Genomic DNA, 56,665 nt, shown 5'->3' with positions numbered 1-56,665 from the left:
CAAGAACGTGATGTTACTTGTGCGCTCGCTTGGCGAACTGGTTCATGCCGGCGAACTCGATGAACTGACATTGACGACCAATGGCTCGCAACTTTCGCGTTTTGCGGCGGAGCTTGCGGACTGCGGCGTGCGCCGGATCAATGTCTCTCTGGACACGCTCGATCCCGACAAGTTCCTCCGCATCACCCGCTGGGGCGAATTGTCGAAGGTGCTGGAGGGGATCGACGCGGCACAGGCCGCTGGCATCCACGTCAAGATCAATGCCGTGGCGCTCAAGGGTCTCAACGACCTCGAAATTCCCGACATGCTGCGCTGGGCGCATGGTCGCGGTATGGATCTGACACTGATCGAAACCATGCCGATGGGCGAGATCGATGAGGATCGCACGGACCACTATCTGCCGCTTTCAGAGATGCGGGATCGCCTGGCCCAGCAATTCACGCTGAGCGAAAACCCCTACCGCACCGGCGGCCCTGCCCGCTACCTTACCGTCGCGGAAACCGGCGGCCGCCTCGGCCTGATCACGCCGATGACTCATAATTTCTGCGAAAGCTGCAATCGCGTTCGCCTGACCTGCACCGGTACGCTTTATATGTGCCTGGGACAAAACGATGCCGCCGATCTGCGCACGGCGCTGCGCGCCAGCGATGACGATGCCTACCTCTCGAGCGTGATCGACGAAGCCATCACCCGCAAGCCCAAGGGTCACGATTTCATCATCGACCGAACCAGCAAGCGCCCGGCCGTCGCCCGCCACATGAGCGTCACCGGCGGCTGACAGCCGCCGGCATCAGCAAAAGAAATCAGGCTTTATCGCCCAGGAAACGTGCGACCACCAGATGGCCGGCGATCGGCTCGCCTTCTTCGAGGCGCACGGTGATGTCGGTCACATCGATCGTCTCGAAGCCGATTTCCTGAAGACGTTTTTCAACATAGCTGCGGGCATGGGCAAAGCGCTGGTGCGGTCCGACCATGAACGCCCGGCCCGCGAAAGCCTCATCCGGCAGGGTTTCGCTGGAAAAGACGAACAGACCGCCGGGCGTCATGTTTTCCGCAACACCGAAGAACATGCCTTCCAGTCCGCCGAGATAGGGGAGCACGTCGGTCGCCGTGATCAGGTCGAACGGACCGTCATCATTGTCTTCGAGGTAATCGACCACCTCGGCGACATAGAGGGTGTCGTAGACATCCTTGTCATGGGCAATCTCGACCATGTTTTCGGAAAGATCGACCCCGGTGATGTCGTCAGCCATATCGCGCAGCGCGCCACCGGTCAGACCTGTGCCGCACCCAAGATCGAGAAGCTTGGCGAACGGCTCCTTCACAAGCGACTGCAGGCGCTGACGTACCATCATCGGCACATGATAGTGCAACTGCTCGACGAGGACGTCTTCGAACACTTCGGCATGCTGATCGAAGAGCGTCGCCACATAGGCGTCCGGCGCCTTGTCGGGTGTCTCGCCGCGGCCCATCGAAGCGATACGCACGGCAGCACCGCCGTGATCCTCCGGATCTATGGACAGAACCTCCTCATAGGCCTTGACCGCAGCGTCGATATCTCCGGATTTCTCCAGGGCAAGCGCACGATTATAGGCTTCGGCAAGCGCTTCTTCGTCGATCTTCTTCATAGGCGGTATTTACGGCGCAGAGGTTTTTTTGGCAATTGCAAAGGCGACAAGCGGTACTGTCTGCCGGCAAAAAGACGTTTGCGGTCGATATAATCAGGCGCATGATGCGCGAAACAACAAAATCTCGGAGGAACCGCCATGGCTCTGGAGCTCAACCCAAGAGGACTGATCCAAGAGAATTCCGATCCCAAAAGCCCGCCGCTGCCCGTGACATCATCGGAAACGCTGACAGTGCTGGCTCACTATTATCGCGGCGAGATGGGTCGCATGGCCGGGTGGCGGGACCGGATCGATCGAACGTCAAACTGGGCGATCACCGTCGTCGCCGCGCTGCTCTCCGTTTCGCTGTCCACGCCCATGTCCCATCACAGCGTTCTTCTGTTCGCCATGCTGCTGGTTTCGCTGTTGCTCTACATTGAAGCCCGCCGCTATCGCTTCTTCGACGTTTATCGCGCCCGCGTTCGTCAGATGGAGCGAGGTTACTTCGCCCAGATGCTCAGCCCCCAGGGCACCTTCAGCGCCGACTGGGCGACCCCGATTGCCGCAAGCCTGAAGAAACCGGCTTTCCTCATGAGTTACCGCGAGGCGATTTGCCGGCGCCTCCGGCGCAACTACTACTGGATGTATCTGATCCTGCTTCTGGCCTGGGGCTTGAAGATTTCAGCGCCCGCGCTTCAGCCCGACGACAGCCCCGGAAAATTCGTCCGGGAACTGGGCGATATCGCCGCCAATGCCAACCTTGGGCCTCTTTCGGGTTGGCCCGTCCTGATCGCGGTCGCCGCGTTCTACGCCGTGCTCACCTACGGCGCATTTCACCGCGAACCGGGCGAAGGCGAACTTGCCCATGGCGAAGTGCACGTTTGAAGAAGCGGCACTCGTCTTCCGTCGAACCGCTGGCAGCGCCTTCAATTCAGTTGATGATGAACTCGCCCTGAAGCGCGCGCCAGTCGGAGGCTGAGATCAGCTTGCGGTGGACGAAGCGCACCGAATGCAGCGGACCATCCAGCGTCTCGCGCCAGAATTTCAGAAAACTCTTCATTTCGGGAAACTCGGGCGCCAGATCGTAGTGCTGCCATATGAAACTCTGCAGCAAGGTCTGGTGATCGGGCATGCGGTAGAGGATTTCGGCAGTCGTAATGCCGTATCCCTTCATCTGCAGTTCCAAGTCGTTTGTCATGGTGACCTCTCATCCTGTGGAGTGATGGTCCCTATAAGAAAACGACTGGAGTGGTTAATTAGTTGCTAATGCACCACTGCGAGTTTGCACCGATGATAAGCGACGGCAACCCTTTCCGCGGTTGCCGTCGATCCTCAAGTCAGCGCTTCAGGTGGCGGGTCAAACGCTCTTCCAGCCAGGCCCAGAGATTGCGCAAAATCTCGACCATGATCAGGTAAAGGATCGCCGCCCAGATGTACATCTGGTAGTCGAAGGTGCGCGAGAAGGCCCGGCGCGTCTCGCCCATCAGGTCGAAGACGGTAACGATCGCGACGATGGCGGAACCCTTGATCATCAGGATGATCTCGTTGCCGTAGGGGCGCAGCGCCACGATCATCGCCTGCGGCAGGATCACCTTGAAGAACGCGATCTGAGATGGCAGTCCAAGCGCGGCGGCCCCCTCTCGCTGGCCACGCGGCACGCTCTCGATCGCACCACGCAGGATTTCCGCCTGATAGGCCGCAGTGTTCAGCGTGAAGGTCAGCAGCGCACAGTTCCAGGCGTCGCGGAAGAACCACCACAGCCCCACCGACTGCAATTCCGGCCTGAAACTGCCAAGACCATAGTAAACGAGGAATAGCTGGGTGATGAGCGGCGTGCCGCGGAAGAAGTAAACATAGGCGTAAGCAAACCACGACAGAACTTTGTTCTTCGACATGCGCGCAAAGGCGAGCGGCAGCGAGATCAATGCGCCCAACGACACCGAACAGCCCACCAGGAGCAGCGTCACGCCGAGGCCGGAGATGAAACTCGGTCCGTATTTTTCGAATTTCGCCGGATCCCAGCCATCGACGACGATCATGAAGACGCCGACGGCGGCGGCGAGCCAGACACCCAGAACGATCCGGCCGATCAGGCGTTGGACGGTGTAGGGCTTGACAACTTCCGGCGGCGCAGGCTGCGGCGGCAGCAAGGTTTCGATCACACTCATCGGGCAACCTCCGACCGTTTCGCCCAACGTTCGAGCATTGCGAAGACGATGGACGAGACCATCGCGAGAATGAGGAACAGCAGGCAGGCGACCCCGAAGAACTCGAAAGCCTGCTTGCTGACACGGGCTGCAATGCCGGTCTGGCGCAGGATGTCCGGCAGGCCGATGACCGACACCAGGGCCGTATCCTTGAGCAAGGCCATCCAGAGATTGCCAAGCCCCGGAAGCGCGATACGCACGAGTTGCGGAATGATGATGAGCCGCATGGTCTTGCCGCGGTGTAAACCAAGCGCGTCACCGGCTTCATATTGCCCGTGCGGGATCGCCTTGAACGCCGACAGCAACACTTCGGAGCAATAGGCCGAGAAAACGACGCCGAGTGCGAACATGCCGGCAATAAAGGCATTGATCTCGACCTGGCCGTCATATCCCACGGACGCGAGCGCGCGCTGGGCAAGGATCTGCAGGCCATAATAGACGATGAACAGCGTCAACAGTTCCGGCAGGCCGCGAAAGATCGTCGTGTAGATATTGGCCGCAAGCCGAAGCGACTTGTCCTCGGATTGCTTCGCCAGCGCGATGAAGAAACCGAAGATGAGGCCGACAGGTAGAGTGCAGATCGCAAGCGAGGCCGTGATTCCGAAACCATAGGCGATCTCATCGCCCCAGCCCGCATCACTGCAGGCGAGAAGCGTACCGGAACCGAAAAGTCTGAAGATACTGATCGGCCCGCACAAGGGGTCGATGACCGATCCGAGCCAGGATACGGCTGAAAATAGGGCGGCAAAAATTCCGCTCATGCCTGATTGTTCCCCTTCGAAGCGACCGAAGCGTTTATGGCGCTTCAGCCATTGTTTTTCGCATGCCGGCCCCGCGACATGCCCGAGAAGTCTTTGAGCTTCTTCTTATTCGCTTCTTTTCAATCAAAAACGGCGGGAGAACAACCCTCCCGCCGTTGTATTTCACTAGCCTTGAGCCGCTTTGCAGGGAAAACCACTCAGGCCACCGGGGATATCAGCCGCCGTAGACGTCGAAGCCGAAGTACTTGTCGTTGATTTCCTTGTACTTGCCGTTGGCGCGGATGGCGTCGATCGCAGCATTGAACTTTTCACGCAACGCGTCGTCGCCCTTGCGCACGGCGATGCCGGCGCCTTCGCCGTTGATGACCGGATCGATCGGCAGAGCGCCGAGCAGCTTGCAGCAGGCGCCGTCTTCGGTCTTCAGCCATTCCGACAGAACGACGATATCGTCGATGACACCATCGATACGGCCGTTGGCGATGTCGAGCTTGTACTCTTCCGAGGTCGGGTAGAGCTTAAGTTCGGACTTCGACATATGCGCTTCGGCATAGTTCGAATGCGTGGTGGAGCCCTGGGCGCCGAGCGTCTTGCCTTCCAGCGCGGCTTCCGTCGCTTCTGTCAGGGTCGAATCCTTCGGCACGACGATCGCCGGGCCGGTGTTGTAGTATTTGTTGGTGAAATCGACCTTTTCCTTGCGCTCGGGCGTGATCGACATCGAGGCGATGATCGCGTCAAATTTCTTGGCGATCAGGGCGGGAATGATGCCGTCCCAATCCTGGGTGACGAAGGTGCAATCAGCCTTCATTTCCTCGCAGAGCGCCTTGGCGATATCGATGTCGAAGCCGGTCAGGGTGCCGTCGGCTTCGAGGTTGTTGAAGGGCGGATAGGCGCCTTCCGTTCCGATGACGATCTTTTCGCCTTCAGCCATGGCAGACGTTGCCATCAGCGCGAAAACGGCAGCCGAAATGGCGCCGGCGAAACGTTTGGAGATACGCATTTTGATCCTCTCTGTTGGCGAACATCCGATTTTTTCTTGTGTTCGGATGTCGATAGTCCCGGCCTCTCTTGGGCTGGTCTGGAGGGATATTCCTACGCTTCATCAGCAAAAATCAACAGGAAAACAGGGGTATGTCAGTGATTTTTGATGAATGCCGCTAGCCGAAGCAAATGCGACGCCTATCTCAGCCTTCGATGAACGACGCATTCATCGCGAGTTAATCCAGCCTTTTCTAAAACATTTGGGAACTCGGTGCCTGTGTCGTCATTTCATAGGATCTTCGCAGGCAGACTGCAGAAAACTTAGGGCCGCGTCGGTGACCAAGGTCACCCCTGACGGCTGAACGAGACGGAGGAAATACCATGATCAAGCGAACGAGACTATTTGCCACGGTGGCCTTCCCGGTCCTGTCCGTCTCCCTTGCTTTCGAACCGGCGCTCGCCGAAAGCCTGAAGAAATCCTTCGAGGTCGCGCAGGAAGAAAGCATCCAGGCGCCGGACGGTGAACAGGTTCCGGAAGAACTGCTGCGCAAGCGCCGCAAGCAGCGCGAACAGGCCGAGGAGCAGCCCCAGGAGGCCCAGCCCGCGGAAGAGCAGCAGGAAGAATCGCCGCGCCGTCGCAAGCAGCGCGATGCCGAGCAGCAGCAGGAAGCGCAGCCCGAGCAGCGCGCCGAACCCGAGGCGCAGCCGGTGGAAGAACCGCAGGAGAAGCCGCGCCGCCGCAAACAGAGCGACGCCGAGCAGCAGGCAGAGCCGCAGCCAGAGGCCAAGCCGGCCGAGGAACAGCAGCAGGAGCGCCCGCGCCGTCGCCGGGAAAACGCCGAACAGCAGCAGGAAGAGCAGCCTGCCGCGGAAGAACAGCCTGCACAGGCTGAGCCTGCTCAGAACGATGACGCCGAACAGGCCGTCGAAGAACGTCGCCGGAAGGCACGTGAAGAGCGGCGCCAGCGCCAGCAGGCCGAAGAGCAGCAGCAACAGGCGCCCGCAGCCGAAGAAACACAGCAGCCTGCAACCGACGAAGCGACGCCTGCTGGTGAAGATGATGCGACAAAGGCAGCCGAGGAGCGTCGCCGCAAGGCGCGTGAAGAGCGGCGCAAGCAGGCTGAGCAGAGTGAAGAGCAGCCCGCCGTGGATGAAGCCGCGCCTGCGACTGATGGAGAGTTGCGCCCGGCAGTCGAAGGCGAGGATGCTGCGGACGGTCGCAGGCCCCGCGATCGCCGCCAGCCGGTACCCGAGGTGACGGACACACGCACGGAAGCGGAGAAGGAGGAGATCGCACGCGATCCGTCCAAGACCGACGAAACCGTGGTCCTGCCGGCCGATAACGGCGCAGCGGTTCTCGACAGCGACAAGGACGCCGACAATCGCGGCGGCAACGAAGCCCGCGAACGCCGTCGCACCCAACGCGAGCGTGCCCGCGCCGAGGAAGAAAATGTCGAGGTGCCGAAGTCGGATGCCGAAGCACAGGCCAATCGCCGTGACCGCCGTCCGACCCGCGAAGAACTCGGAGAAGCGATTAACGAACGCGGTCGCCGCATCGACGACGTACCGGAATTCGGCCTGCCCGATCTGATCGATGCCATCACCGGCAACAATCGCGAGCGTCCGCGCATCGAGGAAGGCCGCAACAACCGCACGGTTATCGATTTCGGCGACCAGATCATCGTCAGAAGCGACGATCGTCCGCGCCTGCGTCGGGATGCCCGCGAAACCTACTATGAAGAACTGCCGCGCGGCCGCACCCGTGAGATTATCGAGCGCGGAGACGGTGTCCGGGTCGTCACGATCTATAACCGCTACGGCGATATCGTTCAGCGCTCGCGCATCGATCGCGATGGTCGTGAATACCTGATGATCTATGCGCCGGAAGCCGATGAAGGCCCTCGCCCGCCGATGGTGGACGTCGGTGAGGATCTGCCTCCGATGCGCCTGCGCGTACCGGTTCAGGACTACATCATCGATACGTCCAGCCAGCCCGATCGCGACTACTACGAGTTCCTTGCCGAGCCGCCGGTCGAGCAGGTCGAACGGACCTATACGATCGATGAAGTTCGCAACTCGGCCCGCATCCGCGACAAGGTTCGCCGTATCGATCTCGACACCGTGACCTTCGCCACCGGCAGCGCCGAAGTGCCGATGTCGCAGGCAAGAACACTGCGCAAGGTCGCCGACGCGATGCTGGAAGTGATCGACAAAGACCCCGGCGAAACCTTCCTGATCGAAGGTCACACGGATGCCGTCGGTTCGGATAACTCGAACCTCATCCTGTCAGACGAGCGTGCGGAATCGGTCGCATCCCTGCTGACGGAGGTCTATGACATCCCGCCGGAAAACCTGGTCACCCAAGGGTATGGCGAACGGTACCTGAAGATCCGCACCGATGGTCCGGAACAGGAAAACCGCCGCGTCACGATCCGCCGCGTAACGCCGCTGGTACGCCCGGTCGCTCAGAACTGATCCGGCTGCCACAGGTCTAAAATACAGCTAAGGACAGCCCGGCCGATATGCCGGGCTGTTGTCGTTTGACCTTCCGTCGTTGCAGCCGAGCGTACCCGCGAGGGTGACAATCCGCTCGTTCGATCCCATATAGGATGATGATCAACCGTTGCTCTGGGAGTGAAGAAGTGAGCGTCGCATTCGTCAAAGAGGAAAGCGCTGAAACGGCAGCGGAAACCCAGCTGCCGGACCGGCCGATTTCTCAGCATCCCAACCTCGTGACCGAAGCGGGCGTCAAGGCACTGGAGCAGCAATTGCACGCGGCAAGGCAAGCCTATGAGGCCACCAATTCCATCGAAGACATCAACGAACGGCGTCGGCAAGCGGCCGGTCCCGCCCGCGATCTGCGATATTATTCGGAACGGGTGCGCACCGCCCAACTCATGCCGGCTCCCACAACAACGGATGTGGTAGCCTTCGGAAGCACCGTGACCTTCAGCCGCGATGACGGGCGCGTTCAGACCTACCGGATCGTCGGCGAGGATGAGGCCGACCCGAAGCAGGGCTCGATCTCCTACGTCTCACCCGTGGCGCGATTGCTGATAGGCAAGGCTGTGGGCGATGTCGTGACTGTTTCCGGCCACGAGTTAGAGATCGTTGCTATTTCGTAAGGGATTTTGAAGCCCCGTCACGCGCTCGACAAAATCAGCGATGCTTTCGGTGTCGTCGAGATCGAAAACGGCAAGTGTCGTATCGGTCACCGCATGATCGGCGGCGATGGCCAGGATGTGGGGATCGGTCGGCGCAAGCGGCTCACGATTGGCGGATTCCAACCGGCGCGCCTCGATCTTTGGTATCGGTTCGCGTTTGTAACCTTCGATCAGCACCAGATCGCACGGAGCGAGACGGGACAGAATTTCGTCAAAACTCGGCTCCGGAGCGCCGCGCAGCTCATGCATGATGGCATAGCGGGTTCCGGAAACGATCGTTACCTCATGTGCCCCGGCCTGCCGATGGCGATAGCTGTCGGCTCCGACCTTATCGATGTCGAAGTCATGATGCGCGTGCTTGACGGTCGAGACGCGATAGCTTCGGCGCGTGAGCTCTGCGACAAGGCGAACGGCAAGCCCGGTCTTACCCGAATTTTTCCAGCCCGCGATGCCGAAGACCTTGGGTTGTGTCATGGCGCAGCTTTCCTTTCTCCGACAAGCATTTGCTCGACATCGGCAAGCTCCTGCGGCGTATTCACGTTGACGAAGGGATCAAGCTCTTCTCCGGCGGCATCGCCGATGGGAAAGTCGATCCTTCGCATGGTGTGCCTTTCAATGAACGACCGCACCCGCCGCTTCTCATCTCTCATCAGAAAATCAGCAAGATCATCGGTGATGGAAACGGGCCAAAGGCCGAAGACGGGGTGCATGACATCTCGAGAGAAAGCGATGGCAATGTCATCCGCACCCTTGAGGCCCGCTTCGAGAGAGGCCACGAGATCAAGCGGGAAGAACGGAGCATCAATGGGAACAGTCACCACATGGCTCGTCTCGGGATAGACACGCGCGACGTGGCGCATGGCCGTCAGGATACCGGCAAGCGGTCCGGCGTGGCCTCCCGTTTCGTCTGATATCGGCTCGAATCCAGCAAGACCACTTGGAGGAACATCCCCGTTCCAGTTGAGATGCAGCCTCGATACCTGTGGTGAAAGCCGGGTGGCAACGCGCTCGAGCAGGGTTACACCTCCTAGCCGCACGAGCGCCTTGGGTGTGCCCATACGGGACGAAAGCCCGCCGGCAAGAATGAAACCGGGGGGCCTGATCGCTCCGCGGTAAAGATTGCTGGTCATGCCTCTTCCCTGCGCATCTGATTGCAGCAACGGCCTTATTGACCGGATGCGCGCTGCGCCGCAAGCCGCCGTTTGTTTTCACGCGCAAAGGCATAGAGGCCGGAGGCCATGATGATGCCAACCCCGACGATCGTCCAGATATCGGGCGCCTCCGCGAAGAAAATGACGCCGATGCCGATCGACCAGATGAGGCTGGTATAACGAAAGGGTGCAATGATTGCGATCTCGCCCTGTCGCATGGCAAGCACGATGCACTGATAGCCGATCGGCAGCATCAAGCTTGCCGCAACCAGATGCAGCAAGGACGTCGTTTCCATCGGCTGCCAGCCGCCCAACGGAACCACGAGAACCGCGCCGACGATGGAGATGATGACCGCCGTGACGGTGGAAATGAACAGCGACGGTACCTCTGGCGAAATTCTGCGCGTGCTGAGATCACGGGTCGCAGCGGCGACGACGGAGGCGACGACCGCAATCGAGGCGGAGCTGAAGCCCTCCGGACCGGGCCGCAGGATAACAAGGACGCCGATGAAGCCGGCGAGGATGGCAAGCCATCGCCGCCAGCCGACAGGCTCCTTGAGAAACAACGCCGCGCCGAGCGTCACGGCAAGCGGCAATGCCTGGAGAATGGCTGAGGCATTGGCAAGCGGCATTTGGCCGAGCGCGTAGATATAGGTAATCGCGGCGATCACCTCTGCTACCATGCGCAGCGCGATGATCGGGTCCAGCAGCAGCCGCAGCGGCCGCAGGGCACCGAAATGGCGCGCCAGCAGCAACACCAGCAGGGATGTCATGGCGCCGCGCACCATCATGATCTGGCCGGAATTCATGACGCCCGTCACGGATTTCACAAGCGCATCGTTGACGGTAAAGCCTGCCATGGCGAGGCACATGAAGATTGCACCGCGCAGATTCGCCGAAGGTTGCATTTTCGCATTCCCGCCCGATCCTGTTAGAATCAGACGCTTTTTGTCTTGAGTGATCGGGCCGAAGCGGAAAAGCGGCGACGTTGCCTATCTGTAAAGCACCGGCATCCGATTTGTGCAATCGCGAATTCATACCTGTCTCAAATGAAGTCAACAGGATGAAAGTTTAGGCGAATTTCTTGCTTAAAGAACATGAGTGCGCCGCAGCAAAAACAGTCGAGCATCGCCTGTAAGTGCCGGTTTTATTGAGGCAATATTAAGTATCGAAGCATATCTTCTCGTCACTCCGCCTTGATCTCGCATGATGCGAAACGGTTGACGATGGGTAAACGAACCCTGTCGCTCGATCGAAACGAGGCCCGGTCGCCCGCCCTGTGACCGGCTTCTGCGCCACGTAGACGGCGCCTGCGGGAATGTCCAATTTGCCAAAGATGGAGTTTGGAATGTCCCTGATCGATCGATCGCTGCAGCGTTTGCGAATCGTCACTAAGGTCCTGCTGTTCGTGGTCCCGCTCGTTGCCCTGATCGCAGGCATCGGCCTCGTCGGCTACTTTACCGCCAGCACGCTCAACGGCCATATGACCGTTACCCGCGAAACCATCAACAATCTCTCGGATTTCCAGGCCCTTCGCAGCAGCTTGCAAGGCTTTGCCGATCAGCCGACGAGTGAAAGCCTCGACAACCTGAAAGCGCGCATTGCAGATCAGCAGGCCGGCATCCAGCGGCTGGACGGTCTGCTGACAGAGGCTGCCGACAAAGCGAAGATCGAACAGGTCGTAGCTCTCGGTCCGGCGATGCTCCAGAGCGCGGAAGGTCTCTGGACCATCAAGACCGAGCGGGACATGGTGACCGCAGCACTCGACGCTGCCATGGCCGACATGACGGAACAGGGCAACGGCGCCTATCGTCAGATCGACATCATCCGCAAGGAGTCCGGCGAGAAGGAATCCTTCGCCAAGGCGCTACTGTTCGATGCCGCTGCCTATCAGGGCCTTGCCGAACGCACCAAGAAATTCCGCCTTCCCGTCACGCTCGGCGCGACGGCTGACGCGAAGATCGACGCGGCGACCAAGTTCCTGCCGCATCTCGTCAAGCAGATCAACGAGGCCGAACGCATCGCGTCGCCGAAGGTTCAGGAGCAGATCAAGCTTCTGAAAGCGGAAGTCCAGAAGATCAGCGATATCCTTGCCAGCAAGGACGACAACGAGACGAAGAAGACCAAATTCGTCCCGATCATGAGCAAGCTCAACAAGTTCGAGGCTGATTTTGCCAAGCAGGCGGCCGTCAACTCCGATACCGCGGCCAAGCGCTTCGTCGGCATGGACGCCGAACTAACGACGTTGAAGACGCTGATCTCCCTGATGAACGATACGTTCAAGGGCCTTGATGTTACCCGTTTCCATATCAGCGAGCTTCACCGCACGCTCGATGCCGAGGCCCGCGCAAAAGTCATCGACGACATTGCCACGGTCAAGGCGACGGCTGCCGAACTCTCCAAGCTCGGTGCCAAGAACGCCGCGTTGCGCGATCTTTCCGGCAAGCTCGCTCCGTCGCTCGCCAATATCGACAGCGGCTCTGCCCAGCTGATCGACGTGGGCGCCCGCTGGCAGGCCGGCAAGACCGCTGCCTTCGATCTCGTCGCATCGGCCAGCCAGACACTCGAAAACTTCGTCAGCAGCGCCCAGGAAGCCGGCAAGCAGGACAGCCAGCGCTCTGCCAACGTCTCGATCATCGCCATGGTCGCCGGCACGCTGCTTGCCATCATCGGCGGCTTGATGCTGATCGAAACCCTGCGCGGGCCCCTGAAGCGTGTCACCGAGATCATGACCCGCCTTGCCAGCGGCGATCTTGAAGTCGCCATCGAGGGCCGCAACCGCGGCGACGAAATCGGCGACATGGTTCGCTCGGTCGCTGTCTTCCGCGACAATGCCGTCGAAAACGTCCGGCTGGAGCAGGAGGCCGAGGCCGCCCGTATCCTCTCGGCGGAAGAAGAGGCGAGACGCAGCCGCGAACGCGCCCGGATCGAAGCCGAACAGATGGAGGCGCTGAACGCTCTGTCCGACGTTCTCGGCAAGCTTGCCGACGGCAACCTTGAGGCCGGCATGGCCGAGGATCTGGCGGCTGACTACGTCATCATGGCCCGCACCTACAACAACGCCGTCGAGGCGTTGCGCGCAACGCTGACCGACGTCCGCGTCGTCACCGGCGAAATTACCGGCGGCACGGGCAACCTGTCCGCTTCCGCCGACGACCTCGCCCGCCGTACGGAACAGCAGGCGGCAGCGCTTGAGCAAAGTTCCCGTGCACTCCGTCAGCTCACCGAAATCGTTCGCTCCACGGCCGAAAGCGCCCGCAAAACGACCGTTTCCGTCGATGAAACGCACAACTACGCCCGCCATTCCGGCGAAGTCGTCGGAAAGGCGATCGAAGCCATGGCGGCGATCAACCGCTCATCCGAAAAGATCAGCACGATCATCGGCGTCATCGACGAAATCGCCTTCCAGACGAACCTGCTCGCTCTGAACGCCGGTGTCGAGGCAGCCCGTGCCGGCGAGGCCGGCCGCGGTTTCGCCGTCGTCGCCCAGGAAGTGCGCGAACTCGCCCAGCGCTGCGCAAGCGCTGCCCGCGAGATCAAGGGGCTGATCTCCGTCAGCGCCGAGCAGGTGCGCGGCGGCGTTTCGCTGGTTCAGGAAACCGGCGACGCACTGACGGTGATCAACGACCACATCTCGACCATCCACCAGCTGGTCAGCAACATCGAGGCTGCCGCCGCCGATCAGTATCGCGGCCTGAATGAAGTCAATCAGGCCGTCCACGAAGTCGAGCTTCTGACCCAGCAAAATGCTGCGATGGTGGAGGAAAACACCGCAGAGATCCACGGCCTGCGCCTGCAGGTCGATACGCTCAACGAGAAGATCGAGCGCTTCAAGACCGGTACGCGGATGCAGTCCGCAAGCTACGGTCGCAGCTACGCCGCCTAGGCATCTGCTTAAAAAAAGTGAGACCCGCGCCGGAAACGACGCGGGTCTTTTTCTGTCGGGCGCCCACTGCGCCCGCTCGCCCAAAGCCAAGACTTCCGCCCGGCGATGTCATCGGCTAAACCGTTTGCCAGACAAATGTTTCGGGAGAATCGGAATGGCGAACGTCGCGTTTATAGGCCTCGGCGTGATGGGTTACCCCATGGCGGGCCACCTCAAAGTCAAGGGCGGCCATGACGTGACCGTCTACAATCGCACTGTTGCGAAATCCGAGAAATGGGCCGCCCAGTTCGGTGGCAAAACTGCCCCTACCCCGGCGCAAGCGGCTGACGGCGCCGATTTCGTCTTCTGCTGTGTCGGCAATGATGACGACCTGCGCTCCGTCACCACCGGTGAAAACGGCGCATTCCATAAGCTGAAGCAAGGCGCAATCTTCATCGACAACACGACCGCCTCCGCTGAAGTCGCCCGCGAACTCAGCACTGCAGCCATTGCTCAAGGTGCGCAGTTCATCGATGCGCCTGTGTCCGGCGGTCAGGCGGGCGCGGAGAACGGTGTCCTGACCGTGATGTGCGGCGCAGATCCCGCCGTCTTCGAGCGCGCCCGCCCCGTCATCGATGCCTATGCCCGAATGGTCGGCCTCATGGGCCCTGTCGGCTCCGGCCAGCTTGCCAAGATGGTCAACCAGATCTGCATCGCCGGCCTCGTTCAAGGTCTTGCCGAAGGCATTCATTTCGCGAAGAAAGCCGGTCTCGACGTTGAGGGACTGGTCGAGGTGATCTCCAAGGGCGCGGCCGGTTCCTGGCAGATGGAAAACCGTCACAAGACCATGAACGCCGGCAAATACGATTTCGGCTTCGCCGTCGACTGGATGCGCAAGGATCTTGGTATCGTGCTCGCGGAAGCTCGCCAGAACGGCGCCAACCTGCCGGTGACGGCCCTGGTCGATCAGTTCTATGGCGAGGTCCAGAAACTCGGCGGCAATCGCTGGGACACGTCCTCCCTGCTTGCCCGTCTGGAAAAGTAATCAAAAATCCGTCGGCAGTGCCCCCACTGCCGACGGGTCTGTCTATCAGTCCTCGCTCGACTTCGCCTGCTCGAGGATCATGTAATCGAGCGGCAGCTGCGTGGTGTATTTGATCTGCTCCATGGCGAAGGCAGACGATACGTCGCGGATCTCGATCTTGGCGATCAGGCGCTTGTAGAAGGCGTCATAGGCCGCGATATCAGGCACGACGACCCTGAGCAGATAATCGACATCACCGCTCATGCGATAGAATTCGACAACTTCGGGAAATTCGCCGATCACTTCGGAGAAACGCTTCAACCATTCGATGGAATGCGCATTGGTGCGGATCGATACGAAGACCGTGACCTTGGTGTTGATCTTCACGGGGTCGAGCAACGCCACCCGCCCCCGGATCACGCCCTCCTCTTCCATCTTCTGGATACGTCGCCAGCAAGGCGTGGTGGAAAGACCGACCTTCTTGGCGAGATCGGCAACGGCGAGCGTGGAATCTTCCTGCAGCAGGCGCAGGATTTTGCGGTCTAGTCGGTCCATAGGCGAAGCCCCCTTCGAATATTATTCCCTTCATAGCGACAATATCGCCGGATGGAAGAATTTTGTTTTAATCGAGAAGCTCTTTTACACGCTTACGCAGAACAGGCAGCAACTCGGCCTCGAACCACGGATGCTTTTTCAGCCAAGCGGTGTTGCGCCAACTCGGGTGCGGCATGGGCAAAACGGCAGGCCCGGCATTGCTGCCAAGGAAGCTACGCCAGTTTTCCACCGTCCGGGTCATGGATTTGCTCCGCCGGTCACCCAGATGCCATTTCTGGGCATATTGCCCGATCGCCAGCACAAGCTCGATCTGCGGCATGGCAGCCATCACCGTTAACCGCCATGTCGGCGCACATTCCTTGCGCGGCGGCAGGTCACTGCCCTTGGCGTCATAACCTGGAAAACAGAAGCCCATCGGCACGATTGCGAAGCGGTCCGGATCGTAGAATTCTTCCCTGCCGACATCGAGCCACTGCCGGAGCCGATCGCCGGATGCGTCGTTAAAAGGAAGACCGGTATTGTTCACCCGCAGACCGGGGGCTTGGCCCGCAATCAGGACCCTCGCCTTGCGCGAAATCACGGCGACCGGCCTCGGCTCATGCGGCAGCTTGTTGTGCTCACCGCCCCACGGAGCGTCGCGGCAGAGCCGACAGACGGAAATGGAGCGGCGAAGTGCCTCCAGTTCATCGTCTTCATCGTTTCTCAGAGCGACACCCGTTTTCATTCATTTCTCGTTTGAACCTGTCTATACGCCTGAAAACCAACCCTTGGCCCTATCGATCAGGCGGGAGATCATATCTTCCTTCGTATGAGGCGCCTCTTCCATTCCGTCGTGCTGGCGCCGCCAGTGATCCGGCGGATCGAACGTGCCGGCCCAGATGCCGCGCCGCTCGGCCTGCGCAAAGCGCTCCTCGTCCGCATAGTCGCCGAAAGCAACCGCGTGCCCGGCCCGCACCATGGCGCCATTCAGATCCCGACCGCCGGCCACGCAGGTCGCCAGCAACCGCGCGTATTTGTCGTGTCCATGGCCGGAGCATTCGACCTGAGCCGAGCCCGTCAGAGCCGCGAGCGCGGTCTTTGCCTTTTCTCCGCAGGCATAAACGGTCTCGCCATCCCGGCATGTCTGTGCAAGTTCCGGTGCATCGATACCCTTCAGCCGGATCCGCTCGTCCGCCAGCGCCAGCGTGTCGCCGTCGATCACCCTGACGTCGCCGGCCAGCGAAATCCGGTTGGCTTCATCGACATGGGAAACGATCAATGCCAGCAAACCCAGAAAGGCGGCCGCCAACGCACCGTCCCTCAACAAGGCACCTCGGCTTCTCCTTTGGCGCATCATATCCACTCTTTTGTTCGCGAAAACATGTCCCCTTCACCAGAGGCAGCAACTTCTTAAGAAATTGCTCTTATCGTCGGTAGCAATTCATTAATGCCGTTTGAGATCGTAATGCAGGGCGTCAGTACCTCGACAGACAAGATTATTGTCGACAAGTCTCGCAGCCACCGCAACAAAGCGGTGTCCAAGGCCGTGCGCACGACTCGTGAACGCCTGCAGATCGGCCCGTCCAACATGGCGGGTTTCGACAAGGACATGATCGGCCTGCACATCGATTCGATGCTGCATGGCGCGGTCGCCATGCCGGTCTTCATCGCTTTCATCACCGGCGTCGGCGTCTACCTGTCGCAGAGCCTGCAGCTGATCGGCTGGGGCGTGATGACTCTCTGCGTGCATGCGCTCGGCCTCATGCTCGCCCGCAAGGCGAAGGCCAAAGAAATTCCGGCCGAGAAGGTCGCCACCTGGCGTCGGCGCCTGTTCGCCTTCCAGGCCCTGTTCGGCGTCTGCTGGGCCGCCTTCCTGTTGCAGGAATGCGATACCTGCGGGGCCGTGACCTTCGGCCTTTACAAAGGGGCCGCGCTGCTGATCGCGCTTGCTGCCACTGCGATGGGCACGTTCCTGCTGCGCAATGCGCTTGCCGTTACCTTCGCACCCGTGATCGTGACTCTGGCCGCTCTTTCTCTGCTGGGCGGCTCGTCTTCTACCATGGCACTGACGGCGGTCGTCTGCACATCGCTCGTCTTCCTCGTGTTCATGACCAACCGGATGCACAAGGCGAATGTTCACATCCTCTCCGTCCAGTCGGAGAAGGACGACCTGATCGCCGAGCTTGAAGTCGCAAAATCCATGTCGGACGAAGCGCGCCGGCGCGCCGAGGAGGCAAACCTTGCGAAATCCCGCTTCCTCGCCTCGATGTCGCACGAGCTGCGCACTCCGCTCAACGCCATCCTCGGTTTCTCGGAAGTCATGGCAACCGAGGTGCTCGGGCCCCTCAACAATCCGATCTACAAGGAATATACGGGCGACATCCACCGGTCCGGAAAACACCTTCTGGAACTGATCAACGAAATCCTCGATCTGTCGCGCATCGAAGCCGGCAAATACGACCTCAACGAAGAAGCCATCCATCTTCTCGAGATCACCGAGGATTGCATCGGCATGGTGCAGCTCAAGGCCCGCGCCAAGAACATCACGATTTCCGACCAGTTCGAGCGCAACATGCCGGCGGTCTGGGTCGATGAAAAGGCAATGCGTCAGGTCATCCTCAACCTGCTTTCAAACGCCGTGAAGTTCACGCCTGCCGGCGGCGAAATCAGTGTGAAGGTCGGCTGGACGGCCGGCGGCGGCCAATATCTGTCGATCAAAGACAACGGCCCGGGCATTCCGGAAGATGAAATCCCGGTCGTGCTCTCTGCCTTCGGTCAGGGCTCGATCGCGATCAAAAGCGCGGAACAGGGCACCGGCCTCGGCCTGCCGATCGTTCAGGCGATCCTTGCCAAGCACAATGGCGAGTTCATCCTGCGATCCAGACTGCGCGAAGGCACCGAAGTCATCGCCATTCTGCCGGCAAAGCGTGTGCTTCAGAGCGTTCCGGCTGTCGAGGACGCACCGGACATCGAACGCCGGCGCAAGAGTTTCGCCTGATCAGGCAGCAAGCCACTTCGACAGAAACACCACGTAGAAGGCATAGGCCCCGTTCGCGACAATGACGCAGAGGCAGGCCAGCGAACCGAGATCCTTGGCATGTTTGCCCATGTCGGAGATTTCCGGTGAAACCCGATCGACGATTTCCTCGATCGCGGTGTTGATCGCCTCGAACGCCACCATCATCATGAACAGCAGGAACATCGCAAGGTACTGAAAGAAGGTCGCGCCGACGATCGCGAAGGCGATCATCGCGATGACGAAAGCGCCAAGCTCATGGCGAAAGGCCGCCTCGCCGAGCAGGCGCTTGGCCCCGCCGAACGAATAGGTGGCAGCCGCGATGAAATGCGAGATGCCCGTCAGTTTCTCAATCGGCTTCGTCATTCAGCCTTCGTCTCCAAGTCGGAGCGCGCGGCCCGACGAACGTCCAGATAGGTTCGGCCGCCCGGTCAGCCAGGGCAGCGCCAAATTTGTTGCATCCGAATATGTGAGAAGGCTTAACGGTTCAACCCCGGCAGAGCCGGGATTAACCCGTAAATAGGCGCCATTCGCTGACGAACGGCTATTCGCGGTTGCTGACGCCAGCCTGAACGAAAGTCGCCATGCCGGAATGGCAGGCCGCCGCGGACTTGACGATGCCGGCGGCAAGCGCCGCGCCGGTGCCTTCGCCCAGCCGCATGCCCAGCGCCAGAAGTGGCGTCTTGCCGAGTTTTTCGATGGCTTTCATGTGACCCGGCTCGCCCGAGACGTGGCCGATCAGGCAGTGATCGAGCGCTGCCGGATTGGCGGCGCGAAGGATTGCGCCCGCAGCCGTCGCGACATAACCATCCAGAATGACCGGAATCTTCTGCATGCGGGCGGCAAGGATGGCGCCAGCCATCGCCGCGATCTCGCGACCGCCGAGGCGACGCAGCACTTCCAGCGGATCACTCAGATGATCCTGATGCAGCGTGACAGCCTTTTCGACGGCCGCGATCTTGCGCGCCAGAACCTCGCCCTGCGATCCCGTGCCGGGACCAACCCATTCCTCGGCGGTGCCGCCATAAAGCGCGAGGTTGATCGCAGCGGCAATCGTCGTGTTGCCGATGCCCATCTCGCCGATGCAGAGCAGGTCGGTGCCGCCGGCAACGGCCTCCATGCCAAACGCCATCGTCGCCGCGCAATCACGCTCGGAAAGGGCAGCTTCCTCGGTGATGTCGCCTGTCGGATATTCAAGCGCCAGATCGAAGACCTTGAGGCCAAAATCATGGGTCACGCAGATCTGGTTGATCGCCGCACCACCGGCCGCAAAATTCTCGACCATCTGCGCAGTTACAGAAGGCGGAAACGGCGTCACGCCCTGCTTTGTCACACCATGATTGCCGGCAAAGATCGCGACCAGCGGACGGTTGACGGCGGGCGCACGGCCGGTCCAGGCGGCAAGCCAGAAAGCGATTTCCTCGAGACGACCAAGAGCCCCGGCCGGCTTCGTCAACTGCGCATCACGCTCGCGGGCTGCAACGAGGGCGGCGCCATCCGGGCCGGGCAAGTCCTTCAGCAGGGCGCGAAAATCGTCGAAGGGCAGGCCGCTGGCACTCATGGAAAATATCCTCGTATCGTCGTTCTGCGGAATGATCCGCATGGTTGCCCTCTCATAGAGCGCTGTGCCGCCTCAAGCAACGGCATTTGCGCCACCCGCTGTCGCCGTCGCATGATCGCCCGCAAAAGCCGATTCGCACCACTGCGAGCCGATCCGGGGGACACCATGACCGAGCCGACCGACTTCATCGACGACACTGCGCGCTCTGTCGCGTTCCTCAGTCGTATCCACATGCCGCAACGCCATTTCATCGGCTTTGATGGCCGCCTCAGCCGCGCTGTGCGCGCCTTTCCGCTGGCGGGTCTGCTGATCGTCCTGCCATCGGCGGCCATCGCCGCCATCTTCGCCGCCGTCAAAGCCGACCCGTTGTTCACAGCCTTCACGGTCGTCGCCATTCAGGCGCTGATAACCGGCGCTCTCCATGAGGATGGGCTCGCAGACACCGCCGATGGCCTCGGTGGCGGCAGGGATCGGGAAAGCTCCCTCCTCATCATGAAGGACAGCCGCATCGGCTCCTACGGCGCCATCGCCCTCGTCCTGTCTTTCGGCCTTCGTGTTTCCGCACTTGCCGCCGTCCTGCCGCAGCTTTCGCCCACCGGGTCCGGGCTGGCCGTGCTCGCCGTCGCTGCTCTCAGCCGCACAGCCATGGTCTGGCACTGGTCGAGCCTGTCGCCAGCGCGCAAGGATGGCATCGCCGTCTCGGCCGGAGAACCTCAAGCAACCGCCGTTCGCTTCGCGCTTGCCTTCGGCATCATCAGCGCGGCGCTGCTCCTTTTCCTCGCCGGCATCCATCTGCTCGCCGCGCTTCTGGCGCTGGCGGCTTTTGGAGTCACCGTTCCGGCGTTCGGTCACATCATCGGGAGCAAGATCGGTGGCCATACGGGTGACACAATCGGGGCAGCACAACAGCTGACGGAAATCGCGGTCCTCGCCGCCCTTGCGCTGGCCGTCTGAAACGCCGATATATTTCTGGAAGACTGGCCGGTCCTGTCCGGCTCACAAAACATCGATCCTTCTGGACGTTTTATGGAATCACCCTGCATCCTCGTCTGCTCCATCGATACGGTCACCGGTTACTGTTTCGGCTGCGGCCGGACGCGCGATGAGATCGGCAGCTGGATGACCTATACGTCCGAGGAGCGAAGAAGCATTATGGCAACCCTTCCGGCGCGGCTGGAAACGGTCGAGCGCAAGCCTCGTCGGGAGACCCGCCGCACCCGCATGGCGCGGGAGCGCCTCGCCGAATGAAACTCTTTTATCTGCTGCTCGGTATCCTCGCTGCGGGCCTCATCCTCCTCATCAAGAACCACGATGGGGGCCGCACGCTTGGCATCGAAAACAACGATTTCGAGCGCCTTGTCTCGCTCTCGGCCATCGCCGTCATGCTGGCTGCGGGTGTCCTGCACAGCCGGTTCAATTTTGGCGAAACCCTGCGCCAGATCATGATCTGGCTCGTCATCATCCTCGCATTGGCTGCCGGCTACATCTATCGTGGCGATCTCTCGAATTTCGGCAGCCGCCTCGCGGGCGGGCTCATCCCCGGCCGGATGAGCGTCTTTACCGACAGCGAAGGCCAGCAGGAAGTCGTGCTGCACAAAGTCCTGAACGGCCACTTCGAAACACCGGTGACGATCAACGGCGAAACGGTCCAGATGTTGGTCGATACCGGCGCCAGCAATGTCGCGATTTCGTGGGATGACGCCGAGAAGCTCGGCCTGAAACCGGAGACGCTGGAGTTCACCCAAACGGTCATGACCGCGAATGGTGAAGCCCGCGCCGCGCCGGTCCGCCTCGCTGAAGTCGCCATCGGCCCCATCGTCCGCAACGACATTCGCGCCAGCGTCGCCGAAAAGGGTCGCCTGGATCAGAGCCTGCTCGGCATGAGTTTTCTCTCCACCCTCGACTTCCTGCAGATGCAGACCGACGAGTTGAGATTGAGGGATTAGCGAATAGCGAATAGATGATGCCCGGTTAGATAGGGCTGTGTAACCCTATTCGCTATTCGCTATTCGCTATTCGCTATCGCCTAATTCCTCAGCCGATATCCCGTCCTGAATATCCACGTCAGCAGACCCATGAGGACCGCAAGGAACGCTATGATAATCGTGAAGCTGATCCACGGATTGACGTCGGCGATCTCGAAGAAGCTCCAGCGGAAACCGCTGATCAGGTAGAGCACCGGATTGGCATGGCTGACCGCCTGCCAGAACGGCGGCAGCATGTCGATCGAATAGAAACTGCCGCCGAGGAAGACGAGCGGCGGGATCACCAGCATCGGGATGAGGTTCAGTTGCTCGAAATCCTTCGCCCAGATGCCGATGATAAAGCCGAACAGGCTGAAGGTTACCGCCGTCAGGACGAAGAACAGCAGCATCACCAGAGGATGCGCGATCGAAAGGTCAACGAAGAGCGCAGCCGTTGCCAGAATGATCAGTCCGATCATCATGCCCTTGGTCGCCGCCGCCCCGACATAACCCAGTACGATCTCGGTCATGGAAACCGGTGATGAGAGCAGTTCATAGATGGTGCCGGTGAACTTCGGGAAATAGATGCCGAACGAGCCGTTGCCGATACACTGGGTCAGGAGCGTGAGCATGATCAGACCGGGCGTGATGAAGGCGCCATAGGAGACACCCTCGATCTCCTGGATCCGAGACCCCACAGCCGCGCCGAACACGATGAAATAGAGCGAGGTGGAAATGACCGGGGAGACCACGCTCTGCAACAGCGTGCGGCGCGTACGCGCCATCTCGAAGAGATAGATAGACTTGACCGCCTCGAAATTCATGCGCGTGCTCCCACGAGCTCGACGAAGATGTCTTCGAGCGAGCTCTGCCGTGTCGAAATATCCTTGAGGCGAATGCCGGCTTCCGCCAGCGCCGTCAGCAGCGTCGTGATGCCCGTACGTTCGCCGGATACATCGTAGTCGTAGATCAGGCTGTGTCCCTCATCCTCGACGCTGAGCCGATAGCCGGAAAGCGCCTCAGGCAGCGCAGAAAGCGGCTCGGCAAGCTCGACGCGCAACTGCTTGCGCCCCAGCTTCTTCATCAGCTCCACCTTCTGCTCGATCAGCAATATCTTGCCGCCATTGATCACGCCGACGCGATCGGCGATTTCCTCGGCCTCTTCGATGTAGTGCGTGGTCAGGATGATGGTGACGCCGTTTTCCCGCAGCTTTTCAACGACCTGCCACATGTCCTTGCGCAGGTTGACGTCCACGCCCGCCGTCGGCTCGTCGAGGAACAGCACCCGCGGCTCGTGTGACAACGCTTTTGCGATCAGCACCCGCCGCTTCATGCCGCCGGAAAGTTCGCGCAGCATGTTGTCCTTCTTGTCGTAGAGGGAAAGATCTTTCAGCACCTTCTCGATATGCGCCGGGTTTGGCTTCTTGCCGTGTAGCCCGCGCGAAAAGGATACGGTGTTCCACACCGTCTCGAACTGGTCCGTCGTCAGTTCCTGCGGCACCAGCCCGATCATCGAACGCGTCTCGCGAAAATCCTTGACGACATCATGCCCGCCGACGGTCACAGTACCGCCGCTCGGATTGACGATACCGCAGATGATCGAGATCAGCGTCGTCTTGCCGGCACCGTTCGGGCCGAGCAACGCCAGGATTTCTCCCTCCTCGATATCGAGGCTCACATCCTTGAGCGCCTGAAAACCGGACGCATAAGTCTTGACGAGATGGGAAACGGAAACGATGGATGGCATGGAAGTCCCGAAATTCGGAGGGCGGGCAGGATTGTGTTCTATATGGGGCCGATCGCATAAAATTTCAGCCCCAAAAACGCCTCTTTTTCGGAAAGCCGCTGAGACCGTCAGTTTATCATGGCATAGAAGAACCGCAGTGCAGTTACCGTCAGGAAGATGCCGAAACCGATCTCCAGTTTGCGCCGGTCCAGCGCATGCGCGGTCCGGACCCCGAGCGGCGCCACCAGCAGCGTCAACGGGATCACGAGGATCACCGCGATCCAGTTGATGAAGCCGGTCGAAAACGCTGGAAGCCCGGCCGCGCCCCAGCCCGCCCAGATATAGCCGATCAGGCCCGGAATGGAGATCAGCACGCCAAGCCCGGAGGATGTCGCCACCGCCTGATGGATCGTTCGGCCATGGGTGGTCATGAAGATATTGTTGATTACCCCGCCGCCAACACCCATCAGTCCCGATAGCACGCCAATCACCACTCCCGCGATCCAGCGAACCGGATTGCCCGGAAGATCGTCGGCGATCCGCCAGTTCTCGCGGTTGAAGAACATGCGGACCGCCATCAGGATCGCAATCACGGCAAAGACGCCCATCAGCGTCTCGCCGGAGACGTAGCCGGCGATACCAGCCGCCATCAGCGAGCCGAGCGGCACCGCGACGATCCAACCCTTCAGCAAGTCGATATCCACCGCCCCGCGCTTGCGGTGCGCCAGAAACGAGCGGATCGAGGTCGGCACGATGATCGCCAGCGACGTGCCAAGCGAAAGCTGCATGCGCACCTCATCCGGCACGGCGAGCAGCCCGAACACCTGATAGAACACCGGCACCAGAATGGCCCCACCGCCGATCCCGAAGACCCCTGCCAAAAAACCCGCCACGACACCGGCCGCCGCAATCGCGAGCGCAAAATAGACGAGTTCTGTGATCGGCGGCATAAGCTTCTCTGAATTGGCGCGAGTGACATCGCGAAGGCGGGCGTTTTCCCTCACCACTGTCATTAAACCGTGATGATTTTCAATCATTTTCCGGCCGTGCAATGCGCATGTTCGACTGATTTGCAGAACCTCCGGCAGTCCCCTCTACGGCAAGGTTCTTTCTCAAGGCCGGTCCCCACCGGCCTTCTTTTTTGCGCCCCAGTCTTTCTTGCGGATCGCCGCTCTTGCCGGATCATCGCACTGGTTGTACAAAAGCGCCTGTCAGATGCGTGAAAATCCGCACCAAGAGAAAGGAGGGGTCACGTGCACAATTTCTATTTCCGGTTCTACCGGCAGCGTGGTCCCGTCAATGCCCTGCAGATGCGTTTGCAGGGCTGACCAGAGACCGTTTTCAAAGACGACACCTCTTCCTGGTCTGCCCCTCGTGGCCCGCAGCACCAAGCCTTGAGCTTGGCACGTCTGCATTCTCATGACCGCCTGAATCGACGATGGCCGAGCGCCCGCGACTGGCGGAAAAGACCGGAAGACAACCATGTCCCTCATCAATATCCGCAATCTCGGCGTCACCTTGTCGAGCCCCCTGTTTTCGAACCTCAACCTCGCCATCAATGCCGGAGACCGCATCAGCGTCGTAGCCGCCAATGGTCGCGGCAAATCCACGCTTTTCCGCTGCATTGCCGGCACGCTGGAAGCCACCGAGGGTGAAATCACCCGCTCGCGCGGACTGACCGTGGGCTACGTCGAGCAGAACGTCCCGCCAGTCCTGCTGGACAAAACCTTCTATGACGCCGTCCTCGATGCGCTGCCCGCCGAACAGGCCGAAACAGAAAGCTGGCGCGTTGATGTCGTGCTGGAATCGCTTGAGGTCCCCGAGGAATTCCGCACACGCCAACTGAAAGCACTCTCGGGCGGCTGGCAACGACTGGCGCTGCTTGCTCGCGTCTGGGTCACCGAACCGGACGTGCTGATGCTGGACGAGCCGACCAACCACCTTGATCTCGGCAAGATCGCGGCGCTGGAAGATTGGCTGAACGCCCTTCCCCGGGACGTCCCGGTCGTCCTCGCAAGCCATGACCGTGCCTTTCTCGATGCGGTCACCAACCGCACCCTTTTCCTGCGCCCGGAGCAATCGCCGGTTTTCGCACTGCCTTATTCACGGGCACGGACGGCGCTGGAGGAAGTGGATGCCGCCGATGCTCGGCGCTACGAGCGCGACATGAAGACCGCTGATCAGCTGCGAAAGCAGGCTGCCAAGCTCAAGAACATCGGCATCAACTCCGGCAGCGATCTTCTGGTGGTAAAGACGAAACAATTGAAGGAGCGCGCCGAAAAACTGGAAGATGCAGCCCGACCGGCCCATCTCGAACGCTCCGCCGGCACGATCCGCCTCGCCAACAGCGGCACCCATGCCAAGGTGCTCATAACCCTCGACGACGCTGAAGTCTGCACTCCCGATGGCACGCTGTTGTTCAGGACCGGCAAGCAGTTCATCTGCCAAGGCGATCGCATCGTGCTTCTCGGCCTAAACGGCACCGGCAAGACCCGGCTCATCCAGCGTCTGCGCAATGTCATAACCAACCCGGAAACCACGCATGACGGCATCAAGGCAACGCCGTCACTGGTTCTTGGATATGTGGATCAGGCCCTGGCCGACCTGAAAGGCACCGATACCCCCATGCGGACCGTCACCCATCGCTTTGATGTCGGCGACCAGCGCGCCCGATCGCTGCTCGCCGGCGCCGGAATGAACGTCGACATGCAGGACAAGCCGATCGACCGCCTCTCGGGTGGCCAGAAGGCGCGGCTCGGCATGCTGATGCTGCGGCTTGCAAACCCGAACTTTTACCTCTTGGATGAGCCGACCAACCATCTCGACATCGACGGGCAGGAAACGCTGGAGGCGGAACTGATGGCCCATAAGGCAAGCTGCCTCCTCGTTTCCCACGACCGTAGCTTCGTGCGCAATGTCGGCAACCGTTTCTGGATAATCGCGCGCAAACGACTGGTGGAAGTCGATGGGCCGGAAGAGTTCTTCATGGAGGCGACGCTGCTGAAATAGGAGAGGAAAGGCGACCGCGTCACCTCACGGCGGCGCGGTCCAGTCGGCGTCCTCTGTAAGGTGATGAGATTGGCTCCTGCAAGGGGCCGCTCCCAGCCGCCAATCTCCCTTATCAATCGCAGTGGCGATATCCGGACTTGCGGTCGCGCAGATCGAAATGGAAGTGATCCTTGTGTTGCGGATCGCTGCCAGGCCCAAGCACGGTGTTGAAATACTTGCAGCTGTCGCTGCGCACCGCCTTCAGAAGCCCCTTCTCGCGGAAAGCGAAGAAGCCCGGCTTACGCACGTCGATCTCCTTGCCGTTCCGCAGCACGAACTTGCCGACGTCGATAGCGTTGCCGCGGGCATGTTCGGACATCGGATTGCCGCGGCGCGAGTTTATCGTACGGCAGGAATAGCCGCCGAGCGGCCTGATCGTCTTGACACCGGAAAGATAGCGGGCCCGCGACGAGGGCACGAGTTCATTCTTCACCCACTTGGCAAAGGCTTCGGTCACTTCGCAGTTCAGCTTGACCGCCGGCTTCACATCGATATCGCCGGCAAGGCCGCTGAGCTCGATCGGGTAATCGATGCCGCAGGACCGCCCTTTGGCGATGCGCGCGACATCGCGAAACTCGACGCCCAGCTTTTTCAGCCGCTGCCGGCAGGCGATTTCGGACGAAGGCATCTGCCCGGTAAAATCCTGCTCCTCGAGCGGATTGCCAGCGCGCGGGATAAAGGCGACCTGCCGCTCCAGCCCCGTCGTCTGCGGCTGCATCGTCACACTCTGCTGCTGTTGGAGGAACTGCGCCTTGCGCCGCTCCTCCTCCGCGAGCTTTTCAGGGCTAAGGGGTGGCAGATCGGGGTCATATCCGGTATCCACCGGCGCCGCCATCGCCATTTGCTGCCCGCCGCCGATCGCATGAACCTCACCTCCGATACCGGCAACGACAGGCTGGCTGGTGGTGCCTTCAGCGATCTCGCGGCTCTGCTCCTCCGCCAGTCCGACGACCGTCTTGCCCGCCCCGACACCAAGCATAGCATCCATGTTGACGCCCTCCGGGGGCACGACCGCGGCCGGTGCCGCGGCAATCGTCGTGCCGCCGCTCGCGGCCTCGCTGTCGATCATCGGCAACGTCTGCGCCTGCTGGGCACTTGCCGCGGTCATGGGCATGTCCTGTGCGGGATAGGCGGCCGAGACCGGTTCGCCGCGAAGCGGCCTTATCGCGCCGACGCTCGCACTCGTGTCGATGCGGGCTGATGGCTCCAGCGCATCGGTCGTACAGGTCGAAAGACTTGCCGAAATCAGCAGCATCGCAACCGACCTGCGCAACAGGGACCCACACGCCATACACAAACCCTCATCCGCGACGGTACGCACAACAAGGCCCGTCCGGAGGTCGCGAGACTGCCGACCACCTGTGTCGGAACACAGGCAAGCAGCAGCCCTCGCGGGAAACCGGGTTCACTTTATGCAATCATGGTAAACGAAGACTTTCAAAGCCGATGCGCAATCTTGGGATACGCCAACAGGCGTGTCGTCTTATTGGCAGGCGTTGTTGTCGATGATCCGGAAACCTTCGGCGTCAGCCATGCAGCTGTTCGGGAAGGTGCGGGTACGGTCCCCACGGCGCCCGCAGACAGGCGCATATTCGCGGGTGCAGACCCCCGGGCGGCTCTCGGGACGCTCGTCCGGCAGGTCGATGCCGCCGCCCGGCCGCTCATCGCTGCGGCATTCGCCGCGTCCGATGACCCGGAAACCATCTGCCTCCGCCGTGCAGGCGTTGGAGAACGTTTGGGTACGGTTGCCGCGACGCGCGCAGACCGGGTTGTATTCCCGCGTGCAGAACTGCGGGCGCTCCTCGGGGTCCGGGCGCCCCTGTGGCCGGCACTCGCCGCGGCCTATGACGTCAAAGCCACGAGCCCGCGCCTGGCAGGCGTTGGAGAAGGTTTCCCGCTGGCGGCCGCGAATGGCGCAGACAGGATTGTATTCCATGGTGCACATTTGCGACGGGCGCGGAAGCGGCTCAGGCCGTGGGCCGGGATATTCCTCGACCGTACAACCTGCCAGCACCGACAGGGCAAGAGCGGCGATCATTTTGATATGACGCAGCGAAAACAGGCTCATGGGTCGTTCCTCCACTTGGGCGCCGTTTCTCGGCCGCGCATAAGACATTGATTTGCGACCCATTCTGGCGACAAAGCTGAAGCGGTCAACCCGACATCGATAAAAGTTTTGCCCTATGCAAAGACCAGCGGATGACGTTCGTGTTTGCCTAACCGGAGGCGTCACCCTTCCCTATTTGACGAAAACCTCGCGGCGCAGCAGCGTCCAGGTTTCGCGATCGCTGGCAACCAGCAGGCCACCATCGATATCGCGGGCCGTATAGGGAGAACCGTCGAAACGCGCGACATAGGCACCGGCCTCTTCAGCAATCAGGGCGCCCGCCAGATGATCCCAGGGCATCAGCTTCTTGTACATCAAAAAGTGAAAGTGCCCGCCGGCAAAGGCGCGGTATTCGTGCGCCGCGCAACGATAGCTGGTCGCGATCCGGACCTTGGCCATATTGCTCATGATCGTGCGGCGATCTTCGGCTTCGTAGAAGCCCGTTGACGCGCAGCCGACCAAAGCCTCCAGCGGTGCGCCTACCGATACGGAAAGCCGCTCCTGCGAGCCATCCGCCTTGCAGAGCCAGGCGCCTGAGCCCCGCTCGGCAATAACCCAATCGTTGCCCATGGGGTCATAGATGATGCCGGCGACCGTCTCGCCATTTGCCACCACGCTCGCCATCACGCCGAAGAGCGGCATGCCGGCTGCATAGTTGAAAGTGCCGTCGATCGGATCGACCACGACAGCCAGCGTCGCATCGGCCAGCTTATCGAGCAACGTCGGATCGGCAGCGGTCGATTCCTCGCCGATAAACACCGCATCCGGCGCAAATTCGGCCACGCGCGACTTAATCAGGCGCTCGGCGGCTTCATCCGCCTCCGTGACGAGATCGATCGCTTCGGTCTTCATCCGAACATCGCCCGTTCCGAGATTGCGGAAACGCGGCAGGATTTCGCGGGCAGCGGCTTCCTGCAGGAGATTGGCAAGCTGGGCGATATCGACGGTCTCGGTCATTCACGGGGCTCCGCAATCAGGGATTTGAAATCGAAAATCTTCGGATCGAGCAGGTGCGAAGGATTGGTATGGCCAAGCGCCCTCAACATCGTGTCCTTGCGTCCGGGCATGCGCCGCTCGATATCGGAGAGCATCGCCTTCATCGCATTGCGCTCCAGCCCGTCCTGCGAGCCACAGAGGTCGCAGGGGATGATGGGGAACTCCATGGCCGCCGCAAATTTTGCGAGATCGTCTTCGGCCGCATAGGCAAGAGGGCGCAGGACCATCAGGTCGCCCTCGTCGTTCAAGAGCTTTGCCGGCATGGTGGCGAGCCGCCCGCCATGGAAGAAGTTCATGAAGAAGGTTTCGAGGATATCCTCGCGGTGATGGCCGAGCACCAGCGCGTCACAGCCTTCCTCGCGGGCGATGCGATAGAGATTGCCGCGGCGCAGGCGCGAACAGAGCGCACAATAGGTTCCGCCGGCTGGCACCTTCTCCTTCACGATCGAATAGGTGTCGCGATACTCGATGCGGTGCTCAACACCGATCGACGAGAGATATTCCGGAAGAACGTGTTTCGGGAAATTCGGTTGTCCCTGATCGAGATTGCAGGCAACCAACTCAACGGGAAGAAGGCCGCGCCATTTCAGGTCGAGCAGCAATGCCAGCAGGCTGTAGCTGTCCTTGCCGCCGGAAACGCCGACAAGCCAGCGCTTTTGGCCGTTCAGCATGCCGAAATCGTCAATGGCCTGGCGCACCTGCCGCAGCAGGCGCTTGCGCAGCTTGTTGAAGGAAACCGACGACGGCATCTTCGCAAAGAGCGGGTGCGAAAAACTATCGTCTTCCGCTTCAAGCAACGGTTCGACTGCGGCGTCGAGCGCCGGGATGCTTTCGGAAAGGTCCATGATCGTCTTCCGGACAATGCCCAATAGGGGCGGAAACTAGCACGCCCCTGCCCTTGCCCTGTGACAGCGGCAAGATCAAGGAAAAAGGCTTAAACCGCTTCAATCAACGAGCGCCTTATGCACCAAACACCGACCAGCCGGTACGATTGGCCAGCATCTCGAGCGCCAGGGAACCCAGCAGCGAATTGCCGTTGTGATTGAGACCCGGCGACCAGACCGCGACAGATGCCTTGCCGGGTGCCGCCACCAGAATGCCGCCACCAACGCCGCTCTTACCCGGCAAGCCAACCTTGTAGGCAAATTCGCCGGAGCCGTCATAGTGTCCGCAGGTCAGCATCAGCGCATTGATCCGCCGCGCCCGCTGACGTGAGACAACGGAATGGCCGCTCAGCGGAACTTTCCCGGATGCGGCCAAAAACAGCCCGGCCTTCGCCAGCTGCCGGCAACTCATGGCCAGCGCGCATTGATGGAAATAGACGCCCAGCACATGCTCGACGGGATGATCCAGCTTGCCGAAGGAGCGCATGAAATTGGCGAGCGCGAAGTTGCGGTATCCCGTGGCGGCTTCCGAGCGGGCGACTTCGTTGTCGATCAGGATATCATCCTCGTCCGCGAGATAACGCATGAAACGGACGATTTCGCCGATCGCCTCCTTCGGCGTATGCCCCGCCAGCACCAGATCGGTGATCGCGATCGCGCCGGCATTGATGAAGGGATTGCGCGGAATACCATGCTCATGCTCGAGCTGGACGATCGAATTGAAGGCCGAGCCTGAAGGTTCGCGACCGACCCGTTTCCAGATGTTTTCGCCGTGTTTGCCGAGCGCCAGCGTCAGCGTGAACACCTTGGAGATACTCTGGATCGAAAACGGCACCTCGGCATCACCAACCATATGGACAGCGCCATCGACCGTGACCACGGCCATGCCGAAACGCCGGGGATTGACGCGGGCGAGCTGCGGAATGTAGTCCGCCACCTTGCCCTCGCCCAGTCGCGGTGTCAGGTCCCGATAGATGTCGTCGAGGATGGCTTGCAGATCGAGCGGCGTCGGATCGGACATGAAATCTCCGCGGGCATTCAAGAAAAATCGACAAAGAAAAAGCCGCCCATTTCTGAGCGGCTTTTCCCAAATTCACAAGACTGAAAGCCCGGATTAACGCGAATAGAATTCGACGACCAGGTTCGGTTCCATGATGACCGGATACGGAACATCAGCAAGCGACGGAACGCGAGCGAAGGTCGCAACCATCTTGTTGTGATCCGCTTCGATGTAGTCCGGAACGTCACGCTCGGCCAGAGCAACGGCTTCGAGAACCGTGACCAGCTGCTTGGACTTTTCGCGAACTTCGATAACGTCGCCGGCCTTGCAGCGGTACGAACCGATGTTGACGCGAACGCCGTTGACCTTGACGTGGCCGTGGTTGACGAACTGACGGGCAGCAAAGACCGTCGGAACGAACTTGGCGCGGTAGACGATCGCGTCGAGGCGCGATTCGAGCAGACCGATCAGGTTTTCACCAGTGTCGCCCTTGCGGCGGTTGGCTTCGTCGTAAACGGCGCGGAACTGCTTCTCGCGGATGTCGCCGTAGTAGCCCTTCAGCTTCTGCTTGGCGCGCAGCTGCACACCGAAGTCCGAAAGCTTGGACTTGCGACGCTGGCCATGCTGGCCAGGACCGTATTCGCGGCGGTTCACCGGGGACTTCGGACGGCCCCAGATGTTTTCGCCCATACGGCGGTCAATTTTGTACTTGGACGATTCGCGCTTGCTCATCGCATTTCCTTTCAGAACGTTGCACCGGTCTGTTTCCATACCGGATGAAGGAAACACGCCCTCCTCTGAACCCGTTTTCGGGCTCTGACAGGTTTCTCACATTACGCTAACGGAGAAGCCACGGGACATGTCGAATAAAACACCGGGCATTTCGGCCCGGCGTTGGGGCCGTCTTTAGTGGCATGTCGTGAAATTGTCAACACACACGAGCATTGAGAACAAACCAGTTTCGCATATAATTCTGCTTCAGAACCGAGGATACTCCATGCAAATGATCATAAACATCGAAGATGATGTCGTGGCGGACGCCAAAACATTGGCGAAGCATGAAAGAAAGACATTGGACGAGTTTGTGGTCGATCTGGTGAAGGAACGGGTCGAACGAGGAATGCCGCTGAAGCGGAATGGCGTACCGCTTATCAAACGCAATCCGACCGGCCGAACCGTAACACTTGAGTTCGTCAACGAGCTCCGTGATGAAGACCCATGAGATATTTGCTTGATGTCAATGTTCTCATAGCCCTGTTTGATCCTGACCACACACACCATGAGGCTTCGCATCGCTGGTGGGAGTCGGTCGGGAAAATGCCATGGGCGACTTGCCCGATAACGGAAAACGGATTTGCCCGCATTCTCGGCAACCCAAATTACCCCGACTCTCCGGGTTCACCTGATGCGGCTCTCATCAGGTTGATGGAATTCACCGCAGCGACCGACCACGTTTTCTGGCCGGACAGTATAAGTCTTCTCGATAAAACCCTTTTTAATAACGACACAGCATATTTCTCCCGGCAGGTCACAGATATCTACCTGTTAGCACTTGCCCGTTCGAATGGCGGTAAGCTCGCTACTTTTGATCGCCGGATCAATGCCGCTGCCGTGCAAGGTGGTGTGGAAGCCCTGCATATCATAGCAATCTAGCCGGATTACTCCGCCGCAGACCGCATGTCCGGCTCGGTGGCATTCGGATCGCCCGGCGCGGTCTCGGCCTGCAAATCCGGGAAGGCAACGATACGCTTGCCCGAGAAATCGCTGTGCACGACGATCAGCCCCTGCTCCTCGAAATAGCCGAGCAGCCGGCGGGCGCGGCGAGCAGAGTGCGTGCCATAGGCGCGCGCAATCATCGGGTCAGACGGGCATGGCAGCCCGCGCAGCGCCGATTGCGCCACCAGCAGGAAAACGCCCTGCAGATCGTCAGTGACGTTTCGCGCCAGTGCCAATGCTGATGCCCAGCCTTCCGTTGCTGCGGTCTCCGCATCGACGCCGGAACGGGCGACCGCCATCTTGCGGCGGAAGGCGCTCAGTGACAGGGGCGCGCCAGGAACGCGGCGAATACGGCACCGGACGAGGAAATCCTGGAACAGCTCGGCATCGGCGCGGAAGGCGGCTTCCGGATTTTCGAGGATTTCCGCGAGCAGGCCGTCCATGATGGCATCGCGTTCTTCGGCCGACATTTCCGGCGCCGGCACACGCGGTTCGCTGGCCATGACCGGTTCCGGCCGTGGACGCGACAGTTCGGCAAGAATATCGGTCGAGGGGCGCGGTTGCGCACTCGGCCGGCGAACGATCGGGCGTGTCAGTTCGTCGGGATCCGGGGTGAAGATCAGGTCTTCGACATCGACCACGGCCTCCGGCAGCGGTGTCAGCTTCGGGCTGGTCGAGCGCGCGGATGTTTCGACATTGCCGATCGTCACCGGCAGCGGGCGACGCGACAGGGCCGGGCCAAGCGCTACGAAGGAGCCGCGCTTCAGGTCGCGAAACATCTCGGCCGTGCGGCGGTCCATGCCGAGCAGATCGGCGGCGCGCGCCATGTCTATATCGAGGAAGGTGCGGCCCATCAGGAAGTTCGAGGCTTCGGCCGCGACGTTCTTGGCAAGCTTTGCCAGCCGCTGTGTGGCGATGACGCCAGCCAGGCCGCGCTTACGGCCGCGGCACATCAGGTTGGTCATGGCGCCCAGCGAAACCTTGCGCGCCTCTTCCGAGACATCGCCGGCAACCGAGGGCGCGAACATCTGCGCTTCGTCGACAACGACCAGAACCGGATACCAGAACTCGCGGTCGGCATCGAACATCGCATTGAGGAAGATGCCGGCATTGCGCATCTGCAGCTCGACATCGAGACCCTCGAGCGACAGCACGCAGGAAACGCGGTGCTGGCGGATACGAGTGGCGATGCCGATCAGTTCCGCCTCGGTGCGCTCGCCATCGATCACCACATGGCCGAACTTGTCGGCAAGCGTGACGAAATCGCCTTCAGGATCGATGATGCACTGCTGCACCCAGGGGGCGGACTGTTCGAGAAGACGGCGCAACAGATGCGACTTGCCGGAGCCGGAGTTACCCTGCACCAGCAAGCGTGTCGCCAGAAGCTCTTCGATATCGAGCGGAACGTTATCTCCATTGGAGGTCGTTCCCATGTCGATGCCGACTTTCATGTGATCCTCGTTCTGCAATGCGAATGATCGGACGCCGCCACGTCCGCAAAGTAGAGCCTTAGCACCGTTCGCCTGTCTTTGCGCGGGCGCTGGGCAGGAAACCCACAAGTTAGCAGGTTTTTATCTACCGTACCGTCAGGCCGAAACCTTGCATCAGGCGGCGGGTCGCAAAATCCGGATTGCCGGACGTGAAAATGGCGGGGTCTTCGCCGATCAGGGGCTCGAAATCGTCCGTCGGCGAGACAAGCCGCCGCGCCTGCCGGGCAATTGCCTCGGCCGGATCAAGCCAGTCGACCGGCCAGGGTGCCAGCCTGCGGAAAACATTGACCATGAAAGGATAATGCGTACAGGCCAGAACCACGATATCCGTCTTGGCGCCATCCTGCTCGACAAAACACTGACCGATCTCGGCGAGAACATCAGTATCCCCGACCGTTTCGCCGCGAATATAGGCTTCCGCCATGCGCGCCAGGTTTTCCGAGCCGACAAGCCGCACGTGGCACTGCGAGGCAAAGGACTGGATCAGACCGCGCGTATAGGCGCGCTTGACGGTACCGGGCGTCGCCAGCACCGAAACGAGACCGGAGCGGGTGCGCTCCGCAGCAGGCTTGATGGCCGGCACCGTGCCGACGAAGCGCATGTCCGGAAATGCGGCACGAAGGTCGGCGCCGACAAGCGTGAAGGCTGTGTTGCAGGCAATGATGCAGATTTCCGGATCATGCTCCGCCAGAAGTCTTGCGAAGAGCGAGACGACACGCTCCTTCAGCGCCGCCTCTTCCCAGCCGCCATAAGGAAAGCCGGCATCGTCAGCGACGTAAATGAAATGCCGCTCGGGCATCAGCACGCGCGCTTCGCGCAGCACCGTCAAACCGCCGATGCCGCTATCGAAGACGAGTATGGGTTTCAAGTCAGGTGTCGTCACCGGGTTCTTCGATTTTCTGCTCTTCCGAGCGGTGGCGGGAATCTGCGGGAGCGCCGGCGCCGCGCGGCTGTGTGCGGGTAAACCGGTCAAGGCAGGAGATGACGCCGCGCACCAGCCGGATTTCCGACGCGGTAAACGCCGGACGGGTCAGCACGGCGCGCAGGTTGTCGACCAATTTCGGCTTTTTGGCGATGGGTCGGAAATAGCCGCGCGCTTCCAACGCATCCTCGACGTGATCGAAGAGACCCTGCAGATCGTCCTTGGTCGCCGGCTGCTGCGGCAGCGCCTGAAAAGCGGTTTCCTCCAGCGATTCCATGCCTGTCTTCATCCATTCATAGGACATGAGCAAAACGGCCTGCGCCAGATTGAGAGAGGCAAAGGCCGGGTTGACCGGGAAGGTCACGATTTCGTCGGCAAGCGCGATTTCCTCATTGGTGAGGCCCGTGCGTTCCCGGCCGAACAGGATACCGGTCGCCTCGCCTGCCTTGAAACGGGTGCGCAAGGTCTCGGTGGCCACGACCGGCGAACGCACGGGCTTGTAGCCGTAACGATCCCGCGCCGTCGTCGCATAGACAAAGTTGAGGTCGGCGATCGCCTCTTCGGTCGTGCCGTAAACCTTGGCATTGTCGATCACATGATCGGCGCGGCTTGCGGCGGATTTCGCCTTCTCGCTCGGCCAGCCATCGCGCGGATTGACGAGGCGCAGTTCGGCGAGGCCGAAATTGGCCATGGCGCGGGCCACCATACCGATATTCTCGCCGAGCTGGGGATGAACGAGAATGATTGCCGGTCCTTCGGCGATCAGTTCGCGTCCGCTATGTGTGCCTGCCATGCCATCTTGCCTTCAATAATGATTTTCGCGCTTCCCTCGCACAAATCGGGGCTTTTTGAAAGAAGGCCTTATTCGGCGCCCTGCTCCGCGATGGCGCGAAGCTCCTCCTTCACCGACCCCATCTCGCCGGAGCGAACGATATCGTCGATGACGGCATGACCCTTCTCTTGCCTGATCATGAAATGCAGCTCCGTCGGCTTCCAGTCCGCGGCACGGTCGCCCAGACAATGGGTGGTGTCGAACGTCACGCGGACATCGGTGGTGCCATTTGCGGGCGCCTGAGGCTCGATCTTCAGGTCATCCAGCATGCAGCTGTCCTGCCCGCTGACGATGACATCGTAATCGAACGGGGAATCACCTTCGTCATAGGCAGGAAACTTTGCGGCTGCCCGGTAGGTCTCGGCGAAATCGGCGCTATAGATACGGTTCAGGCGCTCGGCATCGAAATAGTCCTTGCCCTCGCCCGGATTTTCCGACCATCCGTTGACGGCCTCTCCCATTATTTCCTTCACCGGTGGCAACGGATCGGCCGCCTGCGCTGCGAAAGCAACCGAGAAAAGCAGGGGCAGAAGAAGGTGGGGTTTCATGGGCGTCTCCGGCGGTACGCAGGCGTTGTGCGAAGCGTCTTAGACCTTTCGATGGCAAAGCGCGAATCCGACATTCCAGCACGCGCCGGTGCCAAATATTCCAATGAGCCAAAAGTTTAGCGTCGCGAGAACGGGTTTAGGCGCTCGCCGCCTTTGCCTTGCGGCAACTGGATGCTATAGGGGCCCAACCCCGGTCCATTCACCACCATCAAGAGGTTTTGCACATGGCAAAGATCAAGGTCGCCAATCCGGTCGTCGAACTCGACGGCGACGAGATGACACGCATCATCTGGCAGTTCATCAAGGAAAAGCTGATCCATCCCTATCTGGACATTGATCTGGAATATTACGACCTCGGCATGGAAAACCGCGACGCCACCGACGACCAGGTGACGATCGATGCCGCCAACGCCATCAAGAAACACGGCGTCGGCGTCAAGTGCGCGACCATCACCCCGGATGAAGCCCGCGTTGAAGAATTCAAGCTGAAGAAGATGTGGAAGTCGCCGAACGGCACGATCCGCAACATCCTCGGCGGCGTTATCTTCCGCGAGCCGATCATTGCCAAGAACGTGCCGCGCCTCGTTCCCGGCTGGACCAAGCCGATCATCGTCGGCCGTCACGCTTTCGGCGACCAGTACCGCGCCACCGATTTCAAGTTCCCGGGCAAGGGCAAACTGACGATGAAGTTCGTCGGTGAAGACGGGAAGGAAATCGAATACGACGTGTTCGACGCTCCTTCGGCCGGCGTTGCCATGGGCATGTACAACCTCGACGATTCGATCACAGAATTCGCCCGCGCTTCGCTGAACTATGGCCTGCAGCGCAATGTTCCGGTCTATCTCTCGACCAAGAACACCATCCTCAAGGTCTATGATGGCCGGTTCAAGGACATCTTCCAGAAGGTCTACGACGAGGAATTCGCCGAAAAGTTCAAGGCGGCCAAGCTCTGGTACGAACATCGCCTGATCGACGACATGGTCGCCTCCGCGCTCAAGTGGTCCGGCGGCTACGTCTGGGCCTGCAAGAACTACGACGGCGACGTCCAGTCCGACATCGTGGCCCAGGGTTTTGGCTCGCTCGGCCTGATGACTTCGGTTCTGATGACCCCGGATGGCAAGACGGTTGAAGCCGAAGCCGCTCACGGCACGGTCACCCGTCACTACCGCCAGCACCAGAAGGGCGAGGAAACCTCGACCAACTCGATTGCCTCGATCTTCGCCTGGACCCGTGGCCTTGCCCACCGCGCCAAGCTCGACGACAACGCCGAACTGGCCCGCTTTGCCGACACGCTGGAAAAGGTCTGCGTCGAAACCGTCGAGAGCGGCTTCATGACCAAGGACCTGGCGCTGCTGATCGGCCCCGATCAGCCGTGGCTCTCCACCACCGGCTTCCTCGACAAGATCGATGAAAACCTGCGCAAGGCCATGGCTGCCTAAGCCAGCCTCATAGATGGAAACCTCGAAAACCCGGCCTCGCGCCGGGTTTTTTGTTGCCCGAACCGTTTGGCTGGAGGCTTGCCGCCCCGTCGGATTTTTTTTGGAACCTTTTCGGCTGAGGTTCGTTCGCGAAGGGAGCGCCGTATGCTGCACTGCATACAAAACCCCCGCACAAACCGCGAAATGGATACATGACCTCCTCCGAAAAAATCTCCCACCTGCCCCGCATCGCCCTTATCTCAACCCATGGATATGTTGCGGCCGAACCGCCCCTCGGCGCCGCCGATACCGGCGGTCAGGTCGTCTACGTCATCGAACTTGCCCGTAAACTGGCGCTGCTCGGCCATGAAGTGGATATCTATACGCGGCGCTTCGAGGACCAGCCCGAGTTTGACACGGTGGACGATCGCGTTCGCGTCATTCGCATCCCCTGCGGTGGTCCCGATTTCATTCCCAAGGAATATCTCTACGAGCACCTGATGGAGTGGTGCGAAAACGCCGTCCGCTTTATTCGCAAGAACAATTTCACCTACACGCTGATCAACAGCCATTACTGGGACGCCGGCATTGCCGGCCAGCGGGTTTCCGAAGCGCTCGGCGTCACCCACATCCACACACCCCATTCCCTTGGCCTGTGGAAAAAACGCCAGATGGAGACGGATTATCCTGACAAGGCCGACAGCTTCGAGAAGGAGTTCAACTTCTCCGAACGCATCAAGCACGAGCTGATCATCTACCGCTCCTGCAGCATGGTCATCGCCACCACGCCGATCCAGGTGGAAGTGCTAGTGAACGACTACAACCTGCCGCGCGACCGCGTTCACATGATCCCGCCGGGTTATGACGACAACCGCTTCTTTCCGGTGTCCAAAGCGACACGCGAAATGGCACGCCAGCGCTTCGGCTTCGAAGGCAAGGTCGTCATGGCGCTTGGACGCCTCGCGACCAACAAGGGCTATGACCTGCTGATCGACGGCTTTTCTGTTCTGGCCGAGCGCGAGCCGCAAGCACGGCTCCATCTCGCTGTCGGCGGGGAGAACATGGACGAACAGGAAGCCGGCATTCTGAGCGAATTGAAGGCGCGGGTAAAATCGCTCGGGATCGAAGACAAGGTCATCTTCTCGGGCTTCGTCAGTGACGAGGATCTGCCCGATTTCTACCGCGCCGCCGATCTCTTCGTGCTGTCCAGCCGATACGAGCCCTTCGGCATGACGGCCATCGAAGCCATGGCCAGCGGTACGCCGACCATTATCACCATCCATGGCGGCCTCTTCCGTGCCGTCAGTTACGGCCGCCACGCGCTTTTCGCCGATCCTTTCGACAAATACGATCTCGGTATCACCATGATGAAACCTTTGAAGCACGAGCGTCTTGCCGGCCGCCTTTCGCGGATGGGAGCCCACAAGGCGCGCAGCCTCTTCACATGGACCGGCATCGCCCAGCAGTTGGTCTCGGTCGTCGAGGGACGCCCGATGCCGCAGGCGCTGGACGACAATGAATGGGCCGAACCTTGGACGGATGGTGATTGATGCCGATCCGTCTTCTCTGCTGCGATATCGATGGCACGGTTACGGGCGATGCGGCTGCCGAGGCCCGCTTCCGGGACTCGTGGCTCGCGATCCCGGCAGATCAACGTCCTCTGTTCGTCCTGAACAGCGGCCGGCTGATCGAGGACCAGCGGGCCTTCCTGAAAACCACAGCGCTGCCCTTCCCTGACGTCATGATCGGTGGCGTCGGCACCATGTTCTGGGCGGTCGATGACGCCGGCCACAGCGAAGCCTTTTCCAGCTTTGTCGGCCGTGGGTTTGACACGGCTGCAATCGCTGCGGCCCTTGCGGCGATCGAGGGTATGGAAGAGCAACCGGCGATGTATCAGCACCCTCACAAATCGAGCTGGTATCTTCGCGATGCCGCGCCCGACGCCCTCGCAGAGATCGAAGCGCTGCTGCAAGACGCCGGCCACGACGTCCGCATCGTCTACTCCAGCGCCCGCGATCTCGATATTCTGCCAAAAGGGGTCGACAAGGGTGCGGCCCTTGCCTGGCTCTGCAACAGGCTGGATATTGCCTTGGAGGATGTGGTCGTTGCGGGTGATACCGGAAACGATCTGGGTTTATTCGAACTGCCGAACGTTCGCGGAATCGTTGTCGGCAACGCCCTTCCGGAGCTAAAAGCGATTGCTGCCGGCACGCAGCGTTTCTACGCCGCGCGACAGTCGATGGCCGACGGCGTTCTGGAAGGCTTGCAGCATTTTGGCCTGCTGAAACCCCTTGCCGATCCAGACTATGCGGCAGGCAGCAAATAGAAGGCGTACAAAACCCGCCGGGAGCGCCAGCGGGTTTGTAATCCAGTGATCCTGCGTAACAGGATCGAACAGTTGCCGATCAACCGGCGATGGCGGCCGCCACGGCTTCGATTGCAGCTTCGGCCTTGTCGCCATCCGGGCCACCGGCCTGGGCCATGTCCGGCCGGCCGCCGCCGCCCTTGCCGCCAAGGGCAGCAGATGCGACACGGACGAGATCGACGGCGCTGTGCTTGTCTGTCAGATCATCTGTAACCGCAACGACTGCGCTTGCCTTGCCATCCGCGGACACGCCGACGAAGGCGACGATGCCGGAGCCGAGGTTCTGCTTGCCATCGTCGGCCAAGCTTTTTAGATCTTTGGGCTCGACGCCGGTCACGATCTTGCCCAGGAACTTGACGCCAGCGATCTCGCGGGCTGCATCGCTTGAGCCAGCGGCGCCGCCGCCGCCAAGAGCAAGCTTCTTACGGGCATCGGCCAGTTCTCGCTCCAGCTTGCGGCGCTCGTCCATCAGCGACTCGACACGGCCCAGAACGTCGGCCGGCTGTACCTTCAGCGTCGAGGCAAGCGTTTTCACGCGCTCGTCCTGCTCGGCCAGATATTCCAGCGCCGAAATGCCGGTCAGGGCTTCGATGCGACGGACACCGGCACCAACGGCGCTTTCGCCGACGATTCGAACAAGGCCGATCTCGCCGGTTGCGCCGACATGGGTGCCGCCACACAGCTCGACCGAATACGGCCGGTTTGCCTTGGCACCGCGCACGCCCCGGCCCATGGAGACGACACGCACTTCATCGCCGTATTTCTCGCCGAACAGCGCCATGGCGCCTTCAGCGATCGCATCGTCGACGCTCATCAGGCGCGTGGTGACCGGGGTGTTCTGGACGATGATCTCATTCGCCATTTCCTCGACGACCTTGAGTTCATCGGCCGACATCGGCTTTGGATGGGAAACGTCGAAGCGCAGGCGCTCCGGCGCGACCAGGGAGCCCTTCTGGGCAACGTGGGTGCCCAGCACTTCGCGCAGCGCCTCGTGCAGGAGGTGGGTGGCAGAGTGGTTGGCGCGCAGTCGCGAACGGCGGGTATGATCGACCACCAGCGCCACAGCGTCGCCCTTGGTGATCGTGCCTTCCTCGACAACCGCGCTGTGCACGAACAGTCCTTCGCCACGCTTCTGCGTGTCGCCGACCTGAACGCGCGCGTGATCCGTGCTGATAACGCCGGTATCGCCCATTTGACCGCCGGACTCGCCATAAAACGGGGTCTGGTTGAGGACCAGTTGCACCTTGTCGCCGGCCGTAGCGCTCTCGACTACCTTACCGTCGCGAACGATCGCCAGCACCACGCCTTCGGCGGTTTCCGTGTCGTAGCCAAGGAACTCGGTGGCGCCGAGCTTGTCCTTGAGTTCATACCAGATGGTCTCGGTTGCAGCGTCGCCGGAACCGGCCCAGCTCTTGCGTGCCTCGGCCTTCTGCCGTTCCATGGCATCGGTGAAGCTTGTGAGATCGACACCGATGCCGCGGTTGCGCAGTGCATCCTGCGTCAGGTCGAGCGGGAAGCCATAGGTGTCGTAAAGCTTGAACGCGGTTTCGCCATCGAGCGTGTCACCCTTGTCGAGATCGGCGGTCGCATCGGCGAGCAGACCAAGACCACGCTCCAGCGTCTTGCGGAAGCGGGTTTCCTCCAGCTTCAAGGTTTCCGAAATCAGGGCTTCGGCACGAACGAGTTCCGGATAGGCGCGGCCCATCTGGCCGACGAGAGCCGGCAGCAGCTTCCACATCAACGGCTCGCGGGCGCCCAGCAATTCGGCATGACGCATGGCGCGGCGCATGATGCGGCGCAGAACGTAACCACGGCCTTCGTTGGACGGCAGAACGCCATCGGCGATCAGGAACGCGGAAGACCGCAGGTGATCGGCGATGACGCGGTGGCTGGCGCGACGCTCGCCCTCGGCCTTCACGCCGGTTGCTTCTTCGGACGCTGCAATCAGTGCGCGGAACAGGTCGATATCGTAATTGTCATGCTTGCCCTGCAGCAGGGCCGCGACGCGCTCGAGGCCCATACCGGTATCGATCGACGGACGCGGCAGCGAGATACGCTCTTCCTTCGTCACCTGCTCGTACTGCATGAAGACGAGGTTCCAGATTTCGATGAACCGGTCGCCATCCTCGTCGGCCGAGCCGGGAGGGCCGCCCCAGATATGATCGCCGTGATCGTAAAAGATTTCAGAGCAGGGACCGCAGGGGCCGGTGTCACCCATCGCCCAGAAATTGTCGCTGGTCGGGATACGGATGATGCGATCGTCGGTCAGACCTGCAATCTTTTTCCAGAGGCCATGGGCCTCGTCGTCGGTATGGTAGACGGTCACCAGCAGGCGCTTGGCATCAATGCCGAATTCCTTGGTGATCAGGTTCCAGGCGAGCTCGATCGCGCGCTCCTTGAAGTAATCGCCGAAGGAGAAGTTGCCGAGCATTTCAAAGAAGGTGTGGTGGCGGGCAGTATAGCCGACATTGTCGAGGTCGTTGTGTTTACCACCGGCGCGAACGCATTTCTGCGCCGTTGCTGCCGTCGAATAGGGGCGCTGCTCGAGGCCGGTGAAAACGTTCTTGAACTGCACCATGCCTGCATTGGTGAACATGAGGGTCGGGTCGTTGCGCGGCACCAGCGGGCTCGACGAAACAACCTCGTGACCATTCTTCTTGAAGTAGTCGAGGAATGTCGACCGGATTTCGTTCACGCCGCTCATCTTGCGCCCTTTACCTTCACATCAGCCCGCCTGCGGCCGTCTGGCCGATCCGCAAGTGGAAAACAGTTGAATACGTTCAGGATCGACCGATATGCCGCCGATCCTTCTCCGCCCCTTTGGAACAACGGCTTTTATCGTTCACACAAATGCCTGTCCAGCCGGCAAAAGAAAACCGGCCGTTCCAGAGGAAACGGCCGGCCAGATTAATACAATGCAGGAAAATCGCTCAAATCACGCCGACGCTGCACCATCGTCATCGTCGTTTGCTTCCGGCCCGCCATCTTCCAGGAACTTTTCGGCGATCAGGCCGGCATTCTGACGTAGCGCCAATTCGATTTCACGCGCCGTATCCGGATTGTCACGCAGGAACAGCTTGGCGTTTTCACGGCCCTGACCGAGACGCTGCGAATTATAGGAGAACCAAGCGCCCGACTTGTCGACGATGCCGGCCTTCACGCCCAGATCGACCAGCTCACCGGTCTTGGAAACCCCTTCGCCGTACATGATGTCGAACTCGACCTGCTTGAAAGGAGGCGCCATCTTGTTCTTGACGACCTTGACGCGGGTCTGGTTGCCGACAACTTCGTCGCGTTCCTTGACCGAGCCGATACGGCGGATGTCCAGGCGAACCGAAGCGTAGAATTTCAGTGCGTTACCGCCGGTCGTGGTTTCCGGCGAGCCGAACATGACGCCGATCTTCATGCGAATCTGGTTGATGAAGATCACCATGCACTTCGACTTGGAGATCGATGCCGTCAGCTTGCGCAGCGCCTGGCTCATCAGGCGGGCCTGCAGACCGGGCAGGCTGTCGCCCATCTCGCCTTCGATTTCGGCGCGCGGCGTCAGTGCCGCAACCGAGTCGACCACAAGAACGTCGATCGCGCCGGAACGCACCAGCGTATCGGTGATTTCGAGCGCCTGCTCGCCGGTGTCCGGCTGCGAGATCAGCAGGTTTTCAAGGTCAACGCCAAGTTTGCGGGCATAGACCGGATCCAGCGCATGTTCGGCATCGACGAAAGCGCAAATGCCGCCCTTTTTCTGCGATTCGGCAATCGTCTGCAGCGCAAGCGTCGTCTTGCCCGAGCTTTCCGGACCGTAGATTTCAACGATACGACCTTTCGGTAGGCCGCCGACGCCAAGCGCGATATCCAGTCCAAGAGAGCCCGTCGGAACGGTCTCGATCTCGACCACACTGTCTTTTCCACCGAGCTTCATGATCGATCCCTTGCCGAACGACCGTTCGATCTGGGAAAGTGCCGCTTCAAGTGCCTTGCTTTTGTCCACCGATTTGTCCTCTACGAGCCGCAAAGAGTTTTGTGCCATTCGATCCACCTTTAGGTTATTGGAGCTATAGAGGCAATCAAGCCGCTGATGAAAGCTATGTACTCTATTTGTTCTCATCTCGCAAGAGGCAATCAAACCTCTGTAGGAAAAAGGAAAAATGGTCTGCGTTCTTTTATTGTTCCAGATCCCCGCACAACCGGTGACGTTTGTCGGAGATTGGTGATGGTGACCAGCAGTTCAACGCCGAATCGGCCACGGCACGCATAGCAGGAAAAAGCATGAAATCTCAGATCATTACCGTTTTCGGCGGCGCCCATATCGATCGCAGGGGACGCATCTTCGGAACGACGGTTGCGGGCGCCAGCAACCCCGGCGCATGGTTCGAGGAAGCTGGCGGCGGCGGCTTCAACGCGGCGAGAAATCTCGCCCGCCTGGGATTGGATGTCCGTATGATCAGCCCGCGCGGCGGCGATTCCGTTGGCGAGATGGTGAGCAGCGCCGCGCTGGCAGCCGGCGTCGACGACCGCCCCTTCACATTCCTCGACCGCCGCACGCCCAGCTACACCGCAATCATAGAGAACGACGGAAATCTTGTCATCGCGCTGGCGGACATGGAGCTTTACAACCTTTTTTCACCACGCCGGCTTCGCCAGCGTGCCCTGCGCGAGACGATCTCGGAAAGCGGCCTCATCCTTACCGACGCAAACCTGCCCGCAGAAACGCTCGCCGCCCTGACACAGAATGCGCACACGCAAGGCAAGATCGTCGCGGCGATCGCGATTTCCCCGGCCAAGGTCATACGCCTGCTGCCAAGCCTCGCTTATCTCGATTTTCTCTTCATGAACGAGGCGGAGGCGCGTGCTGTGACGGGCCAAGATGTGACCGATGCCAAGGAATGGCCTGTACTCTTGCGTGAAAGCGGCTTGAAGGGCGGCGTTGTCACGCGCGGCGGACGAGCCGTTGTCGCCTTCCGTGGCCATGAGGTCGCCTCAATCGTGCCGCCACGGCTCGATGCCCTTGGCGACGTCACCGGCGCCGGCGATGCGCTTGCCTCCGGTTTTCTTTTTGCCTTGCTTCAAGGAAGTTCTGTCGGCGAGAGCCTTCGCACGGGTGTCGCGGCAGCACGCCTGACCGTGGCCTCCCCGCTTGCCGTGTCGGAAAATATGAACCAACAAGAACTGAAATCGGCAATAGCGCTTGTACCGGAAGCAGAAATCCTGTCATGAACCCGCTTTTCTGCGCCGGCGGCTCCAACGTGATGAGCACCCCTTGTAAACAAGGCCCGGCAGCAGTGTTTGAAGAAGCAGATCGCACAAAGGACAAACGATGACCAAGCCCGCCTCCCCCTTCCTGCCCATGGAATATTCCGACGAGGTCGCGGCCGCCAAGGCGCGCAACGCGCCGATCGTGGCGCTGGAATCAACCATCATTACCCATGGCATGCCATACCCGGGCAACCTCGATATGGCCCGAAGTGTCGAAGCGATCATCCGTCAGGAAGGTGCTGTACCGGCCACGATCGCCGTTATCGACGGCGTTCTGCATATCGGCCTCAACCCGGACAAGCTGGAAGCTCTGGCGAAGACGACGGGCGCCATGAAGGTATCCCGCGCCGACATCGCCTTTGCGATTGCGGAGCGTCGCACCGGCGCGACGACCGTCGCTGCAACCATGATCGCTGCTGCATGCGCCGGTATTCGGGTTTTTGCGACCGGCGGCATTGGCGGTGTCCACAGGAAGGCCGAGGAATCATTCGATATTTCGGCGGATCTGGAAGAACTGGGCCGTACAGGCGTTATCGTGGTCTGTGCGGGCGCGAAGGCTATCCTTGATATTCCAAAGACGCTGGAAGTTCTGGAAACGCGCGGCGTTCCCGTCGTCACCTATGACAGCGACATCTTCCCGGCGTTCTGGTCTCGTGATTCCGGCCTGAAAAGCCCGCTGATGCTCAACAGCCCGGCCGCCATCGCGAACTTCCAGAAAACCCGCGAGCTGCTCGGTATCGAAGGCGGCATGCTGATCGCCAATCCGGTTCCGGAAGCCAGCGAAATTCCGCGCGAGGAAATGGAAATCTATATCGGCCGTGCGCTCGATAACGCCGATAGAGACGGCATCACCGGCAAGGCCGTGACGCCTTACCTGCTGGACAGCATCTACCACATCACTGATGGCCGCAGCCTTGAAACCAACATCGCGCTGGTGGAAAACAACGCCCGCCTCGCCGCCGAAATCGCGGTCGCAATGGCGTAAAGACAACCCGGTGCGGCAGTCAGCCGCCCATAGCCTCCAAAAGCCGCGTGGCGACATGCGGCTTTTTTTCATTCGTCAGGCCATCTCTCGTCTGTGTCAGGAATCCAGCATCTCGCGTACTGCCACGGCGAGCTGTTTCAATGAAAACGGCTTTGGCAGAAACCCGAATTTCGCGTCGGCCGGCAGATTCTTTGCAAAGGCATCCTCCGCATAACCGGAGACAAAGATGAATTTCAGGTCGGGATAGCTCTTGCGCAGTTCCCGCAGAAGGCTCGGCCCATCCATTTCCGGCATGACGACGTCCGATACGACGATATCGACCGCACCATTCAGTTCTTCCATGACCTCCAGCGCCTCGACACCGGATCCGGCCTCGTACACCGTATATCCGCGGGTTTCGAGCATGCGTTTGCCGCCGCGCCGAACGGCCTCCTCGTCCTCGACCAACAGGACGACAGCGGAATCGCCCGTCAGGTCGGTCGGTTCCTGGGCGACAACGGCCGCAACCGGCGCCGGCGGAACGCCGGAATTCTCTGCTCCAACAACAGGCTCTTCGATATGACGGGGCAGAAGGATGTGGAACGTGGTTCCCTTCCCGACTTCCGAATCCGGATAAATATAGCCGCCAGACTGCTGGACGATGCCGTAGACCATGGAAAGCCCGAGGCCTGTGCCCTTGCCGACTTCCTTGGTGGTAAAGAACGGTTCAAAAATCTTGTCCAGGATTTCCGGCGCGATGCCCGTACCCTGGTCCTGCACCTCGATCATCACATAATCCGCCTCCGGCAGGTCGCGACGATTGAGCGCGGCGACATCCGATGCCGGCAGATTGCGGGTCCGGAGTGTGATGGTGCCGCCATGGGGCATCGCATCGCGCGCGTTGACGGCGAGATTGAGCACCACCTGCTCGAACTGGCCGAGATCGGTCTTAACCGGCCACAGGTCGCGACCGTAATCGACCTCAAGCTTGACGTTGGTTCCGGTCATACGATCGACGAGCATGCGCAGGTCGCCGACCACGTCCGTCATGTTCAGCACGGTCGGGCGCATCGTCTGCTTGCGGGAGAAGGCGAGCAATTGACGCACCAGCACAGCGGCGCGATTGGCGTTGCGCTTGATCTCCATGAGATCCGCAAAGCTGGCATCCGAGGGACGCGCCGAAAGCAGGAGATGGTCCGACGACAAGAGGATCGCGGTGAGAACGTTGTTGAAATCGTGGGCGATACCGCCTGCCAGCGTACCCACGGCATTCATCTTCTGGGTCTGCGCCATATGCGTCTCGAGCGCCTTTTGCTCGGTGACCTCGACGGCGTACACAATTGCCGCTTCCTCCGGCGCCTGCTCGCTCTGATCGACGACAGCATGAACGTAAAACCGGAAATGCCGGGTCTCATCGGTCGGGTGAAGCGCATCGATCGGTGCAATGTCGCTCTGGCGGTCCTTGGCGGCCAGCAGTGCCTCTCTGAGATGCGTACGCTCGCTCTCGTGAACCACAGCCTCCAGCAGCGCACCCCGCTCCATGTCGTCCTGCGAGACAACGGCCGAAAACAGTTTCAGGAAGGGCGCGTTGGTTCGCAGAATCCGCCCGTCGCCGTCTACGGAGGCAATGGCCATCGGCGTATTGTTGAAGAAGCGGGTAAAGCGCATCGTTGCAATGGATGCGGATTGATCGCCCTCGTCATCACCCGCGCGCGCCAGCACGATCGTCCGGCTTTCCCCCGGCGCGCCGTCCCGCATCGAAGAGACGCGATGGACCATGCGAACCGGGAAACTCTGGCCGTTTGCCTTGCGCAAATCAAGATCGAGGATTTTGGTCTTTTTCAAACCCGGCTCGGCCTGAACCGACTGCACCAGTGCCAAGCCCTCGCCCGCCACGAGATCGGCGATGCTCATCAAACCGGGCTGGAACTTGGTGAGGTCAAGGCCGAGCCAATCCGCCAGAGTGGCGTTGATGTAGAATATCTCGCCCTTTTTGCCGGCAGAGAAAAATCCGGCTGGAGCATGATCGAGATAATCGATCGCGTTCTGCAGTTCCTTGAAGAACCGCTCCTGATCGTCCCGTTCGGAGGTGATGTCGGATATCTGCCAGATATAAAGCGGCGATTTCTGCGTGTCCTCCGTCGGAAGAACCCCCGCCTTCAGGCGAAACCAGTGCGCACCGGAACCGGAGGGGCTGCCCGTGGCCTTCAGCGGCTTCATAAGCCGGAACTCTTCGTGACCGGCCTTGCCCTCGTGAAGTCCGTTGGTCAGCCTGTAGATCGCCTCTGTCGCCTCGCGATTGCGCGATAGGATCGTTTCCAGGGACTGGATGTCGGACGACTTCGTCGCGCCGGTGAGCGCGCCGTAGGCCGCATTCGCATATACGATACGCCCCTTTCGGTCGGTCACAACCGTTCCATCCTCGTGGCCGTCCAGAAAGGCGCGCGCGAGATCGTCCGGGCGGGATTGCGGCATGACCTCGATGAAACCGATAATCGAGGAAACGAGGAAGAATATTCCGACCATCGCCAGAACGCCGAGAATGCCCAGAACGATCTCGTTTTCCAGCTGGTTCTTGAAGACGACAAAGGCAGCCGCGGAAATCGTCAGCACGATCGCGAGCAGAATGATCCGCAAAACCGTACCCGGCCGGGCGCCCCGATCCACGATCGGCATGTACTGCTCGCCTGACTGCCCCGACTTCGCCATAAAAAACCTCGTTTGCGCGGTTATAGATCGCCTTGATGACATACGATCGCCCGGCACACCTTCATGGGCGCATAGTCCGAGCATGCCTTTGACCCGGCACACCGGATTATCCGCAAGAATCATCTTTAACAGTCGGGGGGAATAGCACAAAGCGCCTGCGCCAAACCTGCGTGGATCATTCACAGGGAATATGCTGCAAGTGCTTAACCGGTATCGCCATACCCCTGCTCATTTTGTAGAACAGTGCGCCGCTGCTTGTGTACGACGGCAAAAAGCCGTCAAATAGATAAGATTTTTTCAGGGCGTAAGGAGAAGTGGACATGATCGAAGAGATCGTCGGGACCAACGGTAGCCGGTTCATCCTTGCCATCGGCGTCGTGGCGCTTGGCCTGCTGTGCCTCGTGGCCGTGCTTTGGTTCATTCGCAACCGCCCTTCCTCGCCCTTCATCCGCGGCGGCAAGAACAGACAGCCCCGGCTTGCCGTGCTGGATGCGGCCGCCGTCGATACGCGTCGCCGGCTGGTTCTCATCCGTCGCGACGATGTCGAACATCTGGTCATGATCGGCGGACCGACGGATATCGTCATTGAGAGCCGTATCGCGGGCGGCGGCGTGCCGCTGGTTGCTCAGCCAGCGGTCCACACCGCCTCAGTGGAACAGCCCGCTCCCTTAACCCGACCGGTTGCGGAACGCCGCCAGCCTGCCGCGCAACCGGTCGCGCAGCCGGAACAGAAGCCTCAGCCTGCCGCGAGCCGGGCAGCCCCCCAGGTTTCGGCCATGGGCAATGTTCTCTATGGTGAAAACTTCGATCCGGCGCCGCAGGCCCGCGGTGCCCAGCCGGTCGTCGAACGCCCACGCACTGAACCGCAGGCCGCGCGGCCTGTGCAGCAGCCAACTGTTACCGTTCCCGCGAGACCGGCGGCCGCGGTGTCTGCACCGGCCGGCCTTACCGTTCAGCATGCGCGCACGCCGGAAGATATTCTGGAGGCGGCGCGTAACCGCGTCCTTCCATCGACCCAGCCGGTTGTGACATCGCCCACGCCGGAGCAGAAGACGCCTGCCGCCGATTTTGAACGTATTCTCGATGCTGAGATTTCCGGAGACCTCAGCCGACTGAACGTCGGTTCCGCGGACATTCGCGTTGGGGCAGATCCTCGCGGTCGGTTCGCGGGACCTGTTGCGCAGGAACCCGCATCAGGCGCTGCGCGGCAACGCACGGAGCCAACGCTCGAAGAAGAAATGAACAGAATGCTTGGGGAAATGTCGGCAGGCGAGAAGCGCTGAACGAGGCGCCAGAAGGTTCGGCTACCCGCTCATATCTCCAGCTTTGTTGCCCGTCTGTGAAAGACGCACCGCCAAGCACAGGAAAGTTCCCAAAAAAAAGGGAAAGGCGCAGGTTGCCCCGCGCCCTCTCCCATTCATCTTACGCGGGATTATTCATCCCGGTAAACTTTTTCTCGACGCTCGTGGCGTTCCTGCGCCTCGATCGACAAGGTCGCGATCGGGCGTGCGTCCAGTCGCTTTAGGCCGATGGGTTCGCCGGTTTCCTCGCAGTAACCGTATGTCCCCTCATCCAGACGCTGCAAGGCTGCATCGATCTTGGAAATAAGCTTCCGCTGACGATCGCGGGCTCTCAGTTCGATTGCCCTGTCGGTTTCGGAAGAGGCCCGGTCGGCGAGATCCGGGTGGTTTGCACTTTCCTCCGCGAGATGGCCCAGTGTTTCTCTGGCTTCACGAAGTATGTCATTTTTCCAGGCATTCAGCTTTGCTCTGAAATATGCCCGCTGATTGGCATTCATGAATTCCTCGTCTTCGGAAAGAACAAAGGAACTAAGATCGATCTTCTCACTCAACGCGATTCTCCTGAAGAACATCTCATTGCCGGGGTGTATAGACCCATGAAGGCTCGGTTTCAAGCCTCCCGGATTTTGCATACCAGCTTTTTAATATTGCATAGAACAAAGGCTAACCGGCTAATATTTCAGCAAAATTACAAACAACCTAAATTCTGGGGAAACACGCCTCGCGACGTTTCTACGCCAGGCCACGGCAATCTCTTGTTTTGTCTGGGGACCGAAGAAATCCTCCGACACACGCCCATGCGAAGGCTTGCACAAAGATTAGGCCTACCTCTGCGACACCCCGAAGATTCGTTTCGGTCATTTTGTCTATCTCAAGGATATTTCAGTAATATTTCATCTTTTAACGTAAGGATGGGCCCCGAAACTGGGAGAGAAGTCGATGTTTCGTCGCTTGAGGGCGTTTCTGGCGGTCGATGCTGAAAACCGTGAACTGATCAGGGCCCAGCAAGCCGCGTTCACGCGGCAGATTCCGCTGCTCTACGTCATGTTGATGGTGAATGCGGTGGCATTGGCAGCCACGCATTTCAAAATTGCTCCGCTTTACCTGACCGTTTATGCGCCGCTTGCGCTTTGTCTGGGATGCTGCATTCGTATCCACGGCTGGTGGCTGACCCGCCAAACCGAAGCGGATCACAGCCAAGCGGTCAGGCAACTTCAAAGCATTGTCTATGTCGGCATCGCTATCGGCACCGGCTTTACGGTCTGGTCGCTTTCGCTCTTTCCCTATGGTGACGCCTACACCCAAAGCCACGTCGCCTTTTTCATGGCGATTACGGTTATTGGCTGCATCTTCTGCCTGATGCATCTGCGCACCGTCGCCCTGATGATCACGGCGGTCGTGCTTGTGCCGTTCACGTTGTTCTTCCTGTCGACGGGAAACCCGGTCTTCATGGCGATCGCCATCAACATGGCCATCGTCACGATCCCGCTCGTCTACATCCTGCTGAAACACTACGACGTGTTCACCAAACTGATCGAATCGCAAAAGGCGATCCTGGCGAAGCAGGAACAGCTTCAGGCACTCAGCGACGACAATCGCCGACTGGCCAATATCGACAGCCTCACAGAACTCCCGAACCGGAGGCAATTCCGTACCGAATTTGTTCGACGCCTGCAGCACGCCTCCGAACGGCAAGGCACACTGGCGGTGGGTATTGTCGATCTGGACGGCTTCAAGCCCGTCAACGACGCCTTCGGACACGCAGTTGGGGACAAACTGCTGATGGAAGCGGCCCGTCGCTTGCGAGCGTTTGCGGAACAGGGCGTCTTTGCGGCCCGACTTGGCGGCGACGAATTCGGTTTGCTTATTGAAAACGATCAATCCGACCTCGACCTCAAATCACTTGCCGACAGAATATGCGCGAGCCTTCGTGAACCGTATTGCATCAAGGGCATCACCGCCAAAGTCTCGGCGTCGCTCGGCCTCGTCAGCTTTCCTGAAGGTGGCCAAAACGCCGTCCAATTGTTCGAGCGCGCCGATTTCGCGCTTTATCACGCAAAACAATACGGCTGTGGACAGGCCATCCTGTTTTCCGAGGAGCACGCCCATCAGATCACCCGCCGCAGCCGGGTCGATCAGGAGCTTAAGAATGCCGATCTGGAGAAGGAGCTTTCGGTTCTCTTCCAGCCGTTTGTGGATAGTCAAACGCTCACCACGATCGGTTTCGAGGCCCTCGCCCGCTGGGACAATCCGTCCCTTGGACGCATAACACCGGACATCTTCATTCCGGCGGCCGAACGCGCCGGGCTTATGTCTCAAATGACACTTGCGCTTTTCACGAAAGCCCTCGATGCAGCGAGACAATGGCCGGACGGTACGCGGCTCTCCTTCAACCTTTCGGCTAAGGATATCGTTTCGTCGGCGACGATCGATGCCATTCTGACCATGCTGGCCAAGAGTGGTTTCAACGCGTCAGATCTCGATTTTGAAGTGACCGAGACCTCCGTGATGGCCAATTTCGAGCTGGCCAGCTCGAATCTGACCCGCCTGATGGACCACGGCATCGGTATCGCGCTCGATGATTTCGGTACGGGACAATCGAGCCTCAGTCATGTCCATCGTCTGCCGCTGCGCAAGATCAAGATCGATCGCAGCTTCATCACCTATATCGACACCAATGTCCTCAGCCGCAACATCATCAGAACGATCGTCGATCTTTGCCGCAACATCGATTGCGTCTGTGTCATCGAGGGCATGGAAACCCAGGAACAGGTGACGATTTTGCGCCTCCTTGGATGCGGAGTGATGCAGGGTTACTATTTCGGCCGACCGATGCCGCTGGAGGAAACGCTTGTACGCCTGCAAAATGAGGCGCGCCCGGACAGTGGCAATTTAGCTGCCGCCGTGGCTTGATCTTTTTCCGACACCGGTCGAAAAACAGTTCTCCGAATGAACCGTCAGGAGCACTGGATGTCGTCTGCCTTCCGTCTTTATCTCCTGCGGCATGCCCGCGCCTCCTGGGCACAGCCCGGGCAGACGGATTTCGAGCGAACACTGGATGATGTCGGCTACGCCGATGCCGAAATCATGGCAAACACGGCTACGGATCAGGGGTTTCGTCCGGATCTCGTTCTCTGCTCAACCGCAGCGCGCTGTCGCCAGACGATAGAACCGTTTCAACGCGCCGCAGGCCAGGATCTGGAAATCCGCTTTCTCGACACGCTCTATACAGGCGATATGGAAACCTACAGAGCCCTGATTGCCGCGAATGGCGATGTGGGCTCCCTGATGCTGGTCGGACACAACCCGTCCATCCAGGACGTGTTCTATTCTCTGACAAGCCGCACTACGTCGGAAAATGCCGCTCCGCACGGCTTTTTGCCGGGCATGCTCGCCGTCATCGATTTCACCGCATTTTCGCAGGTCACCACCGGCCCGCCCGGCATTTTGACTGCACTTCTCTCTGCTCCTGCCTGACTGAACACGGTGCACGCCTTTTTTCGCGCCGATCCCTGTCCTATATCGGCGGTGTATCGCCGAGTTCGCCGTCCAGCGGCCCATCACACTTCAGGATCGAAAGCCCTTGCCGTCATTTCTGACCCGCCTTGCGGACGATACCCGGATCGCCATCGACAATCTCTCCGATCGAGCCTCAGGCCTCGTCAATCCCACATTGCGACTCGGGGTAACGGGGCTCTCGCGAGCCGGAAAGACGGTCTTCATTTCATCCCTCGTTCACAATCTCCTCAACGGTGGCCGGCTTCCGGTGTTCGAGGCCGTTCGCTCCGGTCGCGTTTCGAAGATCAGGCTGGAGCCGCAGCCCGACGACGCCGTACCGAGATTTCAATACGAAGATCACATCGCGGCGCTGGTGCGCGATCGTCTCTGGCCGGAATCAACCCGCGCCATCTCCCAACTGCGCATCAGTCTCGATTACGAAAGCGCGAGCGGCTGGAACCGCATGTTCGGAACCGGCAAGCTGTCCATCGATATCGTCGATTACCCCGGAGAATGGCTGCTCGACCTGCCTCTGCTGAACCAGGATTTTCGGGCATTCAGCCAAAAAACGACGGAGCGGGCGGCAACCGGGATCCGCGCTGAACTTTCCGCAGAGTGGCGAAACGTTGCGAGGACCTTCAATCCATCCGAGCCCGCCAGCGAAGATCACGCCCGCCGCCTTGCAGAAGCATTCGCGGCTTATTTGCGCGCTTGCAAGGCGGACGAGCGCTCGCTTTCAACCCTGCCGCCCGGCCGGTTCCTGATGCCCGGTGACCTCGAGGGTTCTCCGGCCCTGACCTTTTCACCCCTGCCCGACCTGCCGGAAGGGCCGGCGAAGAAGGGTTCACTGCACGCAATGATGGAACGTCGCTACGAAGCCTATCGCACGCACGTCGTCAAACCGTTCTTTCGCGAACATTTCGCTCGTCTCGACCGGCAGATCGTCCTCATCGACACTTTGCAGGCTTTGAACCGAGGCCAGGAATCGCTGCATGATCTCGAGGAGGCTCTCGGGGATGTGCTCGCGTGCTTTCGCCCGGGCGGGAACTCGTTTCTCTCGTCGCTGGTCGGCCGGCGGATCGACAAGGTGCTCATCGCGGCCACCAAGGCCGATCACCTCCACCATGAAAGCCATGACCGGCTGGAGCGCATCACCGCCCGGATCGTGGACCGCGCGGTCGAACGCATCGGCCTCTCCGGGGCGGGATTGGAGGTGATGGCGATCGCCTCCGTGCGGGCAACGCGCGAAGCGACCGTCAACAGCAATGGTCACGTCCTGCCCGTGATCGTCGGCACGCCGATCGCCGGCGAAACCATCAATGGCGAGACATTCGACGGGGAGAAGAAAACGGCGATCTTTCCTGGGGACCTGCCGGCGGACCCGCAATCTCTGTTCCTAGAAGGCTGGCCGCGCACGGAGGCAAGCCTTGTCCCGCAGCTCAACTTCGTCCGCTTCCGGCCGCCCCATCTAGAGCAGACGGACGGAGGACTGAAGCTCTCCGTGCCCCACATACGTCTTGACCGGGCCATGCAATTTCTCTTGGGAGACCGTCTGGCATGACCGACGAACGCTCAAACAAGGGCCGCAGACCGGCCGCTTTCACCATCGAAAACGAGCCCGCGGGCGCATCCGCTGCGCCGCGCACCCCCGCTAGTTTCGATACCCGTATCGAGATGACCGCGGATGCGGACGATCCGTTTCTTGCAACGACGGTGACGGAGGACGATCTCCTTCTTGAAGAAGCGAGACCCCGCGCCCGCCGATTTTCCTTCGCCAAGCTTGCCTTCGGCGCACTCGGAGTCCTGATTTCGCTCGCGGTCGGTCTCTGGGTCGATGCGCTGATTCGCGATCTTTTCACGCGATCCGACTGGCTGGGCTGGGTCGCTATCGCCGCGGCGTGCCTCACAGTCGTTGGCCTGATCGCGATCATTGCTCGCGAAATAGCGGGGCTCTTCAGGCTGAATGCCGTGCAATCCCTGAAGCAGGAGGCACAGGATGCCCGGCTTGGCACCTCTGCAAAACCGGCGCGCGGCGTGATGAACCATCTCGTCAACC

Annotated in this window: 53 protein-coding genes (2 of these 53 only partly in view); 23 read left to right on the top strand and 30 right to left on the bottom strand. The window is 60.3% G+C overall.

All coding sequences use genetic code 11. The annotated features are described in order from the left end of the window. Positions 1–778, top strand: the 3' portion of a protein-coding gene (gene moaA / locus BLX89_RS02215; RefSeq protein ID WP_245292745.1) for a GTP 3',8-cyclase MoaA. 212 nt of this gene lie to the left of the window's left edge; 778 of the gene's 990 nt are visible here — the last part of the coding sequence; the start codon falls outside the window, past its left edge; it ends in the stop codon at positions 776–778. Between the two features lie 25 nt (positions 779–803). Here moaA and BLX89_RS02210 read toward each other — a convergent pair whose 3' ends face one another. Then, a complete protein-coding gene (locus BLX89_RS02210; RefSeq protein ID WP_075288999.1) occupies positions 804–1,628 on the bottom strand; it encodes a class I SAM-dependent methyltransferase in 825 nt (274 codons plus the stop codon). Positions 1,629–1,766: 138 nt separating this feature from the next. Here BLX89_RS02210 and BLX89_RS02205 point away from each other — a divergent pair, with 138 nt between their 5' ends. Beyond that, positions 1,767–2,492: a DUF2270 domain-containing protein gene (locus tag BLX89_RS02205; protein WP_075288998.1), complete on the top strand. Its 726-nt coding sequence runs from the start codon at positions 1,767–1,769 to the stop codon at positions 2,490–2,492. Between the two features lie 46 nt (positions 2,493–2,538). Here BLX89_RS02205 and BLX89_RS02200 read toward each other — a convergent pair whose 3' ends face one another. The 4 genes from BLX89_RS02200 to BLX89_RS02185 form a co-directional block, all read right to left on the bottom strand. Further along, positions 2,539–2,805 carry an usg protein gene (locus BLX89_RS02200; protein ID WP_075288997.1) on the bottom strand — a complete coding sequence of 89 codons (267 nt, stop codon included), beginning with the start codon at positions 2,803–2,805 and terminating at the stop codon, positions 2,539–2,541. A 139-nt stretch (positions 2,806–2,944) separates the two neighbouring features. Then, positions 2,945–3,775, bottom strand: coding sequence for an ABC transporter permease (locus BLX89_RS02195; protein ID WP_075288996.1), 831 nt, complete (start codon positions 3,773–3,775; stop codon positions 2,945–2,947). Beyond that, a complete protein-coding gene (locus BLX89_RS02190; RefSeq protein ID WP_075288995.1) occupies positions 3,772–4,575 on the bottom strand; it encodes an ABC transporter permease in 804 nt (267 codons plus the stop codon). Before BLX89_RS02190 ends, BLX89_RS02195 begins: the two co-directional genes overlap by 4 nt. Before the next feature lie 214 nt (positions 4,576–4,789). Continuing rightward, a complete protein-coding gene (locus BLX89_RS02185) occupies positions 4,790–5,572 on the bottom strand; it encodes an ABC transporter substrate-binding protein (protein WP_075288994.1) in 783 nt (260 codons plus the stop codon). Positions 5,573–5,934: 362 nt separating this feature from the next. Between BLX89_RS02185 and BLX89_RS02180 the strand changes: the two genes are divergently transcribed. Beyond that, positions 5,935–8,028: an OmpA family protein gene (locus BLX89_RS02180; protein ID WP_075288993.1), complete on the top strand. Its 2,094-nt coding sequence runs from the start codon at positions 5,935–5,937 to the stop codon at positions 8,026–8,028. Positions 8,029–8,195: 167 nt separating this feature from the next. Further along, positions 8,196–8,678: a transcription elongation factor GreA gene (gene greA / locus BLX89_RS02175; RefSeq protein WP_075288992.1), complete on the top strand. Its 483-nt coding sequence runs from the start codon at positions 8,196–8,198 to the stop codon at positions 8,676–8,678. Here the strand turns inward: greA and mobB are convergent. Genes mobB through BLX89_RS02160 form a run of 3 tightly spaced genes read right to left on the bottom strand, consistent with a single transcriptional unit; the run spans position 8,655 to position 10,776 of the window. Continuing rightward, positions 8,655–9,191, bottom strand: coding sequence for a molybdopterin-guanine dinucleotide biosynthesis protein B (gene mobB, locus BLX89_RS02170; protein WP_075288991.1), 537 nt, complete (start codon positions 9,189–9,191; stop codon positions 8,655–8,657). The two genes, greA and mobB, sit on opposite strands and share 24 nt — an antisense overlap. Then, the gene (mobA, locus tag BLX89_RS02165; protein WP_075288990.1) at positions 9,188–9,847 is read right to left on the bottom strand and encodes a molybdenum cofactor guanylyltransferase MobA; all 660 of its coding nucleotides are present in this window, start codon (positions 9,845–9,847) and stop codon (positions 9,188–9,190) included. The genes mobB and mobA overlap by 4 nt, the downstream gene beginning before the upstream one ends. 35 nt (positions 9,848–9,882) lie before the next feature. After that, positions 9,883–10,776: a DMT family transporter gene (locus BLX89_RS02160; RefSeq protein WP_075288989.1), complete on the bottom strand. Its 894-nt coding sequence runs from the start codon at positions 10,774–10,776 to the stop codon at positions 9,883–9,885. A 440-nt stretch (positions 10,777–11,216) separates the two neighbouring features. Between BLX89_RS02160 and BLX89_RS02155 the strand changes: the two genes are divergently transcribed. Together BLX89_RS02155 and BLX89_RS02150 are read left to right on the top strand one after the other, a co-directional pair. Then, positions 11,217–13,754, top strand: coding sequence for a methyl-accepting chemotaxis protein (locus BLX89_RS02155; RefSeq protein WP_075288988.1), 2,538 nt, complete (start codon positions 11,217–11,219; stop codon positions 13,752–13,754). Positions 13,755–13,878: 124 nt separating this feature from the next. Beyond that, on the top strand, positions 13,879–14,778 hold the full coding sequence (locus BLX89_RS02150) for an NAD(P)-dependent oxidoreductase (protein ID WP_280950549.1): 900 nt from the start codon (positions 13,879–13,881) through the stop codon (positions 14,776–14,778). A 45-nt stretch (positions 14,779–14,823) separates the two neighbouring features. Here BLX89_RS02150 and BLX89_RS02145 read toward each other — a convergent pair whose 3' ends face one another. The 3 genes from BLX89_RS02145 to BLX89_RS02135 all read right to left on the bottom strand — a co-directional run bounded on the left by BLX89_RS02145 (position 14,824) and on the right by BLX89_RS02135 (position 16,600). Beyond that, complete coding sequence (locus BLX89_RS02145) at positions 14,824–15,312, bottom strand: Lrp/AsnC family transcriptional regulator (protein ID WP_075288986.1); 489 nt, start codon at positions 15,310–15,312, stop codon at positions 14,824–14,826. Positions 15,313–15,379: 67 nt separating this feature from the next. Further along, complete coding sequence (locus BLX89_RS02140) at positions 15,380–16,036, bottom strand: uracil-DNA glycosylase family protein (protein WP_075288985.1); 657 nt, start codon at positions 16,034–16,036, stop codon at positions 15,380–15,382. 21 nt (positions 16,037–16,057) lie between these two features. Continuing rightward, positions 16,058–16,600 carry a thermonuclease family protein gene (locus BLX89_RS02135; protein WP_158025928.1) on the bottom strand — a complete coding sequence of 181 codons (543 nt, stop codon included), beginning with the start codon at positions 16,598–16,600 and terminating at the stop codon, positions 16,058–16,060. 156 nt (positions 16,601–16,756) lie between these two features. Here BLX89_RS02135 and BLX89_RS02130 point away from each other — a divergent pair, with 156 nt between their 5' ends. Continuing rightward, a complete protein-coding gene (locus BLX89_RS02130; protein WP_075288984.1) occupies positions 16,757–18,289 on the top strand; it encodes a sensor histidine kinase in 1,533 nt (510 codons plus the stop codon). Here the strand turns inward: BLX89_RS02130 and BLX89_RS02125 are convergent, their stop codons facing one another. Both BLX89_RS02125 and cobT read right to left on the bottom strand, forming a co-directional pair. After that, entirely contained in the window at positions 18,290–18,673 is a 384-nt protein-coding gene (locus BLX89_RS02125; RefSeq protein WP_075288983.1) for a diacylglycerol kinase, read from the bottom strand. A gap of 178 nt (positions 18,674–18,851) precedes the next feature. Beyond that, on the bottom strand, positions 18,852–19,868 hold the full coding sequence (gene cobT / locus BLX89_RS02120) for a nicotinate-nucleotide--dimethylbenzimidazole phosphoribosyltransferase (protein ID WP_075289236.1): 1,017 nt from the start codon (positions 19,866–19,868) through the stop codon (positions 18,852–18,854). Positions 19,869–20,033: 165 nt separating this feature from the next. Between cobT and BLX89_RS02115 the strand changes: the two genes are divergently transcribed. The 3 genes from BLX89_RS02115 to BLX89_RS02105 all read left to right on the top strand — a co-directional run bounded on the left by BLX89_RS02115 (position 20,034) and on the right by BLX89_RS02105 (position 21,814). Further along, positions 20,034–20,822, top strand: coding sequence for an adenosylcobinamide-GDP ribazoletransferase (locus tag BLX89_RS02115; RefSeq protein ID WP_075289237.1), 789 nt, complete (start codon positions 20,034–20,036; stop codon positions 20,820–20,822). 72 nt (positions 20,823–20,894) lie between these two features. Continuing rightward, positions 20,895–21,116, top strand: coding sequence for a DUF1289 domain-containing protein (locus tag BLX89_RS02110; RefSeq protein ID WP_075288982.1), 222 nt, complete (start codon positions 20,895–20,897; stop codon positions 21,114–21,116). Next, positions 21,113–21,814 (top strand): retropepsin-like aspartic protease family protein, encoded by a 702-nt coding sequence (locus BLX89_RS02105; RefSeq protein ID WP_075288981.1) that lies wholly within the window; start codon positions 21,113–21,115, stop codon positions 21,812–21,814. The genes BLX89_RS02110 and BLX89_RS02105 overlap by 4 nt, the downstream gene beginning before the upstream one ends. Before the next feature lie 80 nt (positions 21,815–21,894). Here the strand turns inward: BLX89_RS02105 and BLX89_RS02100 are convergent, their stop codons facing one another. The 3 genes from BLX89_RS02100 to BLX89_RS02090 all read right to left on the bottom strand — a co-directional run bounded on the left by BLX89_RS02100 (position 21,895) and on the right by BLX89_RS02090 (position 24,508). Further along, complete coding sequence (locus tag BLX89_RS02100) at positions 21,895–22,656, bottom strand: ABC transporter permease (RefSeq protein ID WP_075288980.1); 762 nt, start codon at positions 22,654–22,656, stop codon at positions 21,895–21,897. Further along, positions 22,653–23,579 (bottom strand): ABC transporter ATP-binding protein, encoded by a 927-nt coding sequence (locus BLX89_RS02095; protein WP_075288979.1) that lies wholly within the window; start codon positions 23,577–23,579, stop codon positions 22,653–22,655. Before BLX89_RS02095 ends, BLX89_RS02100 begins: the two co-directional genes overlap by 4 nt. 107 nt (positions 23,580–23,686) lie before the next feature. Then, positions 23,687–24,508 carry a sulfite exporter TauE/SafE family protein gene (locus BLX89_RS02090; RefSeq protein WP_075289235.1) on the bottom strand — a complete coding sequence of 274 codons (822 nt, stop codon included), beginning with the start codon at positions 24,506–24,508 and terminating at the stop codon, positions 23,687–23,689. A gap of 532 nt (positions 24,509–25,040) precedes the next feature. On the opposite strand from BLX89_RS02090, the gene BLX89_RS02085 reads away from it, so the two are divergent. Next, the gene (locus BLX89_RS02085) at positions 25,041–26,567 is read left to right on the top strand and encodes an ABC-F family ATP-binding cassette domain-containing protein (RefSeq protein ID WP_075288978.1); all 1,527 of its coding nucleotides are present in this window, start codon (positions 25,041–25,043) and stop codon (positions 26,565–26,567) included. Between the two features lie 112 nt (positions 26,568–26,679). Here the strand turns inward: BLX89_RS02085 and BLX89_RS02080 are convergent, their stop codons facing one another. From BLX89_RS02080 to rpsD, 6 genes are all read right to left on the bottom strand, one after another. After that, entirely contained in the window at positions 26,680–27,897 is a 1,218-nt protein-coding gene (locus BLX89_RS02080; protein WP_075288977.1) for an extensin-like domain-containing protein, read from the bottom strand. A 192-nt stretch (positions 27,898–28,089) separates the two neighbouring features. After that, a complete protein-coding gene (locus BLX89_RS02075; RefSeq protein ID WP_075288976.1) occupies positions 28,090–28,674 on the bottom strand; it encodes a Kazal-type serine protease inhibitor domain-containing protein in 585 nt (194 codons plus the stop codon). A 171-nt stretch (positions 28,675–28,845) separates the two neighbouring features. After that, positions 28,846–29,670: an inositol monophosphatase family protein gene (locus tag BLX89_RS02070; protein ID WP_075288975.1), complete on the bottom strand. Its 825-nt coding sequence runs from the start codon at positions 29,668–29,670 to the stop codon at positions 28,846–28,848. After that, positions 29,667–30,554, bottom strand: a complete 888-nt coding sequence (gene ttcA / locus BLX89_RS02065) for a tRNA 2-thiocytidine(32) synthetase TtcA (RefSeq protein WP_075288974.1) — start codon at positions 30,552–30,554, stop codon at positions 29,667–29,669. Before ttcA ends, BLX89_RS02070 begins: the two co-directional genes overlap by 4 nt. Positions 30,555–30,669: 115 nt before the next feature. Then, positions 30,670–31,614 (bottom strand): glutaminase, encoded by a 945-nt coding sequence (locus BLX89_RS02060; RefSeq protein ID WP_075288973.1) that lies wholly within the window; start codon positions 31,612–31,614, stop codon positions 30,670–30,672. A 93-nt stretch (positions 31,615–31,707) separates the two neighbouring features. Then, a complete protein-coding gene (gene rpsD / locus BLX89_RS02055; protein ID WP_075289234.1) occupies positions 31,708–32,325 on the bottom strand; it encodes a 30S ribosomal protein S4 in 618 nt (205 codons plus the stop codon). Positions 32,326–32,590: 265 nt separating this feature from the next. On the opposite strand from rpsD, the gene BLX89_RS02050 reads away from it, so the two are divergent. Both BLX89_RS02050 and BLX89_RS02045 read left to right on the top strand, forming a co-directional pair. Continuing rightward, complete coding sequence (locus BLX89_RS02050; RefSeq protein WP_075288972.1) at positions 32,591–32,815, top strand: hypothetical protein; 225 nt, start codon at positions 32,591–32,593, stop codon at positions 32,813–32,815. Beyond that, positions 32,812–33,246: a TA system VapC family ribonuclease toxin gene (locus BLX89_RS02045; RefSeq protein WP_075288971.1), complete on the top strand. Its 435-nt coding sequence runs from the start codon at positions 32,812–32,814 to the stop codon at positions 33,244–33,246. The genes BLX89_RS02050 and BLX89_RS02045 overlap by 4 nt, the downstream gene beginning before the upstream one ends. A 5-nt stretch (positions 33,247–33,251) precedes the next feature. Here BLX89_RS02045 and BLX89_RS02040 read toward each other — a convergent pair whose 3' ends face one another. The 4 genes from BLX89_RS02040 to BLX89_RS02025 form a co-directional block, all read right to left on the bottom strand. After that, the gene (locus tag BLX89_RS02040; protein ID WP_075288970.1) at positions 33,252–34,760 is read right to left on the bottom strand and encodes an ATP-binding protein; all 1,509 of its coding nucleotides are present in this window, start codon (positions 34,758–34,760) and stop codon (positions 33,252–33,254) included. Positions 34,761–34,884: 124 nt separating this feature from the next. Next, complete coding sequence (gene murI / locus BLX89_RS02035) at positions 34,885–35,682, bottom strand: glutamate racemase (protein WP_075288969.1); 798 nt, start codon at positions 35,680–35,682, stop codon at positions 34,885–34,887. Next, the gene (locus BLX89_RS02030; RefSeq protein ID WP_075288968.1) at positions 35,669–36,514 is read right to left on the bottom strand and encodes an RNA methyltransferase; all 846 of its coding nucleotides are present in this window, start codon (positions 36,512–36,514) and stop codon (positions 35,669–35,671) included. Before BLX89_RS02030 ends, murI begins: the two co-directional genes overlap by 14 nt. A 68-nt stretch (positions 36,515–36,582) precedes the next feature. Continuing rightward, on the bottom strand, positions 36,583–37,101 hold the full coding sequence (locus tag BLX89_RS02025; protein ID WP_075288967.1) for a hypothetical protein: 519 nt from the start codon (positions 37,099–37,101) through the stop codon (positions 36,583–36,585). 224 nt (positions 37,102–37,325) lie between these two features. Here BLX89_RS02025 and BLX89_RS02020 point away from each other — a divergent pair, with 224 nt between their 5' ends. The 3 genes from BLX89_RS02020 (at position 37,326) to BLX89_RS02010 (ending at position 40,845) form a co-directional block, all read left to right on the top strand. Then, the gene (locus BLX89_RS02020) at positions 37,326–38,540 is read left to right on the top strand and encodes an NADP-dependent isocitrate dehydrogenase (RefSeq protein WP_075288966.1); all 1,215 of its coding nucleotides are present in this window, start codon (positions 37,326–37,328) and stop codon (positions 38,538–38,540) included. Positions 38,541–38,731: 191 nt separating this feature from the next. After that, the gene (locus tag BLX89_RS02015; protein WP_075288965.1) at positions 38,732–40,069 is read left to right on the top strand and encodes a glycosyltransferase family 4 protein; all 1,338 of its coding nucleotides are present in this window, start codon (positions 38,732–38,734) and stop codon (positions 40,067–40,069) included. Beyond that, the gene (locus tag BLX89_RS02010; RefSeq protein WP_342587583.1) at positions 40,069–40,845 is read left to right on the top strand and encodes an HAD-IIB family hydrolase; all 777 of its coding nucleotides are present in this window, start codon (positions 40,069–40,071) and stop codon (positions 40,843–40,845) included. The genes BLX89_RS02015 and BLX89_RS02010 overlap by 1 nt, the downstream gene beginning before the upstream one ends. 79 nt (positions 40,846–40,924) lie before the next feature. Here BLX89_RS02010 and alaS read toward each other — a convergent pair whose 3' ends face one another. Then, entirely contained in the window at positions 40,925–43,588 is a 2,664-nt protein-coding gene (gene alaS, locus BLX89_RS02005; RefSeq protein WP_075288963.1) for an alanine--tRNA ligase, read from the bottom strand. Positions 43,589–43,819: 231 nt separating this feature from the next. Next, a complete protein-coding gene (gene recA, locus BLX89_RS02000; RefSeq protein ID WP_075288962.1) occupies positions 43,820–44,911 on the bottom strand; it encodes a recombinase RecA in 1,092 nt (363 codons plus the stop codon). 239 nt (positions 44,912–45,150) lie between these two features. On the opposite strand from recA, the gene BLX89_RS01995 reads away from it, so the two are divergent. Continuing rightward, entirely contained in the window at positions 45,151–46,098 is a 948-nt protein-coding gene (locus BLX89_RS01995; protein ID WP_075288961.1) for a carbohydrate kinase family protein, read from the top strand. Between the two features lie 100 nt (positions 46,099–46,198). Next, complete coding sequence (locus BLX89_RS01990) at positions 46,199–47,122, top strand: pseudouridine-5'-phosphate glycosidase (protein ID WP_075288960.1); 924 nt, start codon at positions 46,199–46,201, stop codon at positions 47,120–47,122. Between the two features lie 96 nt (positions 47,123–47,218). On the opposite strand, the gene cckA is transcribed toward BLX89_RS01990, so the two are convergent. Beyond that, positions 47,219–49,810 (bottom strand): cell cycle histidine kinase CckA, encoded by a 2,592-nt coding sequence (gene cckA / locus BLX89_RS01985; RefSeq protein ID WP_075288959.1) that lies wholly within the window; start codon positions 49,808–49,810, stop codon positions 47,219–47,221. 320 nt (positions 49,811–50,130) lie between these two features. Between cckA and BLX89_RS01980 the strand changes: the two genes are divergently transcribed. Then, a complete protein-coding gene (locus BLX89_RS01980; RefSeq protein ID WP_075288958.1) occupies positions 50,131–51,093 on the top strand; it encodes a flagellar biosynthetic protein FliO in 963 nt (320 codons plus the stop codon). Between the two features lie 149 nt (positions 51,094–51,242). On the opposite strand, the gene dksA is transcribed toward BLX89_RS01980, so the two are convergent. Next, positions 51,243–51,662 carry an RNA polymerase-binding protein DksA gene (gene dksA / locus BLX89_RS01975; RefSeq protein WP_056326545.1) on the bottom strand — a complete coding sequence of 140 codons (420 nt, stop codon included), beginning with the start codon at positions 51,660–51,662 and terminating at the stop codon, positions 51,243–51,245. A gap of 388 nt (positions 51,663–52,050) precedes the next feature. Here dksA and BLX89_RS01970 point away from each other — a divergent pair, with 388 nt between their 5' ends. From BLX89_RS01970 to BLX89_RS01955, 4 genes are all read left to right on the top strand, one after another. Further along, positions 52,051–54,024 carry a putative bifunctional diguanylate cyclase/phosphodiesterase gene (locus BLX89_RS01970; RefSeq protein WP_075288957.1) on the top strand — a complete coding sequence of 658 codons (1,974 nt, stop codon included), beginning with the start codon at positions 52,051–52,053 and terminating at the stop codon, positions 54,022–54,024. Between the two features lie 57 nt (positions 54,025–54,081). Further along, a complete protein-coding gene (locus BLX89_RS01965; RefSeq protein ID WP_075288956.1) occupies positions 54,082–54,588 on the top strand; it encodes a SixA phosphatase family protein in 507 nt (168 codons plus the stop codon). 106 nt (positions 54,589–54,694) lie between these two features. After that, a complete protein-coding gene (locus tag BLX89_RS01960) occupies positions 54,695–56,170 on the top strand; it encodes a YcjX family GTP-binding protein (protein WP_075288955.1) in 1,476 nt (491 codons plus the stop codon). After that, positions 56,167–56,665: the start of a YcjF family protein gene (locus BLX89_RS01955; protein ID WP_075288954.1), read on the top strand. Its footprint extends 584 nt past the window's final position; the window shows 499 of its 1,083 coding nt (coding positions 1–499); its start codon is at positions 56,167–56,169; the stop codon falls past the right edge of the window. Before BLX89_RS01960 ends, BLX89_RS01955 begins: the two co-directional genes overlap by 4 nt.

It is taken from the genome of Pararhizobium arenae, from assembly GCF_001931685.1.
In the GTDB taxonomy this organism is placed as follows: domain Bacteria; phylum Pseudomonadota; class Alphaproteobacteria; order Rhizobiales; family Rhizobiaceae; genus Pararhizobium; species Pararhizobium arenae.
Note: the sequence above shows the minus strand (reverse complement) of the source record. Positions and strands in the feature narration are given on the sequence as shown.

What these genes read in the sequence shown, in the direction of transcription:
- BLX89_RS02045 (WP_075288971.1), top strand. Translation starts at nt 32,812, where the DNA reads ATGAGATATTTGCTTGATGTCAATGTTCTCATAGCCCTGTTTGATCCT.
- BLX89_RS02015 (WP_075288965.1), top strand. Translation starts at nt 38,732, where the DNA reads ATGACCTCCTCCGAAAAAATCTCCCACCTGCCCCGCATCGCCCTTATC.
- BLX89_RS02040 (WP_075288970.1), bottom strand. Translation starts at nt 34,760, where the DNA reads ATGAAAGTCGGCATCGACATGGGAACGACCTCCAATGGAGATAACGTT.
- BLX89_RS02070 (WP_075288975.1), bottom strand. Translation starts at nt 29,670, where the DNA reads ATGACCGAGACCGTCGATATCGCCCAGCTTGCCAATCTCCTGCAGGAA.
- BLX89_RS02180 (WP_075288993.1), top strand. Translation starts at nt 5,935, where the DNA reads ATGATCAAGCGAACGAGACTATTTGCCACGGTGGCCTTCCCGGTCCTG.
- BLX89_RS02100 (WP_075288980.1), bottom strand. Translation starts at nt 22,656, where the DNA reads ATGAATTTCGAGGCGGTCAAGTCTATCTATCTCTTCGAGATGGCGCGT.
- BLX89_RS02195 (WP_075288996.1), bottom strand. Translation starts at nt 3,775, where the DNA reads ATGAGTGTGATCGAAACCTTGCTGCCGCCGCAGCCTGCGCCGCCGGAA.
- BLX89_RS02030 (WP_075288968.1), bottom strand. Translation starts at nt 36,514, where the DNA reads ATGGCAGGCACACATAGCGGACGCGAACTGATCGCCGAAGGACCGGCA.
- BLX89_RS01965 (WP_075288956.1), top strand. Translation starts at nt 54,082, where the DNA reads ATGTCGTCTGCCTTCCGTCTTTATCTCCTGCGGCATGCCCGCGCCTCC.
- BLX89_RS02060 (WP_075288973.1), bottom strand. Translation starts at nt 31,614, where the DNA reads ATGTCCGATCCGACGCCGCTCGATCTGCAAGCCATCCTCGACGACATC.
- BLX89_RS02145 (WP_075288986.1), bottom strand. Translation starts at nt 15,312, where the DNA reads ATGGACCGACTAGACCGCAAAATCCTGCGCCTGCTGCAGGAAGATTCC.
- BLX89_RS02130 (WP_075288984.1), top strand. Translation starts at nt 16,757, where the DNA reads ATGCAGGGCGTCAGTACCTCGACAGACAAGATTATTGTCGACAAGTCT.
- BLX89_RS02050 (WP_075288972.1), top strand. Translation starts at nt 32,591, where the DNA reads ATGCAAATGATCATAAACATCGAAGATGATGTCGTGGCGGACGCCAAA.
- BLX89_RS02025 (WP_075288967.1), bottom strand. Translation starts at nt 37,101, where the DNA reads ATGAAACCCCACCTTCTTCTGCCCCTGCTTTTCTCGGTTGCTTTCGCA.
- BLX89_RS02115 (WP_075289237.1), top strand. Translation starts at nt 20,034, where the DNA reads ATGACCGAGCCGACCGACTTCATCGACGACACTGCGCGCTCTGTCGCG.
- BLX89_RS02095 (WP_075288979.1), bottom strand. Translation starts at nt 23,579, where the DNA reads ATGCCATCCATCGTTTCCGTTTCCCATCTCGTCAAGACTTATGCGTCC.
- BLX89_RS02185 (WP_075288994.1), bottom strand. Translation starts at nt 5,572, where the DNA reads ATGCGTATCTCCAAACGTTTCGCCGGCGCCATTTCGGCTGCCGTTTTC.
- BLX89_RS02010 (WP_342587583.1), top strand. Translation starts at nt 40,069, where the DNA reads ATGCCGATCCGTCTTCTCTGCTGCGATATCGATGGCACGGTTACGGGC.
- BLX89_RS01970 (WP_075288957.1), top strand. Translation starts at nt 52,051, where the DNA reads ATGTTTCGTCGCTTGAGGGCGTTTCTGGCGGTCGATGCTGAAAACCGT.
- alaS (WP_075288963.1), bottom strand. Translation starts at nt 43,588, where the DNA reads ATGAGCGGCGTGAACGAAATCCGGTCGACATTCCTCGACTACTTCAAG.
- BLX89_RS01990 (WP_075288960.1), top strand. Translation starts at nt 46,199, where the DNA reads ATGACCAAGCCCGCCTCCCCCTTCCTGCCCATGGAATATTCCGACGAG.
- BLX89_RS02205 (WP_075288998.1), top strand. Translation starts at nt 1,767, where the DNA reads ATGGCTCTGGAGCTCAACCCAAGAGGACTGATCCAAGAGAATTCCGAT.
- BLX89_RS02190 (WP_075288995.1), bottom strand. Translation starts at nt 4,575, where the DNA reads ATGAGCGGAATTTTTGCCGCCCTATTTTCAGCCGTATCCTGGCTCGGA.
- BLX89_RS02125 (WP_075288983.1), bottom strand. Translation starts at nt 18,673, where the DNA reads ATGACGAAGCCGATTGAGAAACTGACGGGCATCTCGCATTTCATCGCG.
- recA (WP_075288962.1), bottom strand. Translation starts at nt 44,911, where the DNA reads ATGGCACAAAACTCTTTGCGGCTCGTAGAGGACAAATCGGTGGACAAA.
- ttcA (WP_075288974.1), bottom strand. Translation starts at nt 30,554, where the DNA reads ATGGACCTTTCCGAAAGCATCCCGGCGCTCGACGCCGCAGTCGAACCG.
- cobT (WP_075289236.1), bottom strand. Translation starts at nt 19,868, where the DNA reads ATGAGTGCCAGCGGCCTGCCCTTCGACGATTTTCGCGCCCTGCTGAAG.
- BLX89_RS02200 (WP_075288997.1), bottom strand. Translation starts at nt 2,805, where the DNA reads ATGACAAACGACTTGGAACTGCAGATGAAGGGATACGGCATTACGACT.
- BLX89_RS02160 (WP_075288989.1), bottom strand. Translation starts at nt 10,776, where the DNA reads ATGCAACCTTCGGCGAATCTGCGCGGTGCAATCTTCATGTGCCTCGCC.
- cckA (WP_075288959.1), bottom strand. Translation starts at nt 49,810, where the DNA reads ATGGCGAAGTCGGGGCAGTCAGGCGAGCAGTACATGCCGATCGTGGAT.
- BLX89_RS01980 (WP_075288958.1), top strand. Translation starts at nt 50,131, where the DNA reads ATGATCGAAGAGATCGTCGGGACCAACGGTAGCCGGTTCATCCTTGCC.
- BLX89_RS02210 (WP_075288999.1), bottom strand. Translation starts at nt 1,628, where the DNA reads ATGAAGAAGATCGACGAAGAAGCGCTTGCCGAAGCCTATAATCGTGCG.
- BLX89_RS02110 (WP_075288982.1), top strand. Translation starts at nt 20,895, where the DNA reads ATGGAATCACCCTGCATCCTCGTCTGCTCCATCGATACGGTCACCGGT.
- BLX89_RS02075 (WP_075288976.1), bottom strand. Translation starts at nt 28,674, where the DNA reads ATGAGCCTGTTTTCGCTGCGTCATATCAAAATGATCGCCGCTCTTGCC.
- BLX89_RS02080 (WP_075288977.1), bottom strand. Translation starts at nt 27,897, where the DNA reads ATGGCGTGTGGGTCCCTGTTGCGCAGGTCGGTTGCGATGCTGCTGATT.
- BLX89_RS02090 (WP_075289235.1), bottom strand. Translation starts at nt 24,508, where the DNA reads ATGCCGCCGATCACAGAACTCGTCTATTTTGCGCTCGCGATTGCGGCG.
- BLX89_RS01995 (WP_075288961.1), top strand. Translation starts at nt 45,151, where the DNA reads ATGAAATCTCAGATCATTACCGTTTTCGGCGGCGCCCATATCGATCGC.
- rpsD (WP_075289234.1), bottom strand. Translation starts at nt 32,325, where the DNA reads ATGAGCAAGCGCGAATCGTCCAAGTACAAAATTGACCGCCGTATGGGC.
- BLX89_RS02140 (WP_075288985.1), bottom strand. Translation starts at nt 16,036, where the DNA reads ATGAAAACGGGTGTCGCTCTGAGAAACGATGAAGACGATGAACTGGAG.
- BLX89_RS02155 (WP_075288988.1), top strand. Translation starts at nt 11,217, where the DNA reads ATGTCCCTGATCGATCGATCGCTGCAGCGTTTGCGAATCGTCACTAAG.
- mobA (WP_075288990.1), bottom strand. Translation starts at nt 9,847, where the DNA reads ATGACCAGCAATCTTTACCGCGGAGCGATCAGGCCCCCCGGTTTCATT.
- BLX89_RS02105 (WP_075288981.1), top strand. Translation starts at nt 21,113, where the DNA reads ATGAAACTCTTTTATCTGCTGCTCGGTATCCTCGCTGCGGGCCTCATC.
- mobB (WP_075288991.1), bottom strand. Translation starts at nt 9,191, where the DNA reads ATGACACAACCCAAGGTCTTCGGCATCGCGGGCTGGAAAAATTCGGGT.
- BLX89_RS02085 (WP_075288978.1), top strand. Translation starts at nt 25,041, where the DNA reads ATGTCCCTCATCAATATCCGCAATCTCGGCGTCACCTTGTCGAGCCCC.
- BLX89_RS02020 (WP_075288966.1), top strand. Translation starts at nt 37,326, where the DNA reads ATGGCAAAGATCAAGGTCGCCAATCCGGTCGTCGAACTCGACGGCGAC.